This window comes from Schlesneria paludicola DSM 18645 (assembly GCF_000255655.1).
Taxonomy (GTDB): domain Bacteria; phylum Planctomycetota; class Planctomycetia; order Planctomycetales; family Planctomycetaceae; genus Schlesneria; species Schlesneria paludicola.
In genome coordinates this window covers 1,119,018-1,165,180 of record NZ_JH636435.1, presented here as the reverse complement: position 1 = coordinate 1,165,180, position 46,163 = coordinate 1,119,018, and the positions used below count along the sequence as shown (strand labels likewise).

The window sequence follows — 46,163 nt, the reverse complement described above, 5'->3', positions numbered from 1 at the left end:
TGGTACGCAGTTTCCTTGCCAATACGCGTTATGAAATGCTCTCTACAGTCGTATGCACCAAACTCATTCCCAGAATGATTGTGAGATCACATACCTACTAATTGTATTGGTATAGTTTGGCATCATCAACGACACTGGGCGGGCCTTTGTTAACTGTTCACTGTAGGAACTGAGTGGGCTCGTTAAGAAACTGTCTCGGTCGGCGTGGGCCAGAATCTAAGTCGACAGCAACTGCCATTTGAGTGGCGGGGTGTTTTGCAATCTCTTTTTGAGGCGAAGGAACCTCCACCGAAGAATCCGCTCGCGAAGCGAGTGATTCCGCAGTATTTGAATCTACTCAACAAACAACTACCGGGTGCGGGCACTGCTTCGCAACGTCACACGATTGGGACGATCCTTCAGTCGCCGCGAAGCGTGCTGACAATCGGGAGTCGTACCGCGGCGCGGACGGCGAATGTCGACGCAAGCATGCCGGTTGCCAACACAACCAAGAGGAGCGTCATCAGCGACACCCAAGGTAAGTCTGCGCCGCGGCTCAGCAGATTTGGTGCGGTCGCCAGCAGTGCCGATCCGGCCCCGGCCGCCAAACCCCAGAGCATGATGAAGGCATTTTCCCACAGGATCAGGGTTGCGACGCCCTGTGCATGAAATCCCACCGCACGCAGCAGCGCGATTTCGGCCTGCCGTTCCAGCACGTTCCTCAGCATCACCGTCGCGAGCCCGAAGGTTCCCAGCAACAGACCCAGTCCTCCCAGCGTCTGAAATGTGGACAGGTAGGTGTTTTGGACGGATAAGAATCGGGCGAGGCGTTCCGCGACCGGTTCCGCATCGAAACCGTACTCGTTGAGTTCCGTCTCGAGTAACGCGGATGCGGCTTCGGATTCTGCGGGTGGGACATCGATCAGAAAGTACTGGAACCCCTTCTGTTCCGGGAACAGCCTTACGAAATCATCGTCGGCCATGACGAGAACACCCTGGAATACGCTGTCTTGAAACATGCCTTTGACAATCAACTGGTGCTGCGGTGTTTCGTCGCTTGGAATGGCAATCGTTTGTCCGACTTGCTTGTGCAACGAGAACATCAGGGTATTCAGGTCTCCTAGAACGGGAATGGGAGGCTCAGTTGCCGGCACGCTGGGAGGATTTGCTGCTGCCGTGTTGCTGGGGTGAGGTGCCAATTCCTTCCACGAACCTGAAGCAAATGCAAATCTGTGATCATCAATCAATGATCGCGGCGCGCCCAGGATAGTGGGGACCCTGGTTTGGAATAGATTCAGGCAACTGGCATCTTCGCCCGGCTTCACGCGAAATGGAATGACCTTCATCGAGTCCAGGGCTTTCGCGCTAGGTGAGTTCGCTGCAGGGATCAGTCGAAGCTTTTGCCGACCGTGCTCGGTATTCATGTCGTAAAGGATGGGACTGCTGGACTCTGCAACGAGTGTGAATCCACCGTTCCCTGACGTCTTTATTGGTAACTCGCTAGTTGGGTCTCGTCGAAATGCGGCCACGGTGACAATGAGGAACGTGGCCGTTGCAATCATTCCCGCCGACATGACCGTCCGTTGACGTTGGCGCGAGGCATTTCGTAGCCCAAGGCGTCCCAGTCCCATCCATCCCTTCCCATGCACGAAGAAACCACTTTTCCGTTGCAGCCAGGCGGACAAAAACGAAAGGCACGCAACAAGCAAGAGGACTCCGATTCCGAAAAACGCTCCGGCTGCAGGAATTAACCCGATAGCAACGGTACCAGTTAGGAGAACGGCCAATATTGTTGAAATGGTCGCGCGACGTAGAATGCGTTCCGTTCGACGTGCTTGTGCGGCCCAATCAATTGTTTGTTCGGTGACACCCGCGAGTTGTTCTCGCAGGCTCAATTGTTTCAGTTGCCGCAACGCCCACCAGATCGAAATGATTGCCGCGAGCACGGCAATGGCGAACCCCGTCAGCAAGCTGAGCGGTTGAACGGCCAGAATCAAGTTGGAGGTTCCGATGGCACCGACCCACCAATGTGTCAGGCCGTAAATCATGAGTTTTGCATATCCGACGGCCACTACCGTTCCGAGCAGGCCGCCTGTCACAGCAGTGGCCGTGCCTTCAAAAAGCATCTGTTGGCGGATCTGTCCCGACGTAAAGCCAATCGCACCCAGTAATCCAAGATCGCGTACGCGCTGTTCGATACCGAGTCGGAACAGCAATCCGATCAAGATCATCGCGGCAACGATCAGAAACAGGCTGAATCCAAAGAATAATCCAGAGAAATCTGTCGAACCATTGGCGGCGAGAAGTCCAATCGCTTTCACAGGTTGGACGGCCATATTTACCTCCACTGGTGCGACGTCGCCGAGAAGTTCGCCGGCGAATTTCTCGTGCAGTGCTTTTAGGTTCGTCGGCTCGTCCGCGGCGGCGACGAGTCGTAGCGACGTCAATGAGCCGTAACGGCTGGGCCACAGTTTCTTCGCGGTTTGGAGGGGCAAAAACATCTTGGGCGTCGCGCGAAAGTCGTTCCAGTATTCATCATCTCGTGGCGTGACGGCGTTCAGATCCATCGGGAATGGTTGGTCCCAGTCGGCCAGCGAGTCGACGTCGGTGATGCCCTTGACTTCGGGTGTGAGCGTCCGATCGATGGCTGCTCCGCTCATCGCGACGATGCCACGGACCGTCACCGTTTCTTCGAGTTCGGGCAGTTCACCGCGAGATCCGACTGTGTGGTAGGTGAACTTGATTTGATCCCCGACTTTCGCTTCCAGGTCGGCGGCTAGAAATTGATTGATGATCACCTCATTCTCGTCCAGCGATTTCGGTGCATCACCGATGAAACTGAAGTCCTTGAACGGTCCCCGATTCAAGTCCGAAAATTCGATTCCCGCGACGGTCGAGTACATCGAATAGCCGGGGCGCTTTCCAGGTTCATAGACTGCGGGATTCCAGAGCTTATTGGCAAGATAGACCATCACCGGAGCCGCGACCAAGTTGCTGTTTGCGGCGGTTTTGATTGCAGCTGCGGCCAGATTGTTTTCGAGAATCATCTGATCGGATTCCAGCACCAACCCATTGATTGATGGGTTATCGACAAGCCTCAGATTGAGATCCGACAATGTCCACACCTTTCGCAATGCGTCCGTCGTCAGAGAGTTAAGTGTCGGTTTGGTATTGGTCTTGGCATCCTCATCATGGATCAGCAATGTGTTGACGCGTGACGGCTTTCCGACGGGATCGCGACGCGAGGGTTTGACTCGGTCCAGATCCAATTGTGCTTGTAGGAAATGCAGGTCGACGAACGAATTGAGAGGATACGCTTGCGTTGGTTGCAGCCCGAGTCGCGCCAGGCCCGTGGAATCGGAAGCGATGCCGCTAACCGTCAAGGTAATCTCCTGCGAATCGTTGTCTTTCTTGCCCATGAGCGTGTCTCGAGGTACGGCGCTGGGTAATTCAATCCAGAGTGTGACTTCGTCGCCGACATGGGCGTCGATCGCATGTGCTGCCTGTGCATTCAGCACGACACCGGATTCTTTTGGTGATTCCAGTCCACCTGTTTCCATCAGCGACCAGGCACGGGCGTCGAAGCCATAGACGTTGACTTGGCCGGCTCGACGGACATTCTCACCCTTTCGCGCCTGCAAACCCGCGCGCATGATGATCGCGGGCGACACGATCTTCTTTTTGGAATCCACGGACGTCGTGCCGTGATTCACGCTTGCCGACAAGCGATCGGCCAAATCTTCACGAAAGAAACGAGGACCGCTAAGTGCTTCGTCGATTTTTCCCAGGCGATCGAGCGTCATCTGACGCAAGCTCGCCTTCACGGAATCGCCGACAATCAGTGCCCCGCCGATCACCGCGGTTCCCGCAACAACTCCCAGCACCATGGCAAGATTCGTGCGCCAATGGTGGATCAGACTCTGTATGACGAGACGTGTCTGGTTCATTGTCGTCCAGTATCCAAAACGGTTGAAATTCCAGCCATCAAGGCCCGGTCTTTCCGTCGATTTATAGAAGTGACATCGAGCAATGCAGGGATCTTCTCAAAAGCGTGACCCAGAATCGAGGGTTCGCTCGAATTGCGAGACCGGGCCTGGCAAAGTCTCGGGATGCGCGATGCCGTTCGCTTCCTTGTTGCCGAGAGATTGGAGGCGGCCCGGGACGCGTTTCCTTCGGCAATCACTGTTATTCGGGATGCCGAAGCAGTCGAATCGACAGGGTCGTTGTAACCGTCAGTGACAATGACCGCCGTTTGCGTGTTTCGTTTTTGCAACATTTTTGCAGAGCACATTCGAACAGTCGATCTAGAGTGAGGTGACAAGTTCGCTGAGTGCGCTCACGTTCAGGCCGAACCGTCTTCAATTTGGATATTCGAGACAAGTTCCATTTCCACGGATTCTTCAGTGGAGAGATGGAAGTTTGCGCGCATTCAGCCTCAAGGATTCGCCATGCCCGCTGTGCCTCAACCTGTTGATCTCGTCTGGATCTTGATTTGTTCAGCGTTGGTGATGCTAATGCAGGGTGGGTTCTGCCTGCTCGAAACAGGTTTCGCGCGTGCCAAGAATAGTATTAATGTCGCGATCAAGAATCTGATCGATTTCTGCGTGTCGAGTTTGATGTATTGGGCGATCGGCTTCGGCCTGATGTTTGGTTCAAGCTATTCGGGACTGATCGGAACATCTCAGTTTTTCCCGGGGTCCGACGCTGGAACAGGTCAGCTCAGTTTCTTTTTGTTCCAACTCGTCTTCTGCGGTACCGCCACGACGATCATTTCCGGGGCCGTTGCTGAGCGCATTCGATTCAGTGCGTATCTGTCGATCGCACTGATCAGTTCGACGTTGTTCTATCCTGTCCTGGGACATTGGGCCTGGGGCGGAAATCTTGATCCCTCAAGTACAGGTTGGCTGCAGAATCGCGGGTTTATCGATTTTGCTGGATCGACCGTCGTTCACTCATTAGGAGGTTGGCTTGCGCTCGCTGCAGCAATTGTGCTCGGCCCGAGGATAGGGAGGTTCACCGGACAAAGGACACCGATTCATGGGCACGATCTGGCACAAGCCACGTTTGGTGCCTTGTTATTGTGGTTCGGCTGGTTTGGGTTCAACGGAGGTAGCACGCTCGCCGTCACGGACAACATTCCTCGCATTCTAGTGAATACAAATCTTGCAGCGGCGGCCGGTGGATTGTCCGCACTCTTTCTTGCCTGGCGTTTGACGAAACGCGCTGACGTGGGGCAGGCAATCAATGGGGTTCTGGCGGGACTGGTTGCAATGACGGCATCGTGCCATTTGGCGGAGCCAATTGCCGCCATCCTGATTGGCTCCGTCGCTGGGATCTTGTCGCTTGCTGGGAGCTATTTGCTCGAACGTCTTCAGATCGATGATGTGGTCGGGGCCGTGCCCGTGCATGCCTTTGGAGGGACTTGGGGCACGCTGGTGGTTGCACTTGTGGCGTCACCGTCGGTCACGGGGCGAACATGGCAGGAACAACTTGGCGTTCAAGCCCTGGGTGTCGTGACCTGCTGGCTTTGGGCTTTTGTCGGTGGTTGGATCGTTTTTCGTTTACTGGATTTCGTCCATCCACTCCGTGTTGATGCCGCGAGTGAGACGAGCGGTTTAAATGTCTCGGAGCATGGTGCTCATACGGAATTGATTGATCTGTTGCAGTCGATGAATCAGCACAGCGAACGCAGTGATTTCGGCAGGGCGGTTCCAGTTGAACCGCATACCGAAGTGGGACAGATTGCCAGCGAATACAATCGTGTCCTGCAGGTTGTGAGTGCCGAGATGCAGGCCAGGTCGCTCGCCGCGGAGGCACTGCGATCGGCCGAAGAGAAGTATCGCAGTCTGTTCGAGAATAGCATCGAAGGAATTTTTCAAACATCTCCAGACGGCCGCTATCTGAATGCGAATCCCGCGTTGGCGCGCATTTATGGATACGAGTCGCCAGACGAGTTGATCAACGCCATCGGTGACATCGAACGGCAACTCTATTTAGATCCAACGCGTCGCGAAGAGTTTCGACAACGGATCATCGCGGATGGAGTTGTCACCGGATTCGAGTCGCAAGTCTACCGTCGCGATGGAACCCTGATCTGGATTTCAGAAGCCGCGCGAGGTGTTCGCAACTCGGTCGGCGAAATCGAACGGTACGAAGGGACGGTGGTCGACATTACCGAGCGCAAGCAGATGGAGGAATGGCAGCGACAGAAGGAGGCGGCCGACGCGGCGAATCTTGCGAAATCGTCGTTCCTCGCTCGGATGAGTCATGAAATCCGAACGCCGCTGAATGGCGTCATTGGCATGACCGAATTGCTGCTGACTACGGAATTGGATAGCCGACAACATCAATTCGTGAAGGCCTGTCAAACCAGTGGTCGCGCCCTTTTGACGTTGGTCAATGACATTCTGGACCTTTCGAAGATCGAAGCCGGCAAGCTTGAAATGGACGTCCATGACTTCGATCTCGAGCAGCTTGTCCACGAAACGACCGAGATGCTCTGGCTGCGGGCTCACGAAAAGGGATTGGAATTCATTTGTGATTTCGATCCTCAGGCCCGTCAGATTTATTCGGGCGATGGCAATCGGTTGGGACAGATTCTGATCAATCTGCTGAATAATGCCGTCAAGTTCACCGAGCATGGCGAAGTGATTTTGAACATCGTCTGCGATCGGATCGAGAACGAGATCGCGACGCTGCGTTTTATCGTCCGTGACACGGGAATTGGGATTCCACAAGATCGGGCGAATCGATTGTTCCAGCCTTTCTCACAGGTCGATTCGTCAACGACTCGAAAGTACGGAGGCACCGGACTGGGATTAGCGATCTGCAAACACCTGGTCGAAATGATGGGTGGCCAGATCGGTGTAGAAAGCCGCGTCGGTGCCGGGACGATGTTCTGGTTTACGGTGAATTTCCCTGTTCGTGAACATTGCGAACTTTATTCGGAGAGAGACCGTCGCGCTCTTGAGGGGCGGCGAGTCCTGATTGTCGATGATAACGAAACGAATCTGCTCATCATGGACGAACATACTCGCCGATGGGGAATGCAGTCCGCGACGGCAGCGACTGTGGAGGACGCACTGCGTCTGTTCGATGAGGCGCGTGAATCGGACGCAAGATTCGATCTTGTCATCAGCGACTATGATATGCCCGAACGCAACGGCAGCGACCTGGCACTATCGCTTGGGACGCGGGGAGTGATGCCGCCATTTATCATGCTGGGATCAGGTTTGTCGAACGAGAGCGCGGAATCGCTGCAAGCAATGGGGATCTGTCAGAACCTGACAAAGCCGGTGCTTTCGACTCAATTGTATGCGGCCATTCAGGGCGTCCTGCAGCAGAATCGTCTGAACTCCAGCGGTCCGCGCATGACGATGCGCCACACCAAAGTGTCGAGTTCGCCGGGCGAGCATGGCGATATTGAAGTCTTGGTGGCAGAAGACAACGCGATCAATCGGCTCTATGTCACAACGCTACTGGCGGAGTTTGGTTGCAAGTTCCGCACGGTTACCAATGGGTTGGAGGCGATTCAAGCGATTCGCGAACACCAGTTCTCGATTGTGCTCATGGACTGCCAGATGCCACAGCTTGACGGATTTGAAGCGACTCGATGCATTCGGACTCTCGAATCGGAACACCGGATCGAGGGACACGTTCCGATTATCGCGCTCACGGCGAACGCCGTCAAAGGAGATGCTGATCGATGTCTTGCCGCGGGAATGGATCACTATCTCAGCAAGCCATTTGAGCCACGATCGTTGTACGACGTCATTCTCAAATATCGCAGACGAGTGGCTGCAAACACCGAAGATACTGCTGTTTCATCTGTCGATCAAACGATTCCCGAGATGGAATCAGACGGGACCGAATCGGTGAAGGAACGCGCGACAATGACTCTGAAGCAGGTCGAAGAGACATTTGGAATAGCACCTCCCATCGATGCGGCCGTGCTTTTGGAACGATGCCTCGGCGATGTCGAATTTATGCAGTCGCTGCTCACTGAACTTTGTGCGACCGGTCCCCGTCGCGTGGCCGAGATCGTTGCCTGTGCCACGCGGAACGACAGTCTCGAGACCGCCAATGCTGCCCATGCTCTAAAAGGCGCCGCGGCAACACTCGGTGCAGACATGATTGTGCGCCTGACGACAGAGATCGAAGACATCGGCCGCGCCGGATCGCTGGAGGGTATTCTGGAACGGATTGAGCAGCTTGAAGCCGAGATGGATCGATGTTTGAAATACATCCCAACGCTGACTGAGTCGGCTCAAGAACTCGTGACGGGTGTTCTTGGTCGGTAATTCTGTTCGAGGCTCGACAAACGACTCGAAATCACTCGAAGGTCTCCGCAACCCCATGGTGATGTTTGCAATCTGTCGCTGGTTTTGAGACCTTGCTTCCGTCGACAGGCTGCTTTGGGAGGCGCCATGCTCTCGATCATGGAATGCACTCCCCGTCTCATTCAGCGAAAGGTCTTCCATTGCGTCACATTACGGCCCTGGCGTTGTCACTTGTTTGCTGTGCTATCCTTGCAGATCGATCGACGTTTGCGGACGAACCGTCTGCAGGAAAGCAGGTCGAGCAGAAATTTGCGTATCCCGCGAATCCGCGACACAGCATGGGGTATCTGCTCTATTTGCCAGCAAGCTATCGAGCGGCCGAACAACAAAAGTTTCCGCTGCTGGTGTTCCTACACGGCAGTGGTGAACGAGGCAACCGGTTGTCGTTGGTGAAGCGGCACGGTCCCCCAAAGATCGCCGAAGAACAGCCCGATTTTCCGTTTATTGTGGTTTCGCCTCAGTTGACGCTTGAGAATCGATTCTTTGATCCCGCCGCGCTGGCCGCTCTGTTGGATCAGGTTGAGAAGACGTACCGTGTCGACTCTGATCGGATCTATGTCACAGGCCTGAGCATGGGTGGGTGGGCGACCTGGAAGCTGGCGGCGTATCAACCCGAGCGGTTTGCGGCGGTTGCTCCCATTTGCGGCTGGACAGATACTCGTGAGGCGGTCAAGTTCAAGCGGCTTCCCGTCTGGGCCATTCATGGTGATGATGATGGAGGTGTGCCGTTCATGGAGACTGAGCAGATGGTTGATGCAATTCGCGGCATCGGAGGGAATGTGAAGTTCACCATTCTTTCCAATGCCCCGCACGATGTTTGGACGTCGACCTACGCGATGCCGGAATTCTATGAGTGGCTTCTGCGGCATCGAAAATCGTCGTTGGCCGCGAAAGCTGAGTAGCTAAATGAGGACGGATGTGTTTTCGCTGATTGGTTGTAAGTTGTGATATGGTAGTTGGATGTGAACGATGCTGCCGCGGGCGTCAAGCGGCTGCCGATTGACAGACATTTCTTCTGCACAGTATAACCCAATCGAACGCAATCGATTTTACCGATGTTTTCTTGTGTCGGTCCCTCAGTCGATACTGCCCAACCGCCCGCCTATTGATTGCCCCTGGAGTGAAGCACATGTTTGCGATCCCCGGTCAGTATGGTAAAGACACGTGTGATGGGTTCAGTCGGCGAGAATTGATTCGCATCGGGGGAGCATCGCTTCTCGGGCTTTCGCTTCCCGCGTTACTCAAAAGCGAGCAGGCTCGTGCTGCGGAAGATGTCCGATATGGGGGTGTCGGGTTCGGAAAAGCCAAGCATGTGATTCTGGTTTACCTGCAGGGCGGCCCCAGTCATCTTGATCTTTGGGATCCTAAGGTCGATGTACCCGACAACGTGAAGAGTGTCTTCAAGCCGATTGACACCAAGCTTCCCGGAATTCAGTTCACCGAACTCATGCCGAAGCTGGCGCAAGAACTGGATAAGACGACTCTTTTGCGAGCGGTCAGCTATTCGCCAAATGGTTTGTTCAATCACACGGCCGCGATTTATCAGATGATGACCGGTTACACGGCAGACAAAGTCAGTCCGTCTGGTCAATTGGAACCGCCTAGTCCGAAGGACTTCCCGAACTGGGGTTGTCACGTCATTAAGGCTCGTCCGCCCGAAGTGCCGATGCTTCCCTATGTGATGATGCCCCGTCCGCTGCAGGAAAGTGGAGTCATTGGAAAAGGCGGCACGGCAGGGTTCATGGGGCGCGCATTTGATCCATATACGCTTTATCCCGTCGGTGACGATATGGATATGGCCAAGATGGATCGAATCAAGGTTGATGACCTGCAACTTCGGGCCGATGTTCCGCAAGAGCGATTGGCGCGTCGTGCGAGTTTGCGAGACACCGTAAATGCCAGCCTGAATGACCTCGACAAGGCCGTCAGCAAGTACGCACTGGACGAATACTACGGAAAGGCGTTGTCGCTGGTCTTGTCCGGCAAAGCGCGCGAGGCATTCAATCTTTCGGCAGAGTCAAAAGAGTTGCGAGAAAAGTATGGCAATAACACATTCGGTCAAAGTTGTCTCTTGGCGCGCCGCTTGATTGAAGCGGGGACGCGAGTCGTACAGGTCAACTGGCCAAAGGTTGCCAACTCTGACAATCATTCGTTCGACGTCCATGCAGGTCTGTCGGCACGAATGAAGAATCAGTCGGCTCCGATGCTCGATTCAGGTTTGTCGGCTTTGATCTCGGATCTGGATGACCGTGGCCTGTTGAAAGAGACATTGGTCCTGGCGATTGGCGAATTTGGTCGTAGTCCGAAACGCGGTGTGAGTACCTCTGGCAACGGCAACTCCGATGATGGTCGTGATCACTGGCCATATTGCTATACCGGGCTCATTGCTGGTGCTGGCGTCAAGCGGGGATTCGTGTGGGGCAAGTCCGATCAAACGGCTTCTGCCCCGGTTGAGAATCCCGTTCATCCAATCGAATTGCTGGCGACGATTTATCACAGCGTCGGCATGAATCCACGCCGCACTGTTTACAATCATCTCAACCAACCGCGCGAAATGGTCAATGCCGACGCAGTTACGGGGATTCTTTCGTAGCATGTGAATTCTCTGAAGCGTCACAAATTTGAGCGTTCAACCAGGGCCTGTTTGCGATTCTCGCAAGCGGGCTCTTTCTTGATCTGAGGGTTCGAATTTCGATCGTGAATTCGAGGTGATGGTGACCTGACATCATTGCCACTGGATTCCGAACCGAATTCACGACAAGATCTGTGCGACGATCGGCCGGATGATCTGGCGTGTGCCGAAGTTCTGTCGTCGCTCATTGAAGTACGCGAGGGATTCGATTTATGCCGATTTTGGAACAGTTCATCCATACCTTGCAGGACTATGTCAAAGACCACGCGGTGAAGCTACTCACCGGTCTTCTGCTGATGGCGATTGGTTGGTTTGTGGGGAGAAAGCGAGCTCTGGCCGATTGGAAAAAGAAGGAATTTCTTGATCGTCTGAATGTCTCGCTGAATACCATTGAATCCGGCACTCTGAAGATCCGTACGCTCAGTGAAAAGCGAAGCGAAGAGGTTTTTTTGAATAGTGCAGCGACCGACGCGATCATTCGGATGGCGCGGCGGACGACTGCAGAAAATCCCCTGCTGCCGATTCCGACTGACGAGCTTTGGTTCTATCTGAATTCGGTTCTCAATGATCTGTCCGAACAGTTTGCGGACGGTCTTTTGAAACGCGACATGGGTGGTCCGGTTAAGGCCGCGACCTACTTGATTTCGCTAACCTGCGAATCCGCGGGCGCGATGCGAACGCGAAAAATCCGGGCGATGGTCATTCAGAAGAACACGCTCGTCAACCTGCCAGAGGAATGTCCCAAGCTGGAGGCGACTCAACACGGCACTCGATGGAAGACACTGCAGTTCCTGGCTGCCGAATACCAGAAGAATCCGGCTCAGTTTCTCGAGGTTGAACTTGCCGTTCCCTGATTGGCGTGCCATGGCAGGTTGGCTCTGGGGCCGCTGACATCCTTCCAAGGGGGCCTGCCTGAATTAACACGTCGACAGACCCGCAATCAGCCCAGTTCAACGAGCGTGCGAGGGCCGAGTCGCTGTTCCGGTTAGTTGAATGGCAAGAAGCCCTTCTCACGAAGTTCCTGAATATTGTCAGGAACGCTTTGCATGATGCGTTCGGATGCGTATCGAAGGACTGCAAAGCCAGCCAGCGGTGCCGGAGCGGTCAAGATGGCCACGCGATCTTCGTCTTCAGAGTCAAGTTTCTGACTCAGTTTTGCAACGGTTTCTTCGACGCTATCACTCACCAAACGTTTTGAACCAGTTTGGTTTCGAAATTTGAGGTTCGAAAATGACGCCGTCCGTGCCATGATGAATTGGGCAAGATTCTCGTCGTCGGCGTCCTCAAAGAAGTCTTCAAATTCGGGACTGGCCCGATCGGGTGTGATGATCATGGGCCGCGTAATTTTCACTTCGCCCTGAGTCACACTGACCGCTTGATCCTGTTTGTCGCCTGACAGAATCAGATAATAAGGAAGATCACTCGCTCCAAATGTGAATAGCGAATAGTGAACGTCACGAACGATTTGAACGGCATCCCACGCGGCGCGGAATCGACGTTCATTTCCAAAACCATCCAACGAAAACACCACGGACTCTCCTTGAATCGATCAGCCAAGTATAGCTGAGTCGATTGGGAAAGCGAACGGAATCAGGCAGGCGACAACCGATGGCAAGAGGGATTCCCTGGGGATATCTCTTCGATCGTCGCCTTCAACGTACAGGAGATCATTTCGTCGGCGTTGCAAGCTCGGCCGTTGCGGTCGCTTCCATTCGCCGTCGTTGGCGGAAGTCGTAACGTTCGCCCGATCGCAGCACTGCAAATTCCGGTGTATTGGATTGTGATTCGGCCGGTCGATCGAAGACCGTGACATTATGCTGTCCCACAACCTGCATCGTGGTTCCTCGAACAATCATTGCGGTCGATTCGTCGACCCCCAGCCCGATCATTTCCGGATGGGTTTTCTTCAGCTGCGCCATATCATCGAGTCGCTCTCGCTGGCTGAAATGCTGATCGATCGCAACTCCTTGTAAGAAGCCAAATCCACGATCGTATCCTTCGGTCAACATTTCTTCGTTGCCTAGAGGGTTCCCGCGAACAAGATACTCGCCTTGGATTGTTGCGCCGGCCGACGTTCCGCCAATCACACCGCCGCGCCGCAAGACGTCGTGAAACAGCGTTTCGATTGGTGTATCCAGGAATGCGTCAACCAACCGCCATTGCCGTCCGCCTGTGAACCAGATGCCGCGTGCTTCTTTCAGCAGAGCAATCAGATTGGGGCTACGCAGCTCTTCAGCGGATCTGGGATGAAGTAATTGGACATTCTTGGCACCGGCTGCACTGAGCCAACCGCAGACCTCGGCGAGCTCAGGTGGCGTTTCGCCGAACGCATTTGAGACAACGACGATTGGCGACTCTGATCCTCCTGCTGCCTTCAGAAACGAATCTGCGACTTCCTTCGGGGTGGGGCCGCCGCCCGCGATGACCAAGGTCCCATTTGGAACGTCAGGAAATCCCAGCGAACTGGCGATGGATGTCGATTCGGCTCTGGCAGAGGCCGCGCGTCGCAACGCGACGAGGTCGGCGCGATTGCCTGGCGTCAACGATTCGATGCGCGACGGGCGATGTTGCGAGGGGGCAAGGCAAATCGCCGCATCCGATTCGCCCATGACTTCTAACGTGCGCCCGCGGACGATCAATGCTGTGCCTTCATCAATGCCGATTCCGACGAGTCCCGGGCGAAGCTCAAGTGCCCGCATCAATCGCCCCAGTCGGTCTCGTTTGCGAAAGTGTTGATCAACGATCGTACCGGGAAGAAATCCCAGTCCCGTTGAGAGGATTGGTTCGTGTTTTCCATCAGCGATCATGCATCGCGACATAATTGCGGCGCCCGCTGAACTGCCTCCGACAGCGCCGCCACGAGCGAGAACCGCGTGCAATCGCTCTTCGGTTTTCGTGCCCACATAAACTTGCGAGATCCAGTTCTGGTTGCCGCCGAGGAACCAAACTGCAGTCGCGGAATCCAGAATCTGCGAGAATTCGGACTGGTCGGCTTCTTCTCGTGAACGCGTGTGCAGAATGTTAAGAGAGGCAATCTGGTTTTCTGACAGACGGTCATACCAGCCTGACAGTCGATTCTGAATATCCAGGTCCGCGTAATAACTGGCAGAACTGATAATGACGACGCGAGCTTCAGGCCCGCCACCATACTCGATAAATCGATCAATCAGATTTCCGGGCAGAATTCCGCCGCCGCAGATGAACAACGTACCGGTAGTGGTGATCTGCGGATTGTAATCGGCAGATGCTTCGGGCTCAGCAGATTGGCAGGTTTGCAACATGCCGCCGACTTCACAGCAGAATAACAACGATGCAAAGACGAGAAGCCATGTTCGAGAAATAGGTGGTTCAGGAGATTCGCGAAGTTGAATCCTCATCATGAAGTCCAGCCTCCAGGGAGAAATCGAAGTAGACGGTCGCGGCTGTCGCATCCGTGCGATTGCACAAAAATAGGTTGATATGTATCGGGCCGCAAGGCGGATTCCCGCAAAAACCTTAATTCATTGTTTGAATGTTCACATTGACAGATGTTCTTAACGGGCCAGCTTTTCTTGCAATTCTTTAAAAAGTGGACCGTAGATTTCTTTATCAAAAGGCGGGCATCCGGTGGGCGTTTGTCCAAGCGGGTGGTCTTTTGCCCGCATGAGATTCGTGCAGTAGGAGAAGGTTCGGCAGACGGTCTTACGGTTCAGTTGGCCATGGTCCATCAATTGTTTCACAAAATCTGGCTGAGACAATGTGGCTCGTCCAAGTCCGACCAGCGAACATCGGCCCGCCAGGAAATTCCCGGCTGCGGCGTGGATCGCGAAGTCCTGTAACCAACTATAGGCGCTTCCGATCACGGGAACCAAAGGAACAGCACGTTGGATCTCGGCCGTTGCCTCAAAATGTCGTAAAACCCCCCGTAATGGATGTTCTGGGGCCTGGTAGCCGTCAATCGGCGGAAACTCTGCAGGCCGCAAGACATGTGGGTTTGCATAAGGGTTGCCGGCGGTGACATTCAGCGCGGCAACACCCCACTTTCCAAGACATGCGGCCACCTGACGTGGTTCAGTCCAGTCAAATCGCTCATGGTGGTTCGGATCGACACCAAACGCTGATTCAATGGGGGTTGAATGCGTCACCGCTTTTCCACTCCCGTCAGGTTGTTTTCGAAATGGAACTCCGTCGTAGACATTGAGACGCGAGACAACGACTAGAGAAGGAATCTCCGCACGAATTCTGGAGATGATGTTCTGAACAAGCCGCAGGCGATGATTCAGCGACCCGCCATAGGGTCCTGGACGCAGTTTGGCGGCCAGGCACTCGGAAAGCAGATAGCGGTGGCATTGTTTGATATCGACAAAGTCGCAGCCGATCCGGGCGGCCCATTGCGCTGCCGCCACATACTGATCTTCAATTCGCTTCAGGTCATCATCTGTGAGCAGTGGGAACGAGGCGTCGACCGTTCGGCCCGTGGACTTGTCGATCGTGAGCGGATCGAGCAGTGGGTCGTGCATGACGATCTGAGGTCGGCGGAAACTGTAGCGGCCCGAATGTGTCAGTTGTAGACCGACTACGAACCCGTCTTCGTTCCCAAAGGTCTCGCGATGCGACTGACGACAGACAGTGAGCATCTGTTCAATTGAAGCGGCCGTCCGATCGTAGAGCCAAAGTTGTCGTGGGTTCATCCGTGCATCGCCGTCAATCGCAGTGGCTTCACCCCAGATGAGTTTCGCGCCGCCTGCGCCGAATCGACGATATCGCCGAAATGTCAATTCATCGGGGGCACCCTCCAAAGTTCCGTCACAGCCCTCCATTGGTTGGATGCAGAATCGATTTCCGACCGTCAGAGAACCAATCGCGACGGGCTTGAACAGAGGTGAAAAGTCATCCGAGATCGGCAACTCTGATCCCAGTTTTCTCGCTTCTGCCTGCAATTCATCTGCCGTTTTGAACTTATAGTAGCGGGCCATGTCGAACCAACCCGGAAGAGAATATGATCGAGGCACCAGAATTGTCACGAAACTTTTGCGAATCGAGACAATCTCGAAGAGCCAGCGTCCCAAAATGGCGAGGGTGTCGCAAGCAGTCATCGCGCACTTCCTGCGCTAATACAGCTCGGGACGAATGAGTTTTTGGCGGAGATACCGATTCTTGTCGTCCATGGGCGTTAAGTGTGGTCCTCCGTTTCCGAAAGAGATATTGGACGTGGCACTGATTGAAATTCGCGATGTGTGCAAGGTCTACAACCTGGGCGAGGTGAAGGTCGATGCATTGAAAAATGCACAGCTTTCCGTCGAGCAGGGGGAATACATTGCCCTGATTGGCCCGTCTGGATCGGGCAAAAGTACGCTGATGAATACCCTTGGTTGTCTCGATCGACCGACGTCCGGCAGTTATCGCCTTGCAGGAGAGGAAATCTCGACGATGTCGAACGATGATCGAGCCCGCATTCGCAATCGCCGCATTGGCTTTGTATTTCAGAACTTCAATCTCCTCTCACGAACTTCGGCTCTGGAAAATGTCGAATTGCCGCTGCTTTACGCCGGACATATTTCCTCGGCCGAGCGTCGTCGGCGCGCCGTCGAAAAGTTGACACTTGTTGGACTTGGCAATCGGCTTGACCATCACCCCAGCCAGTTGTCTGGCGGGCAGCAGCAGCGTGTGGCGATCGCGCGGGCGCTGGTGAATGAACCGGCAATTCTGATGGGCGACGAACCGACAGGGAATCTCGATTCAAAAACCAGTCGCGAAGTGATTTCCCTTTTTCGCGAATTAAATGAAATGTCGTCGATTACTGTGATCCTGGTCACGCACGACATCAATGTGGCAAAAAATGCCAAGCGAGTCGTGGTGTTGCGTGACGGTGGGATCGTTTGCGACACGACAGACTTTCAACAGGCCCTACAGGTCTTACAAAGCGGATTCGAAGAATGATTCTCGTTCTCGGTTCTAGTTCCGACGATGAACATTGCGGATTCGAAATTATTGTCGGTGAGAGTGTTTTGGTATGGATGCCAATCACAGGATTCGCCTGCTCGCGGTGTTGCTGATCGTCTTTTCACAATCCGCAAAGTCAGCGTCCGCGCAAAGAGTGCTCCCGACGCTGCTTCCCGAGCAGCGTTCGATCTCGGTACGTGATCCGTCACAATTGACAAAGTACCGAATGCGGGACTCGGTTCCGCCGCCGACAGTGTCGAGCACTGCGGAACTGACTCCGATGCCCGTCTCGCTCGATGACGTCATTCGCCTGTCGCTCGAACACACGGATGTTGTTCGAATACTGGCAGGGGCCACAGCTCAGTCGAGCGGTCAGACCATCTATGATGCGGCAGTGACGAACACCACGATCGATCAGGCCAACGCGACATTCGATCCGGTCGTCTCGGTGACGAACACCTGGACTCGCCTGAATAGTCCGAACGCGATTTTTGATCCATTCGATCCCACCCGCGCACTGATTCCTGGCAATCGCAGCGATTTGTTTACGAGCGCGACGACACTGACGAAGCAGAACGCACTGGGAGGCGTTGCCGGTTTTGGTTACACCTCGACCAACTCTCAGTTTCTTCCTGGACTGTCGCCGCTCAATCCTCAGACGGCGAACTCGGCAAATATCAACTACACGCAGCCCTTGTTGCGCGGTGCGGGGATTGGACCAAACATGGCACCGATCGTCATCGCACGAATCAACACGGAATTGTCGTATTTCGTGCTGAAAGATTCGGTCCAGGAAATGGTTCGCGGTACGATTGAGGCCTATTGGGCGCTGGTCGCGGCACGCACCGACGTCTGGTCCAAGCAACAGCAGATCGATCAGCTTCAGCAGGTTGTGCTTCGAGTTGAAGCCCGCGTGCGATCAGACATCGACAACCGTGCCAATCGCTCGCAGGCACAGGTCTCGTTGGCGAATGCTCGCGCGAATTTGATAACGTCGCGTGCGAATATGATTCAACGCGAAGGTGTGCTTCGCAATCTGATTGGTTTGCCTCCATCCGATGAGATGCGACTGGTGCCTCACACCCCGCCCGCTGACGAGCGATTTCATCCTGACTGGTCGCAGATTCTCGAAATCGCATCGGAGCGACGTCCAGATCTAGTCGAACTGAAATTGATCATCGAGGCAGACGAACAGCAGATTCTGATCGCACGCAATTCTGCCCTGCCTCAACTTGACGGCGTCGCGATGTATCGCTGGAACGGCCTGGACGGAATCATGCCGAACGGAGCAACGCTTCGGTCGGGGACTTTCAATGATTGGACGCTGGGAATCAATTTCTCGGTACCCCTGGGGTTGCGGCAGGCTCGTTCCCAACTGCGGCAACGCGAGCTAGTCATTGCCCGCGATCGGGTCAATCTACAACAGGGTTATCACAACGCGTCGCATCTTCTCGCGACGAATCTACGAAACATGGATCAAGCATACGAACAATACCTTGCGTTTCGCGAGGTTCGTGAGGCGGCCAAGATCAACTTGGACTATCAGTTGGCGCTCTTCAGGACGGGCCAGGGAATTCTGATCAACGTTCTTCAGGCCGTCACCGATTGGGGCAACGCGATTTCGAACGAAGCCAATGCCCTGTCGACGTACAACACGACTCTGGCGACGCTAGAGCGGCAATCTGGAACGATTCTCGAAACGCATGGAGTGACATTTTTTGAGGAACGGTTTGGTGCTGTGGGCCCATTGGGCCGGTTTGCACCTGATGTCTGTTATCCGATGACCAGTCGACCGTCGACTAACGGTGATCGCTATCCCGTCACCGACGAACCGTCGGAAGAAAAGTATGACTTGAAGCCGCCGGTGAATCTGAATGCGAAACCACCGGCAGTCGACTATGAAGGGATTAAGCTGCCGACCCTGGAGGAAAGCCTTCCAGATGTGCCTCCGTCACCGAAATCGAGTCCAATACCAGATTCTTTCCGACCCAAGTCTGACCGCGACCCCGAGCAGCGCAGTCCGCGTGAGACGCCAAACCTCGATCGTCCAAGTGACGATAAGTCGTCACCAGAACGTAAGGCCTCAAAGTCGCCTCAAAAGTCCTTCCGACAACGCCTCGCGACATGGCTGCCGCGATAACCAAATCCGCGGGTTGACCATGACATCGGAGTGAGGTTACGTGGCAATCAACTACCGATTGACCGCGGATAAGGCCCTCTAAATTGCGTAAACCACCGATTTTCGGCGAGTTGAACTTGAGCGTGATTTCGAGGATCAGCATGAGCAATATGATCAACATCCTATGTTTCAGGGCCCAAACCAAGATGATCATCGATTTTAAATGATCAACTTGATTTGGGCCCTGAAGTCTTTCGACTAATGTGTCTCCTTCGCAGGGGGCCATATTGACGGTCATCAGCGCGTCCTGAGTCGGCACGCATTCCGTTTGACGAATGTGTTTCATCGCGGGCTCCCGAATGGATCAAGCGATCGTTGCAATCAACCGGATTGATTTGGTTTGATGACGATAGCAGCCGTTTAGAATTTCGCTGCGCGAGAATCGACTTTGTTTCCAAATGTTTGGAAAGCTGCTTGCGGGGACGTGGCCATCAGATGTTGTCGCTCGGTCGAAATGGCGCGATTCTCTGCGAGGCACGGTTCAACGAAAATACGTTCGGCGTTGTTGAGCGGTGGCATCATGCGGAGGGCTTGCGTCTTTAAAGTCGAATTTGGTGCGGTGCCGTTACAATTGAAGGCTTATTAGCATTGTGTCGCTTCCGCATTGTTGGCGGCATCGATCGATGCAGTGAGCCCCAAAGATGGGAAAGGGTTGGGCATTGTCCTTTTGCTCGCGCCGCACATCCTTTTATCCACAGTCTGCGGGGAAACCAACCGTGTCGCTTTGGACGTTTGGTGGCAATGACGAGGTGGGGCCGAGTGGCTTGCGGAACGCATTTTTACTGCTGGGATTGGTTTTTGTCGCGTATCTGCCTGTCCTGTCGGCGGGGTATATCTGGGATGACGATTTCTATCTGACGAACAACGTTCACCTGCGCAGCGGACGCGGACTGTGGCAGATCTGGTTCTCCCCCCGATCGACGCCGCAGTACTATCCGATGGTCTTCACTTCGTACTGGCTCGAGTACCGACTGTGGCGACTGCATCCAGTTGGCTTTCACTTTGACAACGTGTTGTTGCATGGCATCAATGCGATTTTGTTGTCTCGAATCTTGACCACGCTACGTGTGCCAGGGGCCTTTTGGGCGGCAGTGATTTTTGCCATTCATCCCGTCCATGTTGAGTCCGTCGCTTGGATCACCGAACGAAAAAATGTCTTGTCTGGTCTGTTTTCGCTGCTCGCATTCCAGGCGTACTGGCGATTCGCCGTCAGTGATGGTCAGGTCAAAGCAACGACGCGCACAGCCTGGTACTCGCTGTCGCTCCTCACATACGCATGTGCGCTGCTCAGCAAATCCGTCACCTGTTCTCTTCCTGCCGTCATTGTGCTGGTTCTGTGGTGGAAACAGGAACGCTTGTCGTGGCGACTAGTGGCACCGCTTGCCCCGATGTTTGTACTTGGGTTGGCGGCTGGCCTGAACACTGCCTCTCTGGAAGCACATCATGTCGGAGCGAAGGGAATTGAATGGAATTGGACGGCGTGGGAGCGGTGCCTGATCGCGGCGAGGATCGTCTGGTTTTATGCCGGCAAGCTCATCTGGCCTTGGCCACTCATTTTCATCTATCCCAAATGGCAAATTCGCAGTGACAACTGGTGGATGTGCGGGGCTCTGGTTGCTGCGGTCCTTTTGCTGGTGGCTCTTTGGTGGGGAGCCCGCCGATGGGGACGTGGTCCATTCACCGCCTGCCTGATTTATGGTGGCACGTTGTTTCCGGCACTTGGCTTTATCAACGTCTATCCGATGCGATATTCGTTCGTGGCGGATCATTTTCAGTATCTTGCCAGCATCGGGCTGATCGCGCTCGTTGTTGCCTCTGTGGCCTCATTCATAAAACAGAACGGTGTTTTCTCGGTCCTGGTGACATGGGGGACTGCTACTTTGCTGCTGGTTATGGTGGGGACCACATTCTTGCGCTGTTTCGACTATCGAGATCGTGAATCGCTCTGGACGGCAACGGTGGCCGACAATCCCAACTGCTGGATGGCTCAATATCACCTGGCTGCAGTTCGCTTTGATCAGCAGCGCTACCTCGAGGCGGCGGATCTCTTTCAGCGAGCTCTGCAGCATTCCCCAAAAGATGGTCCGGACACGGAGAGTCTGGCCGAACTTCACGGCTATTTGGCGGATTGCTATCTGGCAATGCAGCAAACCGCCGCGGCGCAGGAACAGTTCCTCGCCGCGCTCAAGCACTTTGAACAACAGTTGGCCAGGCCGAACGCGGATCGTTCTGAGCTGTACAATAATCTCGGAGTGATTCATGGAAAAATGGGGCAACTCATCCAGTCGCGGGACGCGTTCGAACGAGCAGTTGAACTTGAACCAAATCGCGTTGAGATCAATCAGAATCTGGGTGAACTCCAATTTCGTTTGAAACGGTTCGACGAGAGTACCGCACGCTTTGAACGAGTATTACAGCTCGACCCGCAAAATATTCGTGCCCATTACAATCTGGCGGTGCTGTCCATGACACGCGGTGACCGGTCACGGGCGCGTCAACATCTTGACGCGGCATTGCGTGTTCAGCCCGAGTTTGTCGCCGCGCAACAGCTTCGCCGTCAGCTCGATGCGAAATAGCGTTATCAGCGCTTCACGCGTTTGTGGATGGCTGTTCGCGGAGCGGCGTTGCATCAAGCAGTTCTTTAGCGCGGGTGAAGACTGCGTCGAGCATCGGTTCGGTCAAACGCCGGGTGTACGTATTTCTGGGGCTCGGATGAAAGCAGCCAAGCAATCGAAGTCGATTGCCGTCGAGTTGCGCCTCGAGTCCGTGACGAAATTTGGGACGTTTGCCGCTGAGCCATTTGAGTTTGGCGGCGTGTCGAATCACTTTCTGCCAGGCCGTCTGTCCCAGTGCAACGATGACACGTGTCGGCAGCAACTCCACCGTCCGGTCATACCACTCAGAGCAATTGGCAATTTCGTCGGCGTTTGGCTTGTTCACCGGTGGGGCGCAGTGGCAGGGATTAGTGATGGCGCAATCGTATAATTCCAACCCGTCGTCCCGAGAGACTGATGTCGGCTGGTTGGAGAATCCGGCTTTGAAAAGGGCGCGATACAACCAGTCTCCGCTGACATCACCCGTGAACAGGCGACCGGTGCGGTTGCCGCCATGTGCGGCCGGTGCCAGGCCGACAATCATCAGTCGAGCAAATGGGTCGCCGAAATTGGGTACGGGAAGTCCCCAATACTCCCATTCCCGGAAGGCGGCGCGCTTTTCCTGGGCAACTTCCTGGCAATACTTCCGCAACCGCGGACATCGAGTGCAACCGACGATCTGGCGGTTTAAGGTGTCCCAGGCAATGATTTGCGAACGCGACATTTCGGGCGGTATCGCAGTGAGACAACGCGAAAAGCCCGGCAACAGAGATGCCGGGCTTCGCACGAACTATCATTAGAATTACGCGACCCAACAGGCCTGAATTTGAGCCTGCCTTTTCGCGATATCTTATTGTCTGTCAATTACTTGCGGTGACGGATCTTGCTTCGCATCTTCCGCTTCTTCCGACCGAGTTTCCGTCGCCCTTTACCTGTCTTCTTGACGCCCATTCGCCACAGTCTCCCGTCGTGTTCACCAAGGTTGATGTTGTACTCGATCACGTGAATCGAGAACCATAGCAGGCGTTTCCTATTCGTTCAAGCAGGAAGTTGCCCTTCTCTGCAAGACTTGCACGCGAAATTTCTTCCGAAAACGAGCTGTGATGAGTGACTGATCGCAATCTGGTGCAATGAGCGGTTCGGGAAAACGCGATGAAAGACGGCGTGGGTTGAATTACTCGTACCGGGTCACTGAAGCGTGAGAGGCCATGATTTGTTGATGATCTTGCGGCGTCGACGGTGGTCCGCCCAATCGGCTGGGGACATCGATTTGTCGCCAGAACGGTACGTGGAATAGACGGCCACAATCCAGACATCGGGCGAGTGAAAGCAGACGCCCGACAGGTAACGGACTTCGTCTGGAACTGCGTTGGATGTAGGTCGAAGTACACGTTGGACAATGCATCATCAGTGCCGAATGGTGCCGGTGCGGTGATTGTGGCATGGATTGTGGGCTCGGCGCAGGACACGACACAAGACGGAAGTTGAGTCTGTCACACTTTTTATTGAAGTCATTCTGGGGTGGTATTGCGAACGGCTACCGAATACTGCGGGCTGTGTGCTATGGCCTCAAATCGTCGTCGTTTGGCAGGATGTTCAGAACCTGATTTGACCAGATCTGATATCCCTGCTGGCTCAAGTCGGTCCCGGTTTTCAAAAACAACTCAGGACGAAGTTTTCCATCGCCTTCCAACATTGGCGTCACGACATCGACAAACGTAAGTCGTTGATCTGTCTGGCAATATTTTTTAAGCAAACTGTTCAGTTCACATTGGTTTTCGAAGTGATCCCAGTACCGAATACTGGGTCTGATCGCGAGGATGACGATTCGTGTTGTTGGTAACCGATCATGGGCCTCTTTGACGATCGCGCGGAAATCGGAAAGCAGTTCTTTCGCAGCGACTCCCTGTCTTCCTTCCAGTTCCCCAGCCTGCAGTACGATCACGCGTGGTTCGTGCGAGATTGCAATCTGACGCATGCATGAGCTGATTTCGGCAAGCTGCAACTCAGGGATTGCCAGTCGCGTTGTTGCCTGGTTTGGAAACGAGCTTGCGAGATCCCATCGCACGATGGACGAATCGCCAAGGAAGAGCACGGGCTTGGTGTGCGATGCAGAATCTTCGTCGTTTCGAACGGAGTCAATTTGCCGCTGAAACGCCGCGAGGCGATTAGTCGTCCGCTCCAGTTGATTTCGTTCATCTCGTTTATGGACCTCCTGCCCCTGTCCAGGTGATTCAACCTCGCAAGCGAATGGTCGCAGTGTTTTCTGCAAGTTTTTTGGAGCTCGATCGTCGAGTAAAAGTGACGTCCGAAAGCGGCCCAATGCCAAAAATGCGCGATAGCTTTCTGGAATTGGCACTCCCAAATTGGTCGGATCGTCGCGACCCGATGCCAGCGCGAGATATTGTTTGCGTTCCAAGGGTGACGCACTCGTTTGCCGTGAGGACAGTGTTTGCGAGACCTCCTTCAAGCTAGTCGGTGGTGATGCGGCGATCTGCTGGAGCAGTTCACGATGGCGCGGTGTGACGAGTTCGATCCGGCCCACCATCACGCGCGTGACCTCCGCCGGGACAGACACGTTCAGCGGCAGCACATCGTCGGTCCATGCCTGAGGCAGCATGAAAAAGAGTCTTAGCCCAGGACTTTGAAAATACGATAATTCCCACGTGTTGAGCATTGCCGTCGCCTCATCGTCGAAGAGCCCCTGTTCGACGAGTGCCGCGTGCATCGTTGCTCGCAATTGCGGCATGTTTGCTTTCGAGAATTCTCCGGCGGTGAATGTAGCAGAGGTGACAGCCAGTGTCTGGTTGGCTTCGTTCGTCAAGGTAATTGCGGGCAAACAGCGAAAGGCGGCCGTGCCGGCCGGTGTGATCTCCGCGAGCCAGATCCTGGCGATTGCAAGGGGGGATTTGACTCGCCCGGATGATCCGCCCGAGGGGCTTCGTATCTGAAGCTCGTTCTTGTGATGGTCGCGTACAACGCGAAGCGGAGCATCGCGATGGCCTACTCCGCGATAGAACAAGAATCGTTCGCTCTCGTTGCCGACAGTCACTTGTGCTGCGCGAACGTTGCGCGGAGCCAGCCAGACGTGATCGTCGGTATTCGGTCCCAGTGCGTCTCCACCCAGGCGAACTCCCTTCCAGCAAAGTCCCCCGATGGTCGTCTCGCGTAACTCGAGAGTTTTGCCGTTGGTGATCGTGGTTCCATCGACTTCGGCGACCGCCTTGGGAAAGAATTCGGTCAACCACCCTCCGTGAAATGTCACCGAGAGATCGAGAACAAGTTCCTTTCGGGTGCTTGGCAGATGAAAGTAGGTAACAGGCGTTTCCAGCCGCATGGTAACCTCGGGGTGGGAGCGAGTGATGCCTTTCTCAACACGTCGTGGCAATTGCGTGGGAGAAAACGGACCTTCATAAAGCAATTGGTGCACAAACTTCGGAACCGGCTCATCGTCGGTGTTGATTCGAGAGAAGCTCAGCCCCTTTTCATCCTGAAACGACGTAAATGTCCCCCACTCGTGGACTCTCAGGATGTCTTCCGCGGCACACGGCGTCGCCAGCGCGAACAGGGATAGGATGCATACCCATACTCCAGGCCTGTAGAGGTACATACAAGGTCCCTTTCGAAGTGTGTGAGCGCGCAAAAATGTGGATTCAAATCATTGCTCCGCTGACTCGTGGGCCGGATTGCTACGGCCCCTTTTGCGGATTCTTAATCCATGGTACTTCTGAATAGGAAACTATAAAAATTGTTTTTATAATATTATAAAACGATTTTTACGTTATAAGGCCGGTGGGAAAAGAGAGGTGGCCCGTGATTCAAGCGGCGATAGGTTCGCTCACGACAGATCAAGTGTCGGCGTTCGTACAACTGGCGCGGCAAGGAAGCCTGCGAGCCGCTGCCGAAGCATTGTTTATTTCAGAACAGGGGCTGCGCAGTCGTTTGCTCGTACTTGAAGGACTGTTAGGAGCGGAGTTGTACTACAAATATCGTGGTCCCAGGCGGCGCAGTCCGTTGACTCCTCAAGGTCACCAACTGCTGCCCTACGCCGAGGCCTTTCTTGAACGTGCGATACAGCTTTGCAACGTGTTTCAAGAGACAGAAACTCCGCAAGAACTGCATGTGGTTGCCAGTCAGTATTTGATCGCATATTCACTGATTGATGTCATCCAGGAGTTCCATCTTTCTTATCCGGATTTGCACGTGCGACTGAGTGCACGGACCGAGCAGGAGATCGAACAATCGCTGCTGGAGTCGCAGGAGATCTGTTTTGGGGTCGCGGCACCCTATGAATCGTCGCCTGATCTCGTCTATCGGCATTTGTTTTCGATGTCATGGAGTCTGATCACACCACCGCAACATCAGCTCGCGATGAAACGCCGAATTCGACTCGCCGATCTTGAACCGTTCCCATTGATTATGTACGAACGCGGATCAACGGGGCGGCGTCATGTTGTCGAAGCATTCCAGAGGCAAAGTTTGACGCCGCGGGTGGAGTTCGAGGCTACGAACACGGATCTGATTGTGCGAATGGTCGAGTCGGGAATGGGAATCGCCATTGTACCACTGCATGCTTCGGGAGCCGTGACAAAAGGAAGGCGCCTGGCGGTTCAGTCGCTGGGGAATCAGGTTCGCCCCATTGACAGCGGGATTTTGATGAGGCGGAATGATCGGCCAGCGGATTCAATACTGAAGCTGCAGGAGTTCTTGAACAAACGCCTCAAATATCCATTGAAGCGGGCCAGATGAATTGCTGTCTCATGCGGATTTGCAATTTCGCTTGCTCGTGTCGGTCGGAAATTGGCATAATCTCGGTTTCTGTTTTTTCTGTAATATTGAGAGCTTGCGACGGTCTGGAATTAATTCTCTAAGTTCAGATGTCAATGTCCTGCAGGGCGAGCCTCCCGTTCAAAAAATGGGGGCAGAAGGCGATCGTATTGATGATGGCAAAATATTTTCGAATCTGTGCCGAGCCAGTCCCTGCTCGTTCAAGATCTGTGTGACGTCTGGTGCCTGAGGATCGTGTTGGCGAATTTGATGATTTCTGCCAAGATCTCTCGTCGCGGAAGCGAACGCCTGCAGCAGAAATTCTGTTGCCGCTTGTGTTCGTGTTTCAACGTAGGTGGTTGATCCTGCTTTGCTGGCATCACCCGTTTTGCGAAGATCGAACAGCAACGTGCCCAGCCAAAAGGATGATTTCAGCGAAACGGGGCCATGAAGTCGTGGGAACTCCTGCGACGCGAGTCGGAAATGCCGGGTAATAGATGCTCACAGTGACGTTTTGATCTTTGGAATGTGTTCCCTGAACCCGTTTGACACGGATAGCAAATGGACTTGGATTCCATGGCCTCGTCGCAGGCGTTTGAGAGCAGGTTCGACGTCAACAAGATGAGGCATGTCGCCTTGGGCGTCCTGCTCCTGATAGTGACGTGTGCAATGGATGCGTTCCGCCCATTCGATCGCTCGTGGAGCATGCTTTATATTCTGGTCCTCATCTATGTGGGGACGTTCGTTCGGGGGCGCGCTGAGTTTCTATTGTATGCGGGAGTTGTCCTGGCGGCATTTCTGGTTCCACCCATTTTTCGCATGGAATCCGTCCGTAATACCGCGCTTTTTCAGTACCGCGTCTTAGGTGCGATCGCTGGCTTTGGTTTGATCTGGTCTCGTCGGCGTGTCGTCATGGCAATGAGACAGGCTCATCTTGAGCTAGAGAACAAAGTCGTCGTCCGAACGGCGGAAATTCGCGCGACGAATGAGTCACTTAGAACCGAGATCGCAGAGCGTAAGTTAACTGCCGCCAAATTGAGCGAGAGCAAAGAACTATTCTCAGTGGCGATTGACTCGATTCAAGAGGGCTTCATGCTCGTGACGCGTGACGGCAGGGTTCAGATATGCAACAGAAGTGCTGAACGAATTCTGGGCTTGGCTCAAACGCCCGTGAGCGCCTGCACTTCGCTTCATTCATGCTGGCGTGCCATCAACGAAGATGGATCGGAATTGGGCGTGGACGCTCATCCCGCAAAGATTTGTCTGAAGAATGGTGTTCCACAATGCGATGTTGTGATGGGTGTCTATCAGCCCTCAGAGGAATTGGTTTGGATCTCGGTCAATGCCGTCCCTATCGGGCCGACTGCCAACCCCTCCGCAGTGGCGGTGACTTTTTCCGACATCACGAAACGCAAGTTGGCAGAAGATGAACTGCGCGAGAGTCGCGTTCGTCTCGAGTATCTCTCACGGCAGTTGATTTCGACCAGGGAGTCTGAACTTAAGCATTTTGCCCGCGAGTTGCACGACGAGATCGGTCAACTGCTGACGGCGATGAAGCTAAATCTGCGGCGGTCGCAAGATGCCACGGAAACGTCTGTGAACACCCGTGTGTTGGAAACGATGGAGATGATTGATCGCGCGATCGGCCAAGTTCGAAATCTGTCGCTGAACTTGCGGCCGCCGCATTTGAACGAATTGGGGTTGGTTGCGGCGCTGCACTGGTATTTGCGGCAGCAAGCGGATCTCGCAGGAATTCAGACAAAGATTGACGTGAATCCGGTGGAGATTCAGATCCCCCAGGATCTGGCGATCGTTTGTTTTCGAATTTCGCAGGAAGCGATCACCAATGCGCTGCGCCATTCCGGCGCGAAACGGATTGACGTCGACCTGCGATTGCGGAATGACGAACTCTATTTGGCGATTCACGATGACGGCAACGGTTTCAATGTTGCAAAGGCCACGGCGGAAGCGCTCGAAGGTGCGAGTATGGGATTGATTACGATGCAGGAGCGTGCCGGACTGATGCGCGGCCACCTGGATATTGAGTCGGAAGCGGGACGTGGGACCACCGTTCACGTTTGGTTTCCGCTGGCGTCGTCTCATTGATTCCGGGTTTCGATCTGCGACAATTGGACAGCGACCGAAGGTGTCCGTGAGTGCCTGGGGCAGCGTCGTGCGGAGCTTCGAAGCTCGTGACAAGTTGATGAACTCGTTGCAAGCAGGCCAACGGGCCTGCGGACGATACTCGTAAGCTTGTCAGCACCAAGTGGCTGTGCCGCCAGTTCAATCTGTCGTTTGGCGGTGCGCTTTCAAATCAATGAGGTCGAAACGATGAGCAATCCAGAGCTGCCTGAAGCGGGACGCAAGTACTACCTCGAAGATCTCACGGTGGGACAAAAGTTCGTCAGTGGAACGTATTTGGTTGATGAGGTTCAGATCAAGCAGTTCGCAACCCAATTTGATCCTCAACCGTTTCATCTCGATGCCGAAGCGGCGAAAGACTCGTTCTTCCACGGTCTCGTCGCCAGTGGCTGGCATACGGCGTCGATTACGATGCGGCTGCTCGTCGAGAGTGGCTTGCCACTCGCCGGTGGACTGATCGGCGCCGGAGCGGAACTCAGTTGGCCGACTCCAACTCGTCCAGGTTCGATTCTGCAGGTGGAAAGCGAAATTCTCGAGATTCGAACGTCGCGATCGCGACCCGATCGGGGGATTGCGACGGTCCGGAGCGAGACACACGATCAGTTTGGGGAAGTGAAACAGATCTTTACGGGGAAGATTATCGTCTTTAGGACTCCTTGAGAAACGCCAGTACAGAGACGTCATGATCGAAATCGCTTTGGAATCGTCCCCTGCACTTTCCGCATGTCCGGTTTCGTTGTAAACCTTCGCTTCAAGGCGGATGTCGGCGTTGAGCCTGGTCCACCTTGAGGGTCCAGTTGAAATCGCGGAAGCCGGCTCCGAGCTGAATTAAAAACACCATGACAACGTGAAGATCAAGGTGCTTGTCCTCGTGATTTTAACAGGTCGTTCGTCCAATCCACCTTCGAGCAAAATTGAGTGCCGTTGTTGGCATCGAGATCGCTCTGTTCTCTACGTTTCCACGACGAAAGGTCCGCGATGATTGTCGACAGCATCGAGAACTATGCCAAGTATGCTCACCTTCCCAGTGGGATCGTCCGCGCGATTGAATATCTGGGAAGTACAGACTTCACGCATGTGGAAAGCGGACAATACGAACTCGACGGAAAAAAGTTGGTCAGCATCGTTCAACGTTATAAGACGCGGCTTCCGGAACAGGCCGTCTGGGAATCTCATCGTAAATACATCGACGTCCAGTTCATGGCCGGCGGTAGCGAAAAGATTGGTATCGCCCAGCTTGAGAAGGCTCCCGTCGTAAAGACGCCCTACTCTGACGAGAAAGATGTGATCTTCTACGAGCCGGGAACCGAATATTTCGAGGCTCCGATGGGCACAATCATGATTTTCTACCCCGAGGATATTCACGCTCCTTGTCTCGCGATGGGAAATCCTCCCGTTCCGAAGGAGGTTGTCAAAGTGGTTGTGAAGGTCGCGGTCTCGTAACGCAGCCACTCCAACAGGCTGTTAAAATTAGCCTGTTGAGCAAAATCAGGCGGGCACCGTGGCATTCACGACACCCGGGTGTTCTTGAAATTGGGCGGAGTCTGTTGCCGTTATTTCAATAGGCTGCTAAGCCGAGAATCGGTGGATGTTAATACTCGGCCGCATTGGTAAATTCGAAATGCGGGCCGGCTCCATTTGCAGACTGCCAATGGAGCGTGTTGTGAGCGCTCCGCCCCTGTTCGTTCGGTGGTCCTTGTCTACAATCTTGCCAACGCCTCGTGCGGACCGGTGATCATTTCGTAGTGTCTCTCGACGAAGTTCAACTTCCTGTAGATGGAACGAGTATCGTGGTGAAGAATTCCTGGATGATCGCGTTGATGTTGACGGCTACCGTTAATGCGGGGTTGACCCATGCGGACGATTGGCCGCAGTGGTTGGGGCTCAATCGGGACGGAGTCTGGCGTGAGTCCGGTCTGATCGAAAAGTTCCCTGAACAGGGGCTGACGGCGAAATGGCGAGTCCCCGTCGGTCTCGGGTATTCGGGGCCCGTGGTCGTGGCGGGAAAAGTCTACATCACAGACTATGTGAAAAAGTCAGGCGAAACGGGCAATGATCCCGGTACACGGCGCACGCTTGTTGGAGAAGAACGCGTCCTGTGCCTTGATGCCGAGACGGGCGACACCGTTTGGCGACATTCTGATTCCGTTCAGTATAATATTTCCTATCCATCGGGACCGCGCGCGACCCCAACCGTACACGAAGGCAAGGTTTACACGCAGGGGGCCGAAGGCAATCTGCTATGTCTGGACGCCGCAACTGGTCAAGTGGTTTGGTCGAAGGATTTGAAGAAGAGCTTCAATGCACCGACTCCCATCTGGGGGTTCAGCAGCCCGCCCCTCGTCGATGGGCAACGGCTGTTTTGCATGGTGGGAGGCGAAGGAAGCGTGGTCGTCGCCTTCGATAAGGACACAGGAAAAGAGCTGTGGCGAGGTCTCTCTGCGACCGAGATCGGGTACTGTCCGCCTTCGATGATCGAAGCGGCAGGGGTGAAGCAACTGGTGATCTGGCACGCGGATGCCATCAACAGTCTGAATCCGGAAAGCGGGGTGATTTACTGGACGATCCCGCTTAAGCCCGATTACGGAATGTCGATCATGATTCCGCAGAAGCACGGTGACTTTCTTTTTGCGAGCGGTATCGGCAATGTGGGGGCGCTACTCAAGCTCGATTCAAAAAAGCCGGCTGCTGAAGTTGTGTGGCGTGGCCGCAACGACACCGCTGTTTATGCGGCCAACACGACTCCGATCATCGACGACGCAGGGATCTTGTACGGCGCCGAATGCCGTGGTGGACAACTACGAGGGGTCGAACTGAGCACCGGCAAACGCCTGTGGGAAACATTCGCCGCGACGACCGGGACGCGACGTGGAAACCATGGGACCGTCTTCATCGTGAAGAATGGCGACCGATACATTCTGTTCAGCGAAACCGGTGATTTAATTCTGGCCCATTTGTCGGCAAAGGGTTACGACGAAATCAGCCGATTTCATTTGATCGATCCAACGGGTGAATGCTTTGGCCGCGATGTCGTCTGGTCGCACCCGGCGTTCTCGAACAAATGCGTCTTTGCGCGCAACGATAAAGAGCTGGTTTGCGTCTCGTTGGCTGCCAAATAGTTCGTTGCTAGATTTCGGCGATGTCGAGAACATTTCATCCCGGCAGTTCAAGTTCGCCTCGACAATTTTTGAGCAAGTTTTCCCAAAAAACAGCCGAAAAGAGGTGCGAACACCGCCAAATTTTTGAGTCCCCCTGTGGGCTTGCAACAAGCGGCCGAATTCAATATCAATAGCCCTGTCGAACGACATTCCCCGATAGCTCAATCGGTAGAGCGAGCGGCTGTTAACCGCTAGGTCCTAGGTTCGAGCCCTAGTCGGGGAGCTCTGTAAGACATTGCTGGGCCGTTAGTTACGGTCACCTGCAAGCGAAAAGATAGGGTAGGGAAGTGAGTTAACTACCACTTCCCTACCCTCTTCTGTTTCCGGCAGTGCGGCATGGAACCCTCTTGTGTGGTTCCATGATCCTCAGAAAGAGGCCGCACCATGCCGACGTCAAAACCCCGTTCTCGCCCGAAGTACACTCTTCACAGCGGAACCGGCCAAGCTCGTGTCCGAATCAACGGGAAAGATCACTACCTTGCCCGGCTGACACGGAGTGCGTCCGAATGTATGCCATTGCGCCACTGGGCGTGCTTTCCGTCTATCTGCTGCTCAGCAAGCTGAGTTGGGACAACGCGTCTAACACACGCAACCGAAGCTCAAAATCATAAGGCAATCCAGATGGCAATATTGCAAGAAGAGTTGCATCGACTTATCGCACGAAATGTGCACGAAGGGCTCCGTCAAACACGATGTGCCGCGAACTATCTTCTCCAGGAAAGGATTCGAATTATCTGAAAGTCGACATGAGAATTGCCAGGCGACACCAAGCGCTTCTGCCGATTTCTGCAAAAGCGTAATTGGAATGTCACCAATTGGTGACAAAGGGCTACACCTCAAACCACGGAGAAGGAGAGTTGAACGTCGATTTCAGGGCTATTTAGGCTACGCTTTTCGAAAGCTTCGCCCGCGGCTGGCCGAGCAGCAACCAGGCCGAGAGCAGCGTCAGTGGGAGAACAATCGACCAGTAGGGCACGAACAATGATTCTCCCGTGGCTAACCTCGCATCACCAACGAGGATCTTCCCCATGCCGAATTCGCATGATCTCCAGCTCCACTCAACCGCTTGATGAGGAGTATATGCGTAAGGGGTCCACCCAAGATTCACATTCACACTATCCGGCGCACTGATGTGACTCCATGTGATCTGCCCATTGATTGAAGTGAAGACTTCAAATGTTTGACGTCCGCGAGAGATGCAAACGTCATGATGATTGTCAACGCTTGCCATCCAGCACGCCGCGAACGCGCACGCCAGAAGCAGTGTGACAATGCCAAGCTTGCGTCGTAGAGATTTGAAGTCGCTGTTCATGGCTCAATGGCTTGATTCGGAGCGGATCGCTCAATACGTGATCGGCTGGGTCAGATACGCGGAAATCAACGTCAGCGGGATGACGATCGATCAGTAAGGCATGATTCGGCGAGCGACGTCAGCATCACCGACTTCGTAGGATTTGTTGCTCAGGCAAGTCTAAATTGTTCGTCCGCAAATTGTTGGAAACCGCACCTGACTGTCAATATACGTATTGGCTTCTCTTCTTGTCCAAAGCGATGCTGCGAAGTCGGAACCAGCCGGCGTGATTCGGAACCGACACAAAAACTTCAATCCTGTGATCGCCACTCACAATCCAAAACGTGTCAACAATCCATCTGCTGCGCACCCACCCTACCATGAACACGCACGCCATCAGCAGCGTCACGACGCCAAGCTTGCGCCGTAGAGGCTTGAAATAGCTCATATGGGCACCTTCACTGATCGTACTCTTGGCTTGCTGAACAGGAGGTAAGCCGAAAGCACGGCTAGGGGGACAACGATGAGCCAGTAGGGGATGAACAAAATTGCGGCAGATTTGATCGTAGGGCTGCTGACGTACCCAAAACCAAGAACCTGCCATTTCCATTCAGCGTCCGATGAGAGGACAGAGTCAATGTCGGCGTGGTCGGTGTATTGCCAGATCAATGTATTCCGTTGCGCGGCGCGTTTCGTCTCAAGAATAATTCCCATCGCGTTTTCGAAGGACGCGACGGAGAACCACTTCAAAATGAGAATGTCACACGCTGAGAATGTCTGTACCCACGCGGCCGCGAACGCACACGCAAGCAGCAGTGTGACAATGCCGACCTTGCGTTTCCAACCCCTGAAGAACTCTCGCATGATCTGGCCTCGCCGAAGACGCTCGTGGCGGTTTGTCTGTAATCTGGCAGCGTGAAGGGGGGCAAGTCGCCTCGGGGCATCCGAACATTGCGATACGGCGTTCCCCAAACAGTGCACCTTGAGTGGCAAACATTCGCTGGTGATCGGAGGGAAGCTCCACAGCCGCTCGATTCTGATCGGTTCGTGCGCATTTCCAGCAGGTTCGTTGGCCGAATTCACAGTCCGTTCATCCACGTCTCAATTCAGGCTTGAAAAACTATTCCGTCGTTGCTCTGGTCGACTTCTACTGGTTCTTAGTCTGAAAGACGCTCGCGGATTTGGAGCAGACGCTCGCCTGCGGCTTCGAGTGTTTCCTCTTTCTTCGCGAACATGAATCGGACTTGAGTGCGACCTCGTTCGCGCGGAGAATAGAAGCTGCTGCCCGGCACGGCTGATACGCCGATCTCACGAATCATCCACTTCACGAACTCGGTATCGTCTGTTGCACCGAGATCTGCGATGTCGGTCATTACGTAGTAGGCTCCTTCGACGTCGTCGAATTTGAATCCCGCCGCTTTCAGGTACGGCAGGAACTTTTCCTTTCGCCGAAGATATCCGGCGCGCAACGAATCGTAGTACGAATCAGGCAGTGCCAGCGCAGCAGCACCAGCCATCTGCAACGGATGTGGCGCGCCAACTGTTAAAAAATCGTGTGCCTTTCGAATGCCATTCGTGAGCTCTGGCGGCGCGATGCAATAACCCAATCGCCAACCGGTCACGCTGAACGTCTTCGAAAGGCCACTGATAGTCACGGTTCTTTCGGACATTCCCGGCAGTGTGGCGATACTGATGTGCGGTTTGTCAGAGAAGTTAATGTACTCGTAGATCTCATCAGCGAGGACGTAAACGTTGTGTTCGAGGCAAAGCGCGGCGATCTGTTCGAGTTCGACTTTGGAAAAGACATGCCCTGTCGGATTGTTCGGAGTATTGATAATCAGGGCACGTGTTCGCGGACTGAATGCCCGCCGCAATTCATCGAGATCAAACGTCCAATGTGGCGCGCGCAGATGGACCCACACGGGAGTTGCTCCCGTCAGCAGCGCGTCCGGGCCATAGTTCTCATAAAACGGTTGAAAGATAATGACTTCGTCACCGGGATCAATGAGCGCCATCATCGTGGCCATCATACATTCGGTGGCCCCGCAGCAGACGGTGACGTGCGTATCGGGATCACACTCGATGCCGTTAAATCGCCTGGCCTTTTCGGCGATTGCCTGCCGCAATGCAGGTGCGCCCCAGGTGATGGCGTACTGATTATATCCGTCCCGAATGGCCTTGCACGCAGCCTCTTTGACCTCTTGCGGGGCATCGAAATCGGGCATGCCCTGCCCAAGATTAATCGCGTTGTGGCGTACCGCCAATCGAGTCATGTCGCGGATCACGGATTCGGTGAAATACTGTACGCGCTTCGCAAGGGCCACGTCTAACCTCAACACTTCGTTCTGTCTGACACTCAACCAGGAATCGTCGGAATTGTATCGAGCGGTTTGGTAAAAGAACTGTCTCGGAGACTGACTTGCCAAAACGTCGATCGAAGACCGATCGCAATTGTGCTGAGAAACGGTTCGTCCGGCTAGCGATCATGGACGCCGAGGAGAATCCTTTGTTCGGATGGGATTCCGTTGTTTGTGCGCGTCGATGAGACGTGCGTTGTGTGTGCGAATTCAAGCTTGCGACTTTGTTAGCAGCCTGTTGAAGTAAGGGGGCCCGCACCTCGGCATTCACGATGTCATGGCGTTTTTTAATCTGGTCGGAGCCAGTCCCCGTCACTTCAACAGTCTGTTAGGGCCGCGGGCGGCGAACACGATGTCGAACATGCAGGTCTCCAGTGGATCCTGACTTAACTTTGCTCTTCGACTTTGTTCCAATTGCGAGCTCATGGCATCCATGTAGGGTGTTGTGCAAGTCGTACGCCGTTGATGATCCGAGAAGATCGTGAGTTCAGCAGTTTCGCCGGCCGCAGCAACGTACCTGCAGGTACCACATTCACCTGCTTTACGAGGGCAACGTTTTGTGACATGCGTCGTCGCGACGGCGTTGTTTCTGTTCGCCCTGGCCGTCTATGCACCTTCGATCGTATTTGGGTTCGTGAATTGGGACGATGGCAAGAACTTCGTCGAGAACTGGGAATTTCGGGGGCTGAGTGGTTCTCATTTGCGCTGGATGTGGACCACGACGCACATGGGGCCGTATCAACCGCTGAGCTGGATGAGTCTGGCGTTGGACTACGTCGTATGGGGCGAGACGCCCCTTGGTGACCTACGGTCAATGGGATTTCACCTGACGAACGTGCTCTTGCATGCGACAAATGTTGTTCTGGTCTATTTCCTTGGCTGTCGTCTACTCGACGTCTCATCATCGGCTTCACAGAGAAAGGGCGCTAGGCATATCAATTCGGTCTGGGGTGCGGCCTGTGCGGCTATGTTGTTTGGTTTGCATCCACTTCGTGTCGAAGTCGTCGCTTGGATTACAGAACGGCGTGAATTGCTGTCAACGACGTTCCTCTTGGCGTCTGTTCTGTGCTATTTGCGGGGATGTGCTTTTGGCGGAAACGATCAATCATCGATGAATCGCCGCTGGCTCATGGCGTCATTAATTTGCTTTGCGTTGTCCCTGCTTTCCAAGGCGATTGGGATGACACTTCCCGTCGTCCTGCTGATTCTCGATTGGTATCTAGGACGACTTCCGCTGTTTTGGACGGCGAATCAGAGCCATGGGATCGTTAGGAAACGACGATTACTCGAAAAACTTCCCTATGTGATTTTGTCGATTCCGATCATGGTGCTTGCATTGATCGGACAAGAACAAGCATCTGCCATGCTCAGTTGGGACCGGCATCCATTGTCGGCACGTCTGGCCGTTTGCTGTTACGGCATCGTATGGTACTTACGGACAACGCTCGTTCCTGTATCTCTTGCGCCTCTTTATCCGATCCGACTGCCGATCGATCCCTTCGGGGCCGAATATTTTTTGAGTATCCTCGTTGTTTGCGTCATGACTTTCTCGCTCGGGTTTTTGGCCCGAAGTTATCGCGCAACAGGCGCAATGGCGGCCTGGCTGAGCGCCATTGTCCTCGCTTCTCCGGTGCTGGGGCTGACTCAAAGTGGTCAGCAAATCGCGGCAGACCGTTATTCCTATCTGTCATGTCTTCCCTGGGCGCTCGTCGCAGGAGGTGTCTGGCAGAAGTGGATTCAGTCTCGGATTGATGCACGAAGGCCACGGCCCAATCAGCTTCCCGTCGTGACTCTTGCTGTCGTGGTAGCGACCTTGGTGACGCTGACATCGTATCAATTGGCGCTTTGGGGCGACTCCGAAAAACTGTGGCAGCATACGGCGGACGTCACGTCGGAAAATGCGACCGCGTTGACTATGCTCGGAATTCTGAAAGCAGATTCGGGGCACCCGAAAGAGGCGGGCATGTTGTTGACGCAAGCAATCAAGATCGATCCGAACCAGGCGAATACGCATTATCAATTGGGGAGAGTGCTGGCCAGCCTCGGCTACGTCAACGAGGCCGCTGCGTGTTATCAAACTGCGCTGCGACTGGCTCCGAACTTTCCCAAGGTCTATCTTCAGATTGGTCAGCTTTTCGCGTCTCAAAATGACGAAAAAAAAGCTGCTGAATGTTGTGAGATTGCCTTACGGATGAATCCCAACCTCGCTGAAGCACACGTCGAGTACGCGAAACTATTGCAAAGGCACGGACGCTTGGATGACGCGTTCGATCACCTTCGGACGGCGATCAACATCCGTCCCGACAATGTTGAGGCCCGACGATTGCTCGCGCTCATCGATCGAGACGCTGGTCATGAGACTGAAGCGTTGACGCAATGGCGCGAGTTTCGGCGTCGGACCGAGCAACCACCACTTGAGCTGGAACACTTGAAACGCGATCTCCGGACTGCCAAAACCACAAAGTGACCGGCGGTTCACCCATCGAGAGAATTGACTCGATTGCAAAGGTGGCACGCCGGAGATCAGGTCCGGCGCGGCTTGGAGTTGTGGTCTTCCGGAAGTCGACAGCGTCGTGATCTTCTACAAGTTGCTGGCTTAGTGCTTGTAGATCTTATGCTGCGGCCGTCCCGATAGAATCTGTTCCTTGCCCCACGTTGTTACGGCGCGAAAAGCGTCACTGCTGATGAACGATTTGAACGCGGCCTCATCTGACCACTCGCTGGTAATGAGGTATGACACATCGTCGCTCACGTCTTTCCACAGGGTGGAACTGGTATGACCGGCGGCGGCCCGCAGTGCGCCGATGACGGCCGCGAACTTCTCTTCAAAATCGGATTGTTTCCCGGGCAGCACGTGATAATTCATTCCGACTGTAATCATCTGGAGTCTCTCGCTGAGAATATTTTTGGACGATCGCACACCATTCGAGGACGAATTGTGAACAGCAAAGTGCGAGTGGTGGTCCACCACAGCCGTCAGATTAGCGAACGGATACGTTCATCACCACTAGCTCCGCGATTCGCGAGCTCCTCGTGTTCAGGACAGACCCCAACGGGCAGGCGTGTTCACGAGAGCTTCGACCAAATTTTTGTTAACCGATTGTTCGACTGCTTAAATAGCCGAGCGTTTCGGACAAACAGTTGATTTCGATGACATCTCGTCTTAGCCTGACGCATACGTCTTCCAGCTTTCTCGTTAAAGCCCCCAACGTGGACGGCTTGATTCATGCCCGACGATGATGAAGTCAATTGAGCTCGGCCGAGGAGTTTTGAATGCACGACGTTTCACGCGTCACCATCGGGGCGTTTGAGGTTTGGTGCGCTCTGACTTTTCCGTTTTGGCGACTGCCTCAGCCAATTCATGCGGCCGATCCGGTTCTGCATAAGATCGCCACTTTCGAGCCGAGTCCGATCGATGTGCTCGACGCCACGCAATGGAAACGAGTTGACAGGGCTGTCGATCGGGGATTGGTGTACTTGGCATCACAGCAAGGAGGAGATGGTTCGATCAAGGCGCCAGGGACGGGGCAGCCTGGGATTACGGCGTTGGCCGTTCTCGCGTTTCTGTCTCGTGGGCATATCCCCGGAGAAGGACCGCACGGAGACCTACTCTTTAAGGCCGTCGAATTCGTACAATCGTGTCAGCGTGAGGATGGCCTTCTTTCCGCCGCGGAGCCCGAGGCGGAGCATGTTCACGATGGGGCGTCGCACGCGGGAAACTACAACCATGCCATTGCAGGACTGATGCTGACCGAAGTCTACGGAATGGTTCCGGGCGAACGCCAACAACTGATCGCAGAGACGATCCGTCGCGCACTCAAATTCACGCGTGAGCAGCAGGTCAAACCCAGACGCAATCCCCGCGAACAAGGGGGATGGCGATATCTGCGGCCACGTCAGAACTGGGATGCGGACATCTCTGTTAGCTCGTGGCAATTGATGTTCTATCGGTCAGCTCGAAATGCGGAATTCAATGTCTCAAAAGTGTATATCGATGATGCGTTGGATTACATTCGCCGCGGATTTGACTCACGACAATCGACGTTCACGTATGACTTGCCAGGCGGGGCGAATTTGGCGACTCGCGGTGTCGCAGGGGGGGCGATCGTGTCACTTGCGCTGGGTGGGGAGCATCAATCTGAAGCGGCGCAAAGCGCGGGAGATTGGGTACTTCGACAGTCATTTCGGCAATACAATCGCGGCGCGGGACCATACCACTATGGCGCTTACTATTGCAGCCAGGGGATGTTTCAACTCGGCGGCGAATACTGGAGCCAGTTCTTCCCGTCCCTCGCAGAAACGCTGGTTTCCCATCAGTCGCCCGACGGATCATGGGACCCGGAAAACGACCACAATGGCGACTATTTTGGACGCCCATACACAACGTCACTTGCTATTCTCGCGCTCACGCCAGCGTACCAGTTGCTGCCGATTTTTCAGAGATAATCGAACTGCGTTGCCAACATTCCCCGTCTGAAGATCATCGCATACACGGCGCGTTTCCTGCTCGCAGCCATGCATTCATGGGAACTGGCTTCACGCGGATTCGCAAATGCGACGCCACTAAGAATATCAGGGGGCTTTTCCCAATCTATTCAGCTGGTTGTTCGAGGGCATCGTCTTGCCAAGAGAATCCGCGTCAAGGTGCGCGAAGCTACTAAGCGTTTGATCAACCAGCGCGTTTTCATTGACGTCTCGCGTTCGGCGAGGCTGTTATTTTTTTGCAAACATTCCCGGATACACGTCGTCGATGAGTCCCTGTAGGGCATCGGCGATCGTCTCGGCCTCTTCCACGGTTGAGCAGGTAATTTGGAATCCATTGCGGATTCCGGGGCTTGGCGAAAGCCTCACGACCGTGTCGTCGACGACTTTGGACGTCGGAGACCCCGATTTTGAGCATCCGAGGCGGCAGAATGCCTGATCCTTGATCAGCAGCACGATCTCGGGATGATCAAGTGCATGTAGATCGCTCATGGCGAAAAGATCACCACTTTTGATGGCAGATATCAAGTGGGGCGTAGTTTTCATTTGGAAAGCGTACCGTGTCTGAGTTACGGCGTCGATCTTTTTCCGGAGACTCTGGCTCCCAACAAAGATTTTAGAGAAAGTTTCCGATCATTGAGCCTTGCGAAAGAATGCGGTTGTTTCGCGCAATCGATACCTCCCAGAAGTGTCGATGACTTCGTCTCGATGGCCCGCTGCGTCATCTGTCAGAGTCGAAGTGAAAACATTTCGAAATCAAATTTGATGTTGCCGTTTGTTGAGGTTTCATTGCTGAAATTGCACTTTCAGTCGACTTGCTGACGACGGACGTCCAGCCATTCATGAGTCGCAACGAGCATCCCAAATTAACTCGGCGACCTGGGTGGCAGCCGCGCGGACGACAGGGGACACTTCTGCGCCGGCGCACCAAACTTCTCCTTCGATTGCCCAGATTTCCACCATCCGAGGTCCGGAGTCAAGCTGAGCTCCAAGCTCGAGTGTGTCCGAAAGAGAGAATTCATGCGAACTGTTCGGCCGTGCATACACGAGCTGATCCGTAGGCCAGTGGAGCTGAAGAAACATTCCGGGTGCCCCTGCACCTCGACAGGCATCGCAAATAATGAGTTCCGTGTTCGCATCAATGACGTCGAGGACTTCTGCCGGATGCCTGGCGCGAAATAGGCGATCGTGCGCATAGCCAAGTTCTTGAAGGCGTTGGATGACCAACCAGCCTGCTTCATCGTCTCCGTGCCGGCCTCCCAGTCCGACGACGAGTGGGCGGGTCATGAGGCGTTCTCCCATCGCACTTTAAGACAGTGCGTCGAGCAGCTGATACAGGGATCATAGGTGCGTACCAATCGCTCGCAGTCGAGCGATAGTTCGTCACGAGATGCACCGGATTGCAAACGCATTGTCAGATAGACAGTCAAGTCCTGCTCAATTTGCTTCTGATTCTGTGACGTCGGAGGAACGATCCGGCCCGATACAAGTTTTCCTGAGGAGTCGACGTGATACTCATGAAATAACAAACCTCGTGGTGCCTCGGTCGCGGCACATCCGCTTCCCACTTTGGACTTGTAGGCAACGGAATTGATTCCTGAAGGATCATAACTTCGCAGAATGGCCAAGGCTTCCTCAAAGGCGTGCACAAGTTCCAGCCCTCGCGCGATGATGCTCATGAAGGGATTGCGGCAATCGAAGGGGAAGCGAAGTTCATCTGCGAGTGTTGTTGCGGTGACAGAGAGTCGATCTCGATTGAGATTCACGCGTGCGAGTGGCCCCAGAAAATAGGGCGAGCGCTGGGGACGACGTTCGGCGTGCAGGGCCGTGGAATGAGCGACTTGTTCTTCAATGAAGTGCCGATGGAATTCAGAGACGTGAATGTGAAGGCCGGAACTGGATACGATGTCTCCCTCGTTCATCGGATATTCATCAGGATGACTGAGTGAGACAAACTCGTAAGAACCGTCAAAATCAGGGAATGGAAAACTGGCGACCCAACGAGTCGTCTCAACCGCGGCGTTGACGCCCCATTCAAAATGGCGAATCAGCGAAGTGAGCTCGTCGCGCTTTGGCAATCGATAGAACCCGCCGACCATGGCGTTGACGGGGTGAATCGCACGTCCTCCGATAGTCTCGAGCAGTCGATTGCCGAATTTCTTCAGCTCAAGTCCACGCTTGATTTCGTTCGGAAAGCGCGGCGCCAGCGCCATTCCGCTCGCCGCACCAAAGAAGTCGGGGGCATGTAGAAAATGGACATGCAGGGCATGACTCTCGATCCACTCACCGCAGTACATCAGTCGGCGTAGCGTACGGATCTCGGGGGTGATCTGGATCTCGAGTGCTGATTCGAGCGCGTGGATGGAACTCATTTGATACGCCACCGGACAGATACCGCAGATACGTGCAGTGATGTCTGGAGTGTCTTCGAGTGGTCGCCCACGCAGCAGCGCTTCAAAGAGGCGAGGGGGTTCAAAAATATTCAGGTGTACGTTCTCGATCTTTCCATCGCGCAGACGAATCGTCACCCCGCCTTCGCCTTCGACGCGGGTCAGAATTGGAACTCGGATGACGTCGGGTTGGTTCACGGATCAAGATTCCTCACGTGGTCAAATTGGACGTTCAGTCTTTCAGAATCGCTAGCTGGTCTGATGCGTGCCGGAAAGCAGGAGCGGCCGCATTGAATGACCTGAGCAATGGCACGAGTTGATCTGCGCGTTGTCCAAACTCTTGAAATCGCTTGAGTAGCGATGATGTGTTGGCTGGTTGGCTGGGACCGTAGCAACCATAGCATCCACGATTGTAGGTCGGGCAGATCGCGCCGCATCCTGAGTTGGTGATCGGTCCCAGGCACGCGATGCTCCGTGTGACCACGTGGCACACATTTCCACGACGCTTGCAGTCCAGGCAAACACTGTGGCTTGGCACGTTTGGCCGTCGACCTTCGGTGACTGCGATCAGGACGTCGATCAACTGATGATGGTTGATCGGACAACCGTGAAGTTCGAAATCGACGTGAACATGTTCTGCGATTGCGGTTGAGGTTGCGAGTGTCTGAATGAATTCTGGTCTCGGATAGACTGACGCCACCCATTCGTCGAGGTCTCCCCACGCTCGTAGTGCTTGAATCCCACCCGCAGTTGCGCAAGCGCCAATCGTGATTAGAAAATGTGAATCGCGTCGGACACGAAGAATTCGAGCAGCGTCCTCGTCGGTTGTAATTGACCCCTCGACAAGGGCCACATCGTACGGACCAGATTGCAGGTCACTGCTCGCCTCTGCGAAATGAGCAATGTCGACTCGATCACAAAGTTCGAGTAATTCGTCTTCCGCATCCAACAGCGAAAGTTGGCAGCCATCGCAAGAAGCAAACTTGAACACGGCCAGTCGTGGTCTACGTACCATCACAATTGCTCCACGAACAGATAGGGGTGAATCCGATCGTAACGCAGCACGGGGCCATCTTTGCAGATGAATTCTGGACCGAGCTGACAATGTCCGCACAGTCCGGTGGCGCACTGCATGTTCCTTTCGAGTGAGACCCAGATTCGGCTTGCGTCTAATCCAAGTCGAAGTCCGCTTGCGGCAGCGTACTTCATCATGACCTCTGGGCCACATGCGACTAAGTGTGTCTTCTGGGGAAGATCAAGATGCAGGCGATCGATCAACTGCGTTACAACGCCGATTTGGCCGGACCAGTCTGGAGTTGCTCGATCAACGGTCAATTGGACGTCGATTCTTTTTTGACGCCAGAGCGGCAACTCCTGTCGATAGAGGAGACCTGCAGAATCGCGCGCACCGCAAATGAGCCAGATCTTTTGGAACAAGTTGCGATGACTGATCAGGTAATAAATCAAAGGCCTTAGCGGTGCCAGTCCAAGGCCCCCCGCGACGACGATGATGTCATTGCCGACGAGTTGGTCGAGTGGCCAACCTGTTCCGAATGGACCGCGAACTCCTAACGTGTCGCCGACAGCCAGTTTGGCGAGCATCCGAGTTACGTTTCCGGCGACTCGCACCGTATGGATCCATCCGTCCGATTGATCCGGATCGCCGCTCATTGAAATGGCCGATTCACCCACCCCGGGCAGGTACAGCATGTTGAACTGGCCTGGAGTGAATTGATATGCCGATGGGGCTGGCGTCCCTTGGATCATGAGGCGGTACGTTGCGATGCCGTTGGTTTCATTGACGATATCGACAATCTGAACCGAATCTGTGAGCCATGGGTTGCTGCGGAGCGTGAATGAGCAAGTCGTCATGGTGCAGGTGTCTTTCGAATCGCGACAACTTCTTCGGTCAGATCGATTCCGACCGGGCACCAAGTGATACAGCGCCCGCAACCGACACAGCCCGACGTGCCAAATTGAGCGTGCCAGGAATCGAGCTTATGTGTCAACCACTGCCGATATCTCGCGGCCGTCTCATTGCGGACCGGGGTTCCGCCGAGATAACTGAAGTCTGGATTAAAGCAGGAGTCCCAAACTCGCTCTCGCTCGACGCGCTCCATGTTCAAATCACGGACTTCCGTCACCGACGAGCAGAAGCAGGTCGGACAGACCATCGTACAGTTCGTGCAGGAAAGGCATCGATCCCCCACTTCCTTCCAGTGTGGATGATCCAAGTTCGAGAGCAGCAAGCCTGGTAGGTCACTGGTATCAAGCTGGCGTGTGATTTGATCCACGGCTTGTTGACGAGCGGTCGACCCCTCTTCAAGTTGTTTTGATGTGGCCAGCAATGTGGGGCACGCAGAGAGGATGTCGGCACCAAGAGTTGATCCGACGTCGCACAGGAACCCTTGTTCGATTTCGGTCAAAGCCAGATCGAAGCCGCTTTGGCAGTTGGGGCCCGTTTTCATCGACGTGCAGAAGCAAGTGGTGGCAGCCTGAGTACAGTTCACCGCAATGATTAAGAGTTGCTCGCGCCGTTCGCGATACAGCGGGTCTTGATATGGCCCCTCAAGAAAGGCTCGATCCTGAATTTGAATTGCGGCCAGTTCGCATGCACGCACGCCCAGAAACGCGTACTTGGTCGTATCGGCTGCGTGCGGGATGAAGGCCCAACCCTGCTCTGTTTTTTCGGCGCTCAGCAACGTCGCCTTCGGTGGAAAAAGGTATTTCTTCCAACAATGCGGACCAACGGCATAGCCGAACCATGCACCGTCGTCTCGTTGCTTCAGTCGATAGTGTCCTGGTGCCTGCTCATCCGTCCATCCTTGAGGTAGTTGTTCGACTGACGTGACTTCATCGTAGACGATCGCGTCCTGATCGATTGTCGGTCCGATGACGTGATAGTCGCGCGTTTGAAGCTCGACAATGAGTCTTTGCAGGTCCTTTCTGGCAACGAAACGCGGAGTAGGTGTCATGGGAGCAGGTGTTTCGAAGGAGCCAGGTTACATTGCGACGAAAGGAAGTGCGTCAACATTGGAGATCACCCGATCGGCTGAGGGGAGAAGGGACGTCAGACATCGGGAAGTCTTCTGCAAACAGATCAAGCTGTTGCAGGCGCGTGGCGACGAGTCGTCGTGACAAAGCGGATGACAATTGCCGCATGACAAAGTAGCCAATTTCGTGCTCAGTTTCGCACAATTGTTTCAATTGATCACCAGCGAATGCAATTGTCTGCACTGGCTCGAGTGCGACAGCCGTGGCAGTCATGGTGCCGTTTCCAATCAATGCTGACCAGGCCAGAACGTCGCCGGCGCCGACCGTCAGAATGGGAATCTTGCCTCTTCGCGGAACGAGCATGTCGAGACGAACATGACCTGCCGTGATCACATGAAAAAGTGCATGTTGCCGGCCTTCTAAAAACAAAATCGTGCCGGGGGCGTACGTGCAGGGCTGCGCAATCTGTACAAGGCGTTCGAGGAGTGCTTGAGGCATGCCTCGGAGGAAATCACAATCGCTGATCGTGTTGAATAACGACATTGAATTTCTCCGAAGTGGTGCGACGACGCGATTTACCGCAGAAAGTGGCGCATGCCTGATTGTTACCAGTCTCCAGCCAGTGAACTGTGTGTGAAGCCTCAACGGTGCGAAGTGTCGGATTGAATCCTACCGCGATCTAACGTGATTCGCGAACAGGCCGACTGCCTTCACTTCGAATCGAAGTCGACTGCTGGTTGCACAGCCACTCGGCGCTGACAACGACGACCGATGGCCATTCGCTTCATTGGCTAGTGATAGACTTGCTGGGTTGGGATGACGATTTGCATGCATTTTGATCGCGAAGGCGATACGCTCAGAAGCGATCCGCTGTTGCGATCAGGCCATGTCGATGGAGCCTCGTGCACCGAGCGATGTTGTGCCATTGCTCGATTCC

General features: G+C 54.3%; 30 protein-coding genes and 1 tRNA gene. 15 read left to right on the top strand and 16 right to left on the bottom strand.

Annotated elements, in window-relative coordinates:
* Window positions 1–398: 398 nt before the first annotated feature.
* Window positions 399–3,926, bottom strand: coding sequence for an FtsX-like permease family protein (locus OSO_RS0122290; RefSeq protein ID WP_010585329.1), 3,528 nt, complete (start codon window positions 3,924–3,926; stop codon window positions 399–401).
* A 501-nt stretch (window positions 3,927–4,427) separates the two neighbouring features.
* Between OSO_RS0122290 and amt the strand changes: the two genes are divergently transcribed.
* From amt to OSO_RS0122250, 4 genes are all read left to right on the top strand, one after another.
* On the top strand, window positions 4,428–8,279 hold the full coding sequence (gene amt / locus OSO_RS48410) for an ammonium transporter (protein WP_010585327.1): 3,852 nt from the start codon (window positions 4,428–4,430) through the stop codon (window positions 8,277–8,279).
* Window positions 8,280–8,422: 143 nt separating this feature from the next.
* Window positions 8,423–9,220, top strand: coding sequence for a carboxylesterase family protein (locus OSO_RS0122270; protein ID WP_010585326.1), 798 nt, complete (start codon window positions 8,423–8,425; stop codon window positions 9,218–9,220).
* Window positions 9,221–9,447: 227 nt separating this feature from the next.
* Entirely contained in the window at window positions 9,448–10,911 is a 1,464-nt protein-coding gene (locus OSO_RS0122260) for a DUF1501 domain-containing protein (RefSeq protein ID WP_010585325.1), read from the top strand.
* Between the two features lie 251 nt (window positions 10,912–11,162).
* Window positions 11,163–11,804: a hypothetical protein gene (locus tag OSO_RS0122250; protein WP_010585323.1), complete on the top strand. Its 642-nt coding sequence runs from the start codon at window positions 11,163–11,165 to the stop codon at window positions 11,802–11,804.
* A gap of 131 nt (window positions 11,805–11,935) precedes the next feature.
* On the opposite strand, the gene OSO_RS0122245 is transcribed toward OSO_RS0122250, so the two are convergent.
* The 3 genes from OSO_RS0122245 to OSO_RS0122235 form a co-directional block, all read right to left on the bottom strand.
* Window positions 11,936–12,481: a hypothetical protein gene (locus OSO_RS0122245; protein ID WP_237729325.1), complete on the bottom strand. Its 546-nt coding sequence runs from the start codon at window positions 12,479–12,481 to the stop codon at window positions 11,936–11,938.
* Window positions 12,482–12,617: 136 nt separating this feature from the next.
* Entirely contained in the window at window positions 12,618–14,330 is a 1,713-nt protein-coding gene (locus OSO_RS48405) for a cyanophycinase (protein ID WP_010585321.1), read from the bottom strand.
* 153 nt (window positions 14,331–14,483) lie between these two features.
* Window positions 14,484–16,025, bottom strand: coding sequence for an oxidoreductase (locus OSO_RS0122235; RefSeq protein ID WP_010585320.1), 1,542 nt, complete (start codon window positions 16,023–16,025; stop codon window positions 14,484–14,486).
* A 121-nt stretch (window positions 16,026–16,146) separates the two neighbouring features.
* Here OSO_RS0122235 and OSO_RS44635 point away from each other — a divergent pair, with 121 nt between their 5' ends.
* The 3 genes from OSO_RS44635 to OSO_RS44630 all read left to right on the top strand — a co-directional run bounded on the left by OSO_RS44635 (window position 16,147) and on the right by OSO_RS44630 (window position 21,627).
* Window positions 16,147–16,869: an ABC transporter ATP-binding protein gene (locus tag OSO_RS44635; protein ID WP_040593037.1), complete on the top strand. Its 723-nt coding sequence runs from the start codon at window positions 16,147–16,149 to the stop codon at window positions 16,867–16,869.
* 73 nt (window positions 16,870–16,942) lie between these two features.
* Window positions 16,943–19,012, top strand: coding sequence for a TolC family protein (locus OSO_RS0122225; protein ID WP_010585318.1), 2,070 nt, complete (start codon window positions 16,943–16,945; stop codon window positions 19,010–19,012).
* A gap of 755 nt (window positions 19,013–19,767) precedes the next feature.
* Window positions 19,768–21,627: a tetratricopeptide repeat protein gene (locus tag OSO_RS44630; RefSeq protein ID WP_157605388.1), complete on the top strand. Its 1,860-nt coding sequence runs from the start codon at window positions 19,768–19,770 to the stop codon at window positions 21,625–21,627.
* 13 nt (window positions 21,628–21,640) lie between these two features.
* On the opposite strand, the gene OSO_RS0122205 is transcribed toward OSO_RS44630, so the two are convergent.
* Together OSO_RS0122205 and OSO_RS0122190 are read right to left on the bottom strand one after the other, a co-directional pair.
* Window positions 21,641–22,369, bottom strand: coding sequence for a uracil-DNA glycosylase (locus OSO_RS0122205; RefSeq protein WP_010585315.1), 729 nt, complete (start codon window positions 22,367–22,369; stop codon window positions 21,641–21,643).
* Between the two features lie 837 nt (window positions 22,370–23,206).
* A complete protein-coding gene (locus OSO_RS0122190) occupies window positions 23,207–25,255 on the bottom strand; it encodes an SGNH/GDSL hydrolase family protein (RefSeq protein WP_010585314.1) in 2,049 nt (682 codons plus the stop codon).
* Between the two features lie 203 nt (window positions 25,256–25,458).
* Here OSO_RS0122190 and OSO_RS0122185 point away from each other — a divergent pair, with 203 nt between their 5' ends.
* The 6 genes from OSO_RS0122185 to OSO_RS0122155 all read left to right on the top strand — a co-directional run bounded on the left by OSO_RS0122185 (window position 25,459) and on the right by OSO_RS0122155 (window position 31,935).
* The gene (locus tag OSO_RS0122185) at window positions 25,459–26,394 is read left to right on the top strand and encodes a LysR family transcriptional regulator (RefSeq protein ID WP_010585313.1); all 936 of its coding nucleotides are present in this window, start codon (window positions 25,459–25,461) and stop codon (window positions 26,392–26,394) included.
* Window positions 26,395–26,973: 579 nt separating this feature from the next.
* Window positions 26,974–28,518: a PAS domain-containing sensor histidine kinase gene (locus OSO_RS48400; RefSeq protein WP_010585311.1), complete on the top strand. Its 1,545-nt coding sequence runs from the start codon at window positions 26,974–26,976 to the stop codon at window positions 28,516–28,518.
* A 225-nt stretch (window positions 28,519–28,743) separates the two neighbouring features.
* Complete coding sequence (locus OSO_RS0122170) at window positions 28,744–29,214, top strand: MaoC family dehydratase (RefSeq protein ID WP_040593032.1); 471 nt, start codon at window positions 28,744–28,746, stop codon at window positions 29,212–29,214.
* 318 nt (window positions 29,215–29,532) lie between these two features.
* Entirely contained in the window at window positions 29,533–29,997 is a 465-nt protein-coding gene (locus tag OSO_RS0122165; protein WP_010585309.1) for a NanQ anomerase/TabA/YiaL family protein, read from the top strand.
* A 347-nt stretch (window positions 29,998–30,344) separates the two neighbouring features.
* Window positions 30,345–31,673, top strand: coding sequence for a PQQ-binding-like beta-propeller repeat protein (locus OSO_RS0122160; RefSeq protein ID WP_010585308.1), 1,329 nt, complete (start codon window positions 30,345–30,347; stop codon window positions 31,671–31,673).
* Between the two features lie 189 nt (window positions 31,674–31,862).
* A tRNA-Asn gene (locus OSO_RS0122155) sits at window positions 31,863–31,935 on the top strand.
* 657 nt (window positions 31,936–32,592) lie between these two features.
* Here the strand turns inward: OSO_RS0122155 and OSO_RS50905 are convergent.
* Together OSO_RS50905 and OSO_RS0122130 are read right to left on the bottom strand one after the other, a co-directional pair.
* Window positions 32,593–32,742: a hypothetical protein gene (locus OSO_RS50905; RefSeq protein ID WP_157605387.1), complete on the bottom strand. Its 150-nt coding sequence runs from the start codon at window positions 32,740–32,742 to the stop codon at window positions 32,593–32,595.
* Window positions 32,743–34,160: 1,418 nt separating this feature from the next.
* Window positions 34,161–35,327, bottom strand: coding sequence for a pyridoxal phosphate-dependent aminotransferase (locus tag OSO_RS0122130; RefSeq protein ID WP_010585304.1), 1,167 nt, complete (start codon window positions 35,325–35,327; stop codon window positions 34,161–34,163).
* A 514-nt stretch (window positions 35,328–35,841) separates the two neighbouring features.
* On the opposite strand from OSO_RS0122130, the gene OSO_RS0122125 reads away from it, so the two are divergent.
* Complete coding sequence (locus OSO_RS0122125) at window positions 35,842–37,827, top strand: tetratricopeptide repeat protein (RefSeq protein ID WP_157605386.1); 1,986 nt, start codon at window positions 35,842–35,844, stop codon at window positions 37,825–37,827.
* Window positions 37,828–37,956: 129 nt separating this feature from the next.
* On the opposite strand, the gene OSO_RS0122120 is transcribed toward OSO_RS0122125, so the two are convergent.
* Window positions 37,957–38,241, bottom strand: a complete 285-nt coding sequence (locus OSO_RS0122120) for an antibiotic biosynthesis monooxygenase family protein (RefSeq protein ID WP_010585302.1) — start codon at window positions 38,239–38,241, stop codon at window positions 37,957–37,959.
* A gap of 392 nt (window positions 38,242–38,633) precedes the next feature.
* On the opposite strand from OSO_RS0122120, the gene OSO_RS0122115 reads away from it, so the two are divergent.
* On the top strand, window positions 38,634–39,806 hold the full coding sequence (locus tag OSO_RS0122115; protein WP_010585301.1) for a prenyltransferase/squalene oxidase repeat-containing protein: 1,173 nt from the start codon (window positions 38,634–38,636) through the stop codon (window positions 39,804–39,806).
* Between the two features lie 267 nt (window positions 39,807–40,073).
* Here OSO_RS0122115 and OSO_RS0122110 read toward each other — a convergent pair whose 3' ends face one another.
* The 7 genes from OSO_RS0122110 to OSO_RS0122075 all read right to left on the bottom strand — a co-directional run bounded on the left by OSO_RS0122110 (window position 40,074) and on the right by OSO_RS0122075 (window position 45,769).
* On the bottom strand, window positions 40,074–40,334 hold the full coding sequence (locus OSO_RS0122110) for a hypothetical protein (RefSeq protein ID WP_157605385.1): 261 nt from the start codon (window positions 40,332–40,334) through the stop codon (window positions 40,074–40,076).
* 348 nt (window positions 40,335–40,682) lie between these two features.
* A complete protein-coding gene (locus OSO_RS0122100) occupies window positions 40,683–41,129 on the bottom strand; it encodes a hydrogenase maturation protease (protein WP_010585298.1) in 447 nt (148 codons plus the stop codon).
* The gene (locus tag OSO_RS0122095) at window positions 41,126–42,430 is read right to left on the bottom strand and encodes a Ni/Fe hydrogenase subunit alpha (protein ID WP_010585297.1); all 1,305 of its coding nucleotides are present in this window, start codon (window positions 42,428–42,430) and stop codon (window positions 41,126–41,128) included. Before OSO_RS0122095 ends, OSO_RS0122100 begins: the two co-directional genes overlap by 4 nt.
* 34 nt (window positions 42,431–42,464) lie before the next feature.
* Window positions 42,465–43,247, bottom strand: coding sequence for an NADH-quinone oxidoreductase subunit B family protein (locus OSO_RS0122090; RefSeq protein WP_010585296.1), 783 nt, complete (start codon window positions 43,245–43,247; stop codon window positions 42,465–42,467).
* Window positions 43,247–44,104 carry an FAD/NAD(P)-binding protein gene (locus OSO_RS0122085; RefSeq protein ID WP_010585295.1) on the bottom strand — a complete coding sequence of 286 codons (858 nt, stop codon included), beginning with the start codon at window positions 44,102–44,104 and terminating at the stop codon, window positions 43,247–43,249. The genes OSO_RS0122090 and OSO_RS0122085 overlap by 1 nt, the downstream gene beginning before the upstream one ends.
* Window positions 44,101–45,207 carry a 4Fe-4S dicluster domain-containing protein gene (locus OSO_RS0122080; RefSeq protein WP_010585294.1) on the bottom strand — a complete coding sequence of 369 codons (1,107 nt, stop codon included), beginning with the start codon at window positions 45,205–45,207 and terminating at the stop codon, window positions 44,101–44,103. The genes OSO_RS0122085 and OSO_RS0122080 overlap by 4 nt, the downstream gene beginning before the upstream one ends.
* Window positions 45,208–45,259: 52 nt before the next feature.
* Window positions 45,260–45,769 carry a Crp/Fnr family transcriptional regulator gene (locus OSO_RS0122075; RefSeq protein ID WP_010585293.1) on the bottom strand — a complete coding sequence of 170 codons (510 nt, stop codon included), beginning with the start codon at window positions 45,767–45,769 and terminating at the stop codon, window positions 45,260–45,262.
* Window positions 45,770–46,163 lie beyond the last annotated feature (394 nt).

Bases quoted from the DNA above. Each gene is read 5' to 3' on its own strand.
- OSO_RS0122225 (WP_010585318.1), top strand. From the start codon at position 16,943: ATGGATGCCAATCACAGGATTCGCCTGCTCGCGGTGTTGCTGATCGTC.
- OSO_RS0122235 (WP_010585320.1), bottom strand. From the start codon at position 16,025: ATGACTGCTTGCGACACCCTCGCCATTTTGGGACGCTGGCTCTTCGAG.
- OSO_RS50905 (WP_157605387.1), bottom strand. From the start codon at position 32,742: ATGGGGAAGATCCTCGTTGGTGATGCGAGGTTAGCCACGGGAGAATCA.
- amt (WP_010585327.1), top strand. From the start codon at position 4,428: ATGCCCGCTGTGCCTCAACCTGTTGATCTCGTCTGGATCTTGATTTGT.
- OSO_RS0122100 (WP_010585298.1), bottom strand. From the start codon at position 41,129: ATGACCCGCCCACTCGTCGTCGGACTGGGAGGCCGGCACGGAGACGAT.
- OSO_RS0122110 (WP_157605385.1), bottom strand. From the start codon at position 40,334: ATGAGCGATCTACATGCACTTGATCATCCCGAGATCGTGCTGCTGATC.
- OSO_RS48405 (WP_010585321.1), bottom strand. From the start codon at position 14,330: ATGATGAGGATTCAACTTCGCGAATCTCCTGAACCACCTATTTCTCGA.
- OSO_RS0122075 (WP_010585293.1), bottom strand. From the start codon at position 45,769: ATGTCGTTATTCAACACGATCAGCGATTGTGATTTCCTCCGAGGCATG.
- OSO_RS0122085 (WP_010585295.1), bottom strand. From the start codon at position 44,104: ATGACGACTTGCTCATTCACGCTCCGCAGCAACCCATGGCTCACAGAT.
- OSO_RS0122290 (WP_010585329.1), bottom strand. From the start codon at position 3,926: ATGAACCAGACACGTCTCGTCATACAGAGTCTGATCCACCATTGGCGC.
- OSO_RS0122090 (WP_010585296.1), bottom strand. From the start codon at position 43,247: ATGGTACGTAGACCACGACTGGCCGTGTTCAAGTTTGCTTCTTGCGAT.
- OSO_RS0122250 (WP_010585323.1), top strand. From the start codon at position 11,163: ATGCCGATTTTGGAACAGTTCATCCATACCTTGCAGGACTATGTCAAA.
- OSO_RS0122270 (WP_010585326.1), top strand. From the start codon at position 8,423: ATGCACTCCCCGTCTCATTCAGCGAAAGGTCTTCCATTGCGTCACATT.
- OSO_RS0122165 (WP_010585309.1), top strand. From the start codon at position 29,533: ATGATTGTCGACAGCATCGAGAACTATGCCAAGTATGCTCACCTTCCC.
- OSO_RS0122260 (WP_010585325.1), top strand. From the start codon at position 9,448: ATGTTTGCGATCCCCGGTCAGTATGGTAAAGACACGTGTGATGGGTTC.
- OSO_RS0122205 (WP_010585315.1), bottom strand. From the start codon at position 22,369: ATGTCGCGTTCGCAAATCATTGCCTGGGACACCTTAAACCGCCAGATC.
- OSO_RS48400 (WP_010585311.1), top strand. From the start codon at position 26,974: ATGGACTTGGATTCCATGGCCTCGTCGCAGGCGTTTGAGAGCAGGTTC.
- OSO_RS0122080 (WP_010585294.1), bottom strand. From the start codon at position 45,207: ATGACACCTACTCCGCGTTTCGTTGCCAGAAAGGACCTGCAAAGACTC.
- OSO_RS0122170 (WP_040593032.1), top strand. From the start codon at position 28,744: ATGAGCAATCCAGAGCTGCCTGAAGCGGGACGCAAGTACTACCTCGAA.
- OSO_RS0122115 (WP_010585301.1), top strand. From the start codon at position 38,634: ATGCACGACGTTTCACGCGTCACCATCGGGGCGTTTGAGGTTTGGTGC.
- OSO_RS0122120 (WP_010585302.1), bottom strand. From the start codon at position 38,241: ATGATTACAGTCGGAATGAATTATCACGTGCTGCCCGGGAAACAATCC.
- OSO_RS0122190 (WP_010585314.1), bottom strand. From the start codon at position 25,255: ATGTACCTCTACAGGCCTGGAGTATGGGTATGCATCCTATCCCTGTTC.